Genomic DNA, 57,671 nt, shown 5'->3' on the forward strand with positions numbered 1-57,671 from the left:
GGCGCCGAGCCCGGCACCGGCCCCCAACCCGTCCAGCCCCGCGCCTGCCCCAACCTCGCCTGCGGCTCCGTCCCCGACGGCCACGGCACTCCCTCCGCCACCTCAGGAGCCGGGCACAAACTGCCGGAACGCGTCATGACGCCCCGAGAGCGAGCGGGAGTCGAGGCATGACGACGCAGCCGCAGTCTCCGGTTGCGGTCGCTCCTCCACTGCCCAATCGGCGTAATTCCGAATTGGTGCTGCTGGGGTTCGCGGCCGTGATCACGACTGTGGCGCTGCTGATCGTCGAGGCCAACCAGGAGTCCGGCCTGCAACTGGACCTCATCCAGTTCACCGTCGGCTTCGTCGTACTGTTCGGCGGTGCCCACCTGGCGGTGCGCCGCTACGCGCCGTACGCCGACCCGCTGCTGTTGCCCGTGGTCGCGTTGCTGAACGGCCTGGGCTTGGTGCTGATCTACCGGCTGGATCTGTCGGCGCACTCGCGGCCCGCGGGCATCCTGCCCGGCGGCAACGCCAACCAGCAGATGCTGTGGACGCTGCTGGGCATTCTGGTGTTCACCGCGGTGCTGATGTTCGTGCACGACCACCGGATGCTGGCCCGCTACGGCTACATCTGCGGCCTGTCCGGCTTGGTGCTGCTGGCCATCCCCGCGGTGCTGCCGGATTCGGTGGCCGAGCAGTACGGCGCCAAGATCTGGATCCGGTTGCCGGGCTTCTCCATTCAGCCCGCCGAGTTCTCCAAGATCCTGCTGCTGATCTTCTTCGCCAGCGTGCTGGTCACCAAGCGCAGCCTGTTCACCAGTGCCGGCAAGCACATGTTCGGGCTGGACCTGCCGCGACCGCGCGACCTGGCGCCGCTGTTGGTGGCCTGGATCGGGTCCATCGGCGTGATGGTGTTCGAGAAGGACCTCGGGGCGTCCCTGCTGCTCTACGCGACGTTCCTGGTGCTGCTGTACGTCGCCACCGAGAAGCTCAGCTGGGTGATCATCGGGCTGAGCTTGTTCTGCGTGGGCAGCCTGGTGGCGTACCACCTTTTCGATCACGTGCGGGTGCGCGTGCAGAACTGGCTGGACCCGTTCGCCGACCCCGACGGCGCCGGGTACCAGATGGTGCAGTCCCTGTTCAGCTTCGCCACCGGCGGCATCTTCGGTACCGGCCTGGGCAACGGTCAGCCCGGCACCGTGCCCGACGCCTCCACCGACTTCATCATCGCGGTGGTGGGTGAGGAGCTCGGGCTCGTCGGCCTGGCCGCGGTGCTGATGCTGTACACGATCGTCGTGATCCGGGGTCTGCGCACCGCCATCGCGGTGCGGGACAGCTTCGGCAAGCTGCTCGCGGCCGGCCTCTCCGCCGCGCTGGCGCTGCAGCTGTTCATCGTCGTCGGCGGCGTCACCAAACTGATCCCGCAGACCGGCCTGACCACACCGTGGATGTCGTACGGCGGCTCGTCCCTGCTGTCCAACTATGTGCTGCTGGCCCTGCTGCTGCGGGTCTCGCACGTCGCGCGCCGGCCGCTGTCCACCCGGGGCGCCAACGCGGCACCGATCGCGGCGGCCAACACCGAGGTGATCGAGAAGCAATGAACACCTCGCTTCGTCGCGTCTCCGGACTGGTGATGGCACTGGTCGTGATGCTGCTGCTGAACGCCACCACCACCCAGGTGTTCGCCGCCGACAGCCTGCGCGCCGACCCGCGCAACCAGCGGGTGCTGCTCGACGAGTACTCGCGCCAGCGCGGCCAGATCACCGCCGGCGGCCAGCTGCTGGCGTACTCGATGCCGACCAACGGCCGGTTCCGCTACCTCCGCATCTACCCGAACCCGCTGGTGTACGCGCCCGTCACCGGCTTCTACTCGCTGCAGTACTCGAGCACCGGCCTCGAGCGCGCCGAGGACAGCATCCTCAACGGCTCCGACGAGCGGCTGTTCGGCAACCGCATCGCCGACTTCTTCACGGGCCGCGATCCCCGCGGCGGCAACGTCGACACCACGATCGTGCCGCGGGTCCAGCAGGCCGCGTGGGACGCCATGCAGCAGGGCTGCGGCGGCAACCCATGCAAGGGTTCGGTGGTGGCGCTCGATCCGTCGACCGGCAAGATTCTGGCCATGGTGTCGTCTCCGTCGTACGACCCCAATCTGCTGGCCTCGCACGAGAGCGAACAGCAATCCGCCGCCTGGCAGGAGCTGCGCGACAACCCCGATTCACCGCTGCAGAACCGGGCGATCTCCGAGACGTTCCCGCCGGGGTCGACGTTCAAGGTGCTGACCACCGCCGCGGCGCTGCAGGCCGGTGCCACCCCGGACACCCAGCTGACCTCCGCAGCCCGAATCACGTTGCCGGACAGCACCGCGACGCTGGAGAACTACGGCGGCGCGGCGTGCGGCGGGGGCCCGACGGTGTCCTTGCGCGAGGCGTTCGCCAAGTCCTGCAACACCGCCTTCGTCGAACTGGGCCTGCACAACGGGGCCGACGCGATGCGGACCATGGCCAAGCAGTTCGGCCTGGACACCCCGCCGCCGTCGATTCCGCTGCAGGTCGCGGAGTCGACCGTCGGCCCGATCTCCGACGCCCCGGCCCTGGGTATCTCCAGCATCGGCCAGAAGGACGTCGCCCTGACCCCGCTGCAGAACGCGATGGTTGCCGCGACCATCGCCAACGGCGGCGTCAGCATGGCCCCGTACCTGGTCGATGACCTGAAGGGACCTGACCTTTCCAACATCGCGGCTACCTCACCGCACCAACAGCGGCGGGCCATCTCATCCCAGGTCGCGGCTACACTTACGGATCTGATGGTCGGCGCCGAGCAGGTGACGCAGCAGAAGGGAGCCATAGCCGGCGTGCAGATCGCATCAAAGACGGGCACGGCCGAACACGGCACCGATCCACGTCACACACCACCACACGCGTGGTACATCGCTTTTGCCCCGGCGAAATCCCCGAAGGTCGCCGTCGCCGTCCTAGTGGAGAATGGTGGAGACCGTTTGTCCGCGACCGGCGGTGCGCTGGCCGCACCCATCGGGCGGGCCACCATCGCCGCGGCGCTACGGGAGGGATCATGAGCGCGCGGGTCGGAGTCACACTTTCCGGCCGCTATCGACTTCAGCGACTCATCGCCACTGGCGGCATGGGTCAAGTCTGGGAGGGCGTCGACAGCAGGCTCGGCCGACAGGTCGCCATCAAGGTGCTAAAGGCCGAGTACTCGACCGACCCTGAGTTCGTCGAGCGGTTCCGCGCCGAGGCGCGCACGGTGGCGATGCTGAATCACCCCGGCATCGCCAGCGTCTACGACTACGGCGAGACCGAGCTCGACGATTCCGGCCGCACCGCCTACCTGGTCATGGAGCTCGTCAACGGCGAGCCGTTGAACTCGGTGATCAAGCGCACCGGCCGGCTGTCGCTGCGGCACTCGCTGGACATGCTGGAGCAGACAGGGCGGGCCCTGCAGGTCGCGCACAGCGCAGGCCTGGTGCACCGCGACGTCAAGCCCGGCAACATCATGATCACCCCGACCGGCCAGGTGAAGCTCACCGACTTCGGCATCGCCAAGGCGGTCGACGCGGCTCCCGTCACCCAGACGGGCATGGTGATGGGCACCGCCCAGTACATCGCGCCCGAGCAGGCCCTGGGCCACGACGCCACCGCGGCCAGCGACGTCTACTCGCTCGGCGTCGTCGGCTACGAGTCCGTGTCCGGCCGGCGGCCGTTCACCGGCGACGGCGCCCTGACTGTCGCGATGAAGCACATCAAGGAAGCGCCGCCACCACTGCCGTCCGACCTGCCCCCGAACGTCCGCGAGCTGATCGAGATCAGCCTCGCGAAGGACGCCATCCACCGCTACCGCAGCGGCGGACCGTTCGCCGACGCCGTCGCCGCGGTCCGGGCCGGACGCCGCCCCCCGCGGCCCAACCAGGCGCCGACCATCGGCCGGGCTGCTCCGGCGGCGATTCCGTCGAGCACGCAGGCCCGCACGAGCAACGAACTGGCTGTGCGTCCGGCACCGGCAACCCCGCGGCCCCGGCCCGCTGCCGGTAGCCATCGGCCGGCCCCGCCCGCGCGGCGGACTTTCTCGCCAGGTCAGCGCGCCCTGTTGTGGGCGGCTGGTGTCCTGGGTGCGCTGGCGATCGTCATCGCGATCCTGATCGTGCTCAACGCGCAGGACCGGCAGGACCAGAAGAACCAGCAGCAGTCCACTGTCACCAACACCATCACCGAGACCACGAAGACGCCCGGCGCACCGGCGGGTCAGTCGGCTTCGCTCCCTGAATTGTCAGGACCGGCCATTTCATGACCACGCCCCAGCACCTCTCCGACCGCTACGAACTGGGGGACATCCTCGGTTTCGGCGGCATGTCCGAGGTTCACCTCGGCCGCGATCTACGTCTGCACCGCGACGTGGCGGTCAAGGTGCTGCGCGCCGACCTGGCTCGGGACCCGAGCTTCTACCTGCGTTTCCGCCGGGAAGCGCAGAACGCCGCGGCGCTGAACCACCCGGCGATCGTCGCGGTCTACGACACCGGTGAGGCCGAGACCCCCAACGGCCCGCTGCCGTACATCGTCATGGAGTACGTCGACGGCGTGACGCTGCGCGACATCGTGCACACGGAGGGGCCGCTGCCGCAGCAGCGCGCCATCGAGATCATCGCCGACGCCTGCCAGGCCCTGAACTTCAGCCACCAGCACGGCATCGTGCACCGGGACATCAAGCCGGCGAACATCATGATCAGCAAGGCCAATGCGGTCAAGGTCATGGACTTCGGCATCGCCCGCGCCATCGCCGACAGCAGCAACCGGATGACGCAGACCGCGGCGGTCATCGGCACCGCCCAGTACCTGTCACCCGAGCAGGCCAGCGGGCAGAACGTCGACGCCCGCTCGGACGTGTATTCGCTGGGCTGCGTGCTCTACGAACTGATCACCGGTGAGCCGCCGTTCGTCGGCGACTCCCCGGTCGCGGTGGCCTACCAGCACGTCCGCGAGGACCCGGTGCCGCCGTCGCAGCGGCACGCCGGGATCTCTCCCGAGCTGGACGCCGTCGTGCTCAAGGCCCTGGCGAAGAACCCGGACAACCGGTACCAGAGCGCCGCGGACATGCGGAACGACCTGATCCGCGTGCACGCCGGCGAAGCTCCCGACGCGCCCAAGGTGCTCACCGACGCCGAGCGCACCGCAATGATGGGCACCGGCGGCTTCGGTGGGCCGCGCAGCATGATGCCCGAGCAGATCACCGTCACCCCGCAGCCGTACCGCTCGACGGATCGGGCCGCCACGCCGATCGGTCGCTGGCTCATCGCCGCCGCCATCCTGGCCGTGCTGACGGTCGTCGTCACCGTGGCCATCAACCTGATCAACGGCAAGCCGCACGACCAGCAGATTCCGGACGTGCGCGGGCTGGCTCAGGCGGACGCCGTCGCCAATCTGCAGAACCGCGGCTTCAAGACCCGCACGCAGCAGCGGCCCGACTCCACCGTGGCGCCGGACCACGTCATCGGCACCGAGCCGTCGGCCAACACATCGGTGGCCGCCGGCGACGAGGTGACCATCAACATCTCCACCGGTCCCGAGCAGCGCGAGGTCCCCGACGTCTCGAAGCTCTCGCCTTCCGACGCGATGGCCAAGCTGCAGTCCGCGGGTTTCCGGAACATCCAGCAGACGGTGTCGCAGTCGCTGCCGGACCAGAAGGACCGGGTCATCGCGACCAACCCGCCGGCCCACCAGACGTCGGCCATCACCAACGTGATCACGATCATCGTCGGCTCCGGGCCCGGTCTGGTGCCCATCCCCGATGTCGGCGGACAGACCGTCGAGGTCGCGACCAAGAACCTCAATACCGTCGGCTTCGCCACGATCTTGACGGCGCCGACCGACAGCCCGAAGCCGGCCGGCGAGATCATCGCGAGCGATCCGCCGGCGGGTACGCCGACGGCCAAGGACGCACCGATCACGCTGAAGGTCTCGCAGGGCAACCAGTTCGTCATGCCGAACCTGGCCGGTCAGTTCTGGACCGACGCCGAGCCGAACCTGCGCGCCCTGGGCTGGACCGGCGTGCTGATCAAGGGCGCCGACGTGCAGAACAGCGGTCAGCGCAGCAATGCGGTGGTCAGCCAGATGCCGGCAGCCGGTAGCGGCGTCAACTTCGGCGCGTCGATCACGCTGAGCTTCGCTTCGTAGTCTTGCGGGGGACGTTCTGGCAGGCCGTTGCTCGCACTTTTACGCCATGAAGTGAGAGTCAGTCACCCAGCGGCCCAACATCGCGTTGACTCTCACCTCAGGGACACGGCCACTCGGTCTTTTGCGACATCAGGTCAGGGTCAACGGGATTCCGGCCCCAGCAGACGTTGACTCTCACCTCAGGGCCGTGGTTACTCGCACTTCCGCGCCATGAAGTGAGAGTCAACGACCCGGGCAGCCCACAACGGCGTCCACCCTGAACCCACGGCACACGCCACTCGCACTGCGTGGATGGAAGCTCGGCGGAATTAGGCCGTACGGGTCGCGGCCGAGACGGCGTCGGCGACTTCCTGCTCGAGACGACTGACCAGTCCCTCGTCGGGCGCCTGACCGCAGAAGGCGAGCCAGTTGGCCAGCATCCGGTGACCGCCCTGCGTCAGGATGCTCTCCGGGTGGAACTGGACCCCGTGGATCGGCAGCTCGCGGTGCCGGACGGCCATGATGACGCCGCTGTCGGTGTGGCCGATGGCCTCCAGCTCATCCGGCAGGGTCTCCGGCAGGATGGTCAGCGAGTGGTAGCGGGTGGCCGTGAACGGGTCCGGAAGTCCTTGCAGCACACCACTATTCGCGTGATGAACCAGGCTGGTCTTGCCGTGCAGCAGTTCCGGGGCGCGGTCCACCGTGCCACCGAAGGCCACCCCGATGGCCTGGTGTCCCAGGCACACCCCGAGTAGGGGAGTGCGGGTCTCGGCGCAGGCGCGCACCAACGGAATGGACGCACCGGCGCGCTCGGGCGTACCTGGACCGGGGCTCACCAGAATCCCGTCGAACTCCTCGGCCACGGCGGCGACGCCCTCGGGGGTGGAGACGCGCTCGTCGTCGCTACGCCAGACCTGCGCGTGCACCCCGAGCTGACCCAGGTACTGGACCAGGTTGAACACGAAGCTGTCGTAGTTGTCGAGGACGAGAACCTGCATGCCGCCAGGCTACTGGGTCACCGACAGACCCGATCAATCAATATGTGACCGGTCCAGCCGGTTTGGCGTACTGCAGCTTCAGCGGCATCCGGTGGCCGACGACGTCGACCGACGCCCGCGGCTCCTCGGTGTAGCCGAGCCCGAACCGCACCACGTACTGCTTGTACAAGGTCACCAACGGCGCGGCGGCCAGCGCGGCCCGCATGCCCTCGACGTTGCCGATCACGGTCACGACGTAGGGCGGGCTGTAGGTCCGGCCGTTGAGCAACAGGGTGTTCCCGACGCAGCGTGGAGCCGACGTGGCCAGGATCCGCTGGTCCTGCATCTGGACGGCCTCGGCCCCGCCCAACCACAGTGCGTTGAGCACCGCCTGGACGTCCTGTTGATGCACGACCAGGTCGTCGGGGGTGGCGTCGCGCGGGTACTGACCCTGCGCATTGCGCTGCGCGTCGTTGAGGGTGATCACCAGGCCCGGTCCACGCATGGGATCGAGGCCCAGCTCCAGGCCGAGCTCGTTGGCGCGGCTCGTGATGGCGCCGAGCGCGGCATCGGCGCCGGGCGTACCGCCGTGGTGATTCTCGAGCTGATGCTGCAGGTTGTCACGCTCGGCGGTCCGGGTGGCGACGGTGCGTTGCGCCTCTTTCACCATGTCGACGAGGCGGGGCGCGTCGCTGCGCCGGATCTCGCTGCCGCCGGACACGCTGTGGGTGGTGGCCAGCAGGAGGCCGGCAAGCACACAGACCACCGGCACACCGAATCGCCAGGCGGAGTGGCGGGCCGGCTGGGCAGGTTCCGAGGTCCCAGCCGTCCACCAGGGCCTGCGAGGCGACACGTCTTCTGCGTTAGGCTCTGAGTGCATACCGCTCCATCGTCGCACCGAATTGCCGGTTTTTCTCCACCGGCCCGGATGTGCGGCACCGACTGTCCGCGAAGGTACCAATGCCCAAGTCCAAGGTTCGCAAGAAGAACGACTTCACCATCAACCCGGTGAGTCGGACGCCGGTGAAGGTCAAGGCCGGACCGTCGAGCGTGTGGTTCGTGGTGTTCTTCTGCTCGCTGATGCTGATCGGCCTGATCTGGCTGGCGGTCTTCCAGCTCGCCGCGCTGAACCCGGCCGGTACGCCCCACCTGCTGCAGTGGATGGCCGATCTCGCCCAGTGGAACTACGCGATCGCCTTCGCATTCATGATCACCGGTCTGCTGCTGACCATGCGGTGGCGCTGAGCTGCGTGAACGGCCCCGGTTCGTTACATACCGGTCTCGTTACGTAACCCAACTGGCAACCTAGCGGTCACGCAATCACATCGATGTGATTCATCCCCATTGGGGATAGTGCCTGTGGATAACTTGCCCCTGAGGGTGTGGACATCTCATGGAACAAGCTCAATGGAGCCCCCCGACTGCCGGCATCGTGGCCTGTGGAGCATTCGGCGTCGTACTGACGGCAGTGGCCCTGACATCGGTCACTGACCTGCCCGGACGCCTTCTTGGCGGCATCGCGGCCATCGGTCTGCTGGTGTTCGCCGTCATGTCCTGGCGGGCGCGGCCGAAGCTCGCCATCACCCCGGCGGGGCTGGTGGTGCGCGGGTGGTTCAGCACCCAGACTTATGCACAGGCCGACCTCAAGAGTGTGCGGATCACCGAGTTCCGCCGGCTGACCCGCAAGGTGCGGCTCTTGGAGCTCGACACCGTCGACGACCGGCTCCTGGTCTTCACGCGATGGGATGTCGGCACCGACCCCATCAACGTCCTCGACGCCCTGACCGACGCCGGCCTGATTCCTTAGTTCCAACGCAAACGGCGCGACAGCCCCGGTGGGGGACTGCCGCGCCGCGCGTCAGGCTGGGATCAGGAAATGGTGACCGAGTCGACGACGACTGCCTCGGTCGGGCGGTCGCCGCGGTCGACGGACGTGGTGGCGATGGCGTCCACGACCTTCTGAGACTCCGCATCGACGACCTCACCGAAGATGGTGTGGCGACGGTTCAGGTGCGGGGTGGGGCCGACGGTGATGAAGAACTGCGAACCGTTGGTGCCCGGGCCGGCGTTGGCCATGGCCAGCAGGTACGGCTTGTCGAACTGCAGCTCCGGGTGGAACTCGTCGGCGAACTGGTAGCCCGGGCCGCCGCGGCCGGTGCCGGTCGGGTCGCCGCCCTGGATCATGAAGCCGTCGATGACGCGGTGGAAGACGACGCCGTCGTAGAACGGGCCGGAGGTGCCGCCCGAGGCGTTCTCGGTGGAGTAATCCTTGGTGCCCTGGGCCAGACCAACGAAGTTGGCGACGGTCTTGGGCGCGTGGTTACCGAACAAAGCAATCTTGATGTCGCCGCGGTTGGTGTGCAGCGTCGCGGTCGCGGTCTGAATAGGGCTCGTCACGGAAAGTCAGTCTGCCACTCACATTTAAGACCCCGAAGTCGCCCCCACCGAATAACGTGGAAGGCCTAGCGTAGAGCCAAGCCCCCGCTTGGGAGGTCTGCAGAAATCGTGTCCGGCAGAGAGGTTGGTTGATGAGCACTGTCACCGAGAACGTCCCCGAGGTCAGCCGCCCCAGCTCCGGTGCCCGCCTGGGTCGTGGGCTGAAGTACACCGTCGTCGGGCCGCTGCTGATCCTGCGCGGGGTGCTCGGGCTCGGCGTCGGCTCCACCCTCGGTACCGCGCGCTGGGTGGGCCGGCGGTGCCACCGCAGCGAGGATTCCGCGGGAGATCTCGCGGTGGTGGTGCAGTCCGGCGCCAACCGTCGCCGGCCGTTGCTCATCGCCGGTGCCACGGTCGCGGTGCTGGCCCTCGGCGGCATCACGTTCTCGATCGTGCGGCGCTCGATGCAGCCAGAGCCCTCTCCGCTGCCCCCGAGCGTGGACGTGACGCCCCAGCCCTAGGTTTCCGCGTCGAGACTGAGCTTGTGTGTCAGATCCGGATCTGACACACAAGCTCATGTTCGTCAGCCCGCCTTGGTGCAGGCCGTGATGAGGGCCTCCGGGTCGGTCACGCTGACCCCCAGCTCCCGCAGCGTCACCGGTACACCGCAAACCTTGGCCTTGACGGGTGGGTCGATGGTCAGCGCCACCACGCCGTCGGACGAGCCGTTCACCAACCAGCGTCCGCGGAAGCCGTGTACACCCCAGGACGTGATGCGTCCTTCCCACCGGCTGGCCTCAGCGATGGAGCTCAGCGGGATCTCGGCGGCAAAACCCCACCCCATGGTCACGTGCAGCGCTCCGTCGCGCACTTCCACGCCGCTGTGCTTCGGCCCGAGACCGAACGGCACCGACAACGGAAGCATCCACTTCGCGTAGCTGATCTCTGTCGTCATGGGGGCAGAGTAGGACGGTGACGTTGGAGCGCCGTTGGAATCTCCGCTTGCGTCAGACGAGAAAAGCGGCCCCGATAGTCGCTATCGGAACCGCTTTGTGAACTGCTGTGGATTTGTGGAGCCTAGGAGATTCGAACTCCTGACATCTGCCTTGCAAAGGCAGCGCTCTACCAACTGAGCTAAGGCCCCTCGACGGTGTCCGGAATTGAGTGCCAGACCTCTGCGCCATGCCGGGTCCGCCATACGAAGCCGGCGGCGACTGCGACCATGGCACCGAGCACCAGCAGAACCAATCTCACGGTGCACCCTTCCGGTGGGGGAGTCGGTGACACCGACTTCCGTGGGCCTAGGAGGACTCGAACCTCCGACCTCTTCGTTATCAGCGAAGCGCTCTAACCGCCTGAGCTATAGGCCCGAAAGTGGCCTTGCGGCCGAGCGATGAGATTACCGTATGGGGACCTCTGCGCCCAAAACGCGACGTCAGTCGCGCCCGCAGGCCTGCCGACTAGTCGCGATCGGCGAGCGTCACCTCAACCCCGCCGACCAGATCGGTCGTCAGGTTGTAGACGAACGCCGCGGCGGTGGCCATGGCCGTCAGCAGCACGATGTTGACCAACCCGACGAGGGTCGCGCCGCCGAAAATCGTACTGGCAGAAACCAATTCACCGCCACTGCCGCCACCACTGGTGAGCAGATCGCCGACGTTGCTGTTGAGCTTGCTCCACACACCCATGCCACCGAGGACCAGGTAGAGGAACGCCACCGCGATCATCCAGACGAAGAACAGCGCCACCGACAGCACCAACGAGACCTTCAACACGCTCCACGGATCGACGTGGCGCACCTGCATGCTGGCCCGCACCGGGCCGTCCTGCCGGGCACCCACGCGGCTCCGTGGTGCCGCCGAACGTGCCGGGGCCGGCGAGACGGTGGCGACGGTGCTGCGCGGCTCCCGTGGTTCGCCCGACGCCCGACGCTGCGGCTGGCGGGACAGATCCGGGATCTCGCTGGCGTAGGCCGCCTCGGGCCGCGTCTCCGTCCGAACCGTCTCGGCCGTCCGGACGGGCTTCGGCGGCACGTTGCCCGTCGGAGTCACGGCCGGCACCGGGGGCACCGGCGGGACGTCGGGGGTGACGGCCGGCGTGATGGTCGTCTCGGCTTCGGAGGCCGAACCTCCGCTGCCGCTGACGAACCGGTTGAGCCGGTCATCCAGGCTCTGCCCGGCGGCCGCGGGCGCGTCCGCCGGAGCTCCCGTGCGGGCCCGCTGCCAGGGCGGCGCTTCGCCGCCCTGGTCGGCCGCATGGGCGCCGCCACCCGATCCGGCAGGCCCGTTGTTGCTCGCGGGTCCGTCACCGGTACGGGTGTATCCCGGCTCGTTCGGGGAACTCACCTGGCGGCTCCTTCAATCAGTGCGGCTGCGGGCAGCCGCAGCACTACGTTTCGTCGGTCTCGGTCGCGGTTTCGGTCTCGACGTCGATATCGTCGTCACCTTCGGCCTCTTCGGCGTTGCGCGCGACGGCAATCAGTGTGTCGCCCTCACCCAGGTTCATCAACCGCACACCCTTGGTCTGCCGCCCAGCCTTGCGCACCTGACGTGCCGCGGTCCGGATGACACCACCGCCGGAAGTGATGGCGTACAGCTCGGTCTCGTCATCGACGATCAACGCTCCGACCAGACTGCCACGCTTCGGGTCGTACTGGATCGTGAGGATGCCCTTGCCGCCGCGGCCCTGCGCGGTGTACTCGTCGATGGCCGTCCGCTTGGCGTAACCGCCCGCGGTCGCGACCAACAGGTAGGTGTCCGGGATCACGACGTTGAGCGACAGCAGCCGGTCGTCCTCGTTGAACCGCATGCCCTGCACACCGGAGGTGGCCCGGCCCATCGGCCGCAGCGCCTCGTCGGTCGCCGAGAAGCGGATGGACTGGCCGTTGGCGGACACCAGCAGCAGGTCCTCTTCGGCGGAGCACAGCACCGCACCGACCAGTTCGTCACCGTCGCGCAGGTTGATCGCGACGATGCCGCCGGAACGGTTCGAGTCGAAGTCGGCCAGCTTGGACTTCTTCACCAGACCGTTGCGGGTGGCGAGCACCAGGTAGGGCGCGTCCTCGTAGCTCTTGATCTGGATGACCTGAGCGATGCGCTCTTCCGGCTGGAAGGCCAGCAGGTTCGCCACGTGCTGACCACGCGCGATCCGCGAGGCCTCGGGCAGTTCGTAGGCCTTGGCCCGGTACACCCGGCCCTGCGTGGTGAAGAACAGGATCCAGTCGTGCGTGGAGCACACGAAGAAGTGGTTGACGATGTCGTCCTGCTTGAGCCCGGCACCCTGCACACCCTTGCCGCCGCGCTTCTGGCTGCGGTACAGGTCGGTCTTGGTCCGCTTGGCGTAGCCGGTCTCGGTGATGGTGACGACGACGTCCTCGCGCTGGATGAGGTCCTCGTCGGCGACGTCACCCTCCCCCGCAATGATCCGGGTACGACGGTCGTCGCCGTACTTGTCGGCGATCTCCTTGAGCTCGTCGTGGACGATGGCGCGCTGCCGCTCGGGCTTGGCCAGGATGTCCTCGAGGTCTGCGATCTCGGCCTCGATCTTGGCCAGGTCGTCGACGATGCGCTGACGTTCCAGGGCGGCGAGGCGACGCAGCTGCATGTCGAGGATGGCCTGCGCCTGGATCTCGTCGACTTCGAGCAGTTCCATCAAGCCGCCCCGGGCTGCGTCGGCGTTCGGGGAGGCCCGGATCAGCGCGATGACTTCGTCAAGGGCGTCAAGGGCTTTCACCAAGCCGCGCAAGATGTGAGCGCGCTCGTTGGCCTTCCGCAACCGGTACCGGGTGCGCCGGATGATCACGTCGAGCTGGTGCGTGACGTAGTACCGGATCATCTGATCGAGCCGCAGGGTGCGTGGCACGCCGTCGACGATCGACAGCATGTTGGCACCGAAGCTGGTCTGCAGCTGAGTGTGCTTGTAGAGGTTGTTCAGCACCACCTTGGCGACCGCGTCACGCTTGAGGTCGATGACGATGCGCAGACCGACACGGTCGCTGGACTCGTTGTCGATGTTCGCGATACCGGCGATCCGGCCGTCGCGCACCAGGTCGGCCACCGATCCGATGAAGTTGTCGTGGTTGACCTGGTAGGGCAGCTCGGTGATGACGAGCGAGGTGCGGCCCTTGGCGTCTTCCTCGATCTCGACGACACCGCGCATGCGCACCGAGCCGCGGCCGGTGCGGTAGGTGTCGGAGATGCCCTGCGTCCCGACGATCAGGCCGTGGGTGGGGAAGTCCGGGCCCTTGACCCGCTCCATGCACGCTTCGAGGGTGGCTTCCTCATCGGCTTCGTGGTTCTCCAGGCACCAGTACACGGCCTCTGCCAGTTCGCGGAGGTTGTGTGGCGGGATGTTGGTGGCCATACCGACGGCGATGCCGCCGGAGCCGTTGGCCAGCAGGTTCGGGAACCGGCTGGGCAGGACGGTCGGCTCTTGCACGCGGCCGTCGTAGTTGGGGATGAAATCGACTGTCTCCTCGTCGATTTCGCGCAGCATCTCCATGGCCAGCGGGGTGAGGCGGGCCTCGGTGTAACGCATGGCGGCGGCGGGGTCGTTGCCCGGCGAGCCGAAGTTGCCCTGGCCGTCGACCAGCGGGTACCGCAGCGACCACGGCTGGGCCATGCGGACGAGGGTGTCGTAGATCGACGAGTCGCCGTGCGGGTGGTAGTTACCCATGGTCTCGGCGACCGAGCGTGCCGACTTGGCATGCGAACGATCCGGCCGGAACCCCGAGTCGTACATCGCGTAGAGCACGCGGCGGTGTACCGGCTTGAGGCCGTCTCGGACCTCGGGGAGGGCACGGCCGACGATGACGCTCATGGCGTAATCGATGTAGCTGCGCTGCATCTCCTGCTGGATGTCAACCGGTTCGATGCGGTCGCCCGCGGGCGGCATGGTGTCGGTCATCGAATTCCTTCTCCGGATTGTTTCACGTTAAACATTGATTTTTGGTGGTCGGGCTGAGCCGGACTCACAGTCTCTGATCGCTAGACATCAAGGAATCGAACGTCTTTCGCGTTCCGGGTGATGAAGCTGCGGCGTGCTTCGACGTCCTCGCCCATCAGGATCGAGAACAGTTCGTCGGCAGCCGCGGCGTCATCGAGGGTCACCTGACGCAAGACCCGGACCGACGGATCCATCGTGGTCTCCCACAGCTCCTTGGCGTCCATCTCACCCAGACCCTTGTAGCGCTGGATGCCGTCGTCGGTGTTGATCCGCTTGCCGGCGGCCTTGCCGGCCTCGAGCAGACCGTCGCGCTCGCGGTCCGAGTAGGCGAATTCCGGTTCGCTGCGTTGCCATTTCAGCTTGTACAGCGGCGGCTGGGCCAAGAAGATGTGGCCGTTTTCCACCAGCGGCTTCATGAAACGGAACAGCAGCGTCAGCAGCAGGGTCGAGATGTGCTGGCCGTCGACGTCGGCGTCGGCCATCAGCACGATCTTGTGGTACCGCAGCTTCGACAGGTCGAACTCGTCGTGGATACCGGTACCCAGGGCCGTGATGATGGCCTGGACTTCGTTGTTCTTCAGCACGCGGTCGATGCGGGCCTTCTCGACGTTGATGATCTTTCCGCGCAGCGGCAGGATCGCCTGGAACATCGAGTCGCGGCCGCTCTTGGCCGAGCCGCCGGCCGAATCGCCCTCCACCACATACAGTTCCGACTTCGTCGGATCGGTGGAACGGCAGTCCGCCAGCTTGCCGGGCAGGCCACCGAGATCGGTCGCGCTCTTGCGGCGCACCAGCTCACGCGCCTTGCGCGCGGCCACCCGGGCCTGGGCCGACGAAACCGCTTTGTTGACCACCGTCTTGGCTTCGGCGGGGTTGGCCTCGAACCAGTGGGTCAGCTGCTCGTTACAAATCTTCTGTACGAACGACTTGACCTCGGTATTGCCGAGCTTGGTCTTGGTCTGGCCTTCGAACTGCGGTTGGCGGACCTTCACCGAGACGACGGCGGCCAGCCCTTCACGGATGTCGTCACCGGTGAGATTGGCTTCTTTTTCCTTCAGCAACTTCTTGTCGCGCGCGTACTTGTTGACCACGGTGGTCAGCGCGGCGCGGAAGCCCTCTTCGTGGGTGCCACCCTCATGCGTATTGATGGTGTTCGCGAAGGTGTGCACCGACTCGGAGTATCCGGCGTTCCACTGCATCGCGATCTCGACCTCGTGGCCTTCGGCCTTGCCACCGAAATCGATGATGCTCTGCTGGATGGGGCTCTTGGTGCGGTTGATGTGCTTGACGAAATCGACCAGGCCGTCGGGGTAGTGATAAACCCGGTGCTTGACCTTGTGCGGGCCCGACGCTTCGGCTGCCTTTTCCTCAGCGGTCTTGGGTGCCTCGGCGTGATCGCTGACCACCTCATCGACAACCGCAGCCGCGACGACCCGTTCGTCGGTCAGCTCGATGGTCAGGCCCTTGTTGAGGAAGGCCATCTCCTGCAGGCGGCGGGCGATGGTCTCGAAGTCGTAGACCGTGGTCTCGAAGATGTCGGGATCGGCCCAGAACCGGATGGTCGAGCCGGTCTTCTTGGACGGCTCACCCTTGCGCAGGGTCCCGGGGACCGACTTGTCATAGGTCTGGTGCCACTCGAACCCGTCCTTGTGGACGTCCGCCTCGAGCCGCGTCGACAAGGCGTTGACCACGGAAACGCCGACGCCGTGCAGACCACCGGATACCTGGTAGGCGCCTTCTTCGAACTTGCCGCCGGCATGCAGGACGGTCATGACGACGTCAATGGTGGGGATGCCGGTGGCGTGCATCGCGACCGGGATGCCGCGGCCGTCGTCGGTGACCTGGACTCCGCCATCTTCGAGGATGCGGACATCGACCTTGGTCGCGAAACCGGCCATCGCCTCATCGACGGCGTTGTCCACGACTTCCCAGACCAGGTGGTGCAGGCCGCGCTCGCCGGTGGACCCGATATACATACCGGGACGCTTGCGGACCGCTTCCAGACCTTCGAGGACCTTGATCGAATCGGCACCGTACTCAGCCGGCGCATCCTTCTTTTGGGCAGCCACGTCGGAAGCGTCTCCTTGGGGTTCGCGGGGCGGTGAGGACACCGCACTCAGATCTGTCGACAGTCTACCGGTAGCAGTCGGCGGCACTGACTTTCTGACAGCGTTTTGACACGTCTGTTCGCGCCGTGCGGGGAATTTCTCGGGTGACGTCGCGTCCGGACGCTCCAGGGGCGTCATCTTGGACGCATCGGCGCGCTCAGAGACGCCCGGAACCAGGCTCAGCCGAAGGTGTCGCGGGGACCGCGGGCCCCGTAGTTACGTGGGCCCTGCTTCCACGTCGGCCCCGACGGACCCAGGATTTTCAGCGACGTGACGACCCCGTCGCCGACGGCGGCCGCGATTTTCGCCAAAATCTGGGACTGCACCATCCGCAACTGGGTCGCCCAGGCCGTGGATTCCGCCGTCACCGTCAGAATGCCCTCGCGTAGGGAGGTGGGGGAGGCGTGCTCCGCGATCTGGTCGCCGACCACCGTCGACCACTGGCCGAACACCGATCCTTCGGCCATCCGGCCCGACCAGCCCCGGTTCCGGGCCATATCCATGGTGGCCGAGCCCAGCAACTGCGGGTCCCGGCGATCGGGCCCGGGTCCGGACCAGGTGCGCCGGCCGCCACCGCGACGAGTCTTGGAGACGGGCGCGTTACGGCCCCGGCCGACATCTTTTCCTTGGCTCCGGGCCGCGCCGCGAGCTTCCTCTAGCGTGCGGCGGACCAGATCCATGCCCTTCAGATGGGCGAGATGCGGTGGCGGGAAAGCACTTTCCGGCAGGTCGGGCTTCGCGGGCTCGTCTGGCCCGTCCGGTTGATCCGCTCGGTCAGCCTCGCTCATGCGTCCACCACCGAAATCCGCCCGCCGTCGTCGTCGTCGCGCATCACCACATTGATCCGGGTGCCGTCCCAGTCCTGGGGAATGTCATCGGGCACCGCGGCAGTGACCAAAACCTGCTCCGCCGATTGTGCCACGTCAGCGAGCGCCCGACGGCGTGCCGAATCGAGTTCGGCGAAGACATCATCAAGGAGTAGGACCGGGTCGGTGCCGTCGGTGCGCAGCAGTTCGTACGCGCCCAGCCGCAGCGCCAGGGCCATGGACCACGATTCGCCGTGGCTGGCAAAACCTTTCGCGAGCTGGTCGCCGAGGCGCAGCTCGAGATCATCGCGGTGCGGACCGACCAGACACACACCGCGCTCGAGTTCCGCGGTTCGACGCCGGGTGAGTTCGTCGAGCAGTGCGGTCTGATACGCCGCGATGTCGGTCGACCCGGTGCCGGCCTGTTCCTCGACGGCCGCCACGGAACTGCGGTAGCGCACCGATGCGGGCCGCGACGACGGCGCCAGCAGGTGGTAGGCCTTCGTGATCTCCGGGTGCAACTCGTTGATCAGGTCGACGCGGGCCGCGATGAGCTCGGCACCGTGACTGGCCAGGTGACCGTCCCAGACATCGAGAGTTTCCAGCGCGCCGGCATCACTGCCGCGAAAACGGCTGGCGCCCGCGGATTTCAGCAGCGCGGTGCGCTGCCGGACGACTTTTTCGTAATCCGCGCGCACCCCACCCAACCGGGGCCGACGGGTGCTGGCCAGTTCATCGAGATAGCGCCGGCGCTCGCCGGGATCGCCGCGAACCAACGACAAATCTTCGGGTGCGAACAACACCGCCCGAAGGGCGCCGAGAATTTCGCGGGCCGACCGGACGGGGGAGCGGTTCAGCCGGGCTTTGTTCGCGCGGCCCGCGGTGATGTCGAGATCCACCGCAAGTTCCCGGCCCTCGTTGACCACGATGGTGGACACCACCGCCCGCTCACAGCCAGACCGGATCAAGGGTGCGTCGGACGCCACCCGGTGAGACCCGAGCGTGGCGGTATACCACAGGGCCTCAACGATATTGGTCTTGCCGAAACCGTTCTGGCCGACGAACACGGTCCGACCCGGAGCCAGTTCCAGGTCGAGCCGCGGCCATGATCGGAAGTCGGTCAGGGTGAGCTGTCGAACGAACACCTAGCCGGACTTACTGACCCTCTGCACGGCGTGGCCACCGAACTGATTACGAAGTGCTGCAACGGCTTTCATGGTCGGCGAGTCCTCCTGTCGAGACAGGAACCGCGCGAACAGCGACGCCGCGATGCCCGGCACGGGGACCCGCAACCGAATGGCTTCCTCGACCGTCCACCGGCCTTCACCGGAGTCCTCGGTGTAGCCGCTGATGTCGGCCAACTGGGGATCTTCCTTGAGCGCCTTGGCCAGCAGCTGCTGCAGCCAGGAGCGCACGACGGTGCCGTTGGACCAGGCCTGGTAGACCGCCTGCGGACTCTTGATCAACGGCTCGGCGGCGAGCATCTCGTAACCCTCGCCGTAGGCAGTCATCAGCGCGTACTCGACGCCGTTGTGCACCATTTTGGCGAAATGTCCGGCACCGACCGGGCCGGCGTGGACGAAGCCGTCGGCGAGATCTCCCTCGGGCCGCAGCGTCTCGAAGATCGGCATGACGCGCGCGACGTCGTCGTCACTGCCGCCGATCATCAGGCCGTAGCCCTCGGTCAATCCCCAGACGCCACCGGAAACGCCGGCATCGATGAAGCCGATACCCTTGTCCACCAACATTTTTGCGTGAATACCGTCTTCGGTGTAGCGCGAGTTGCCGCCATCGATCACCAGGTCACCGGAGCTCAGCACCCCGGCGAGATCCTCGATGGTCTCGCGGGTGATCTCACCCGAGGGCACCATGACCCAGACCACGCGCGGCGCTTCGAGCTGCTCGGCGAGGGCCGCGAGTGACGGCACGTCGCTGACCTCGGGCCGTGGGTCGTATCCGATGACTTCGTGGCCGCCACCGCGCAGACGCTCGCGCATGTTGAAGCCCATTTTTCCGAGGCCGATCAACCCCAGCTGCATGTGTGCGTCCTCCGCTGTTCGGTTCCGGTCAGCCCGGCAGGCGCACTGGCATCAACAAGTACACGTAGTCGGTGTCCCCGGCGGGGAACGGTCCGGATCCCGAGTACTGATTCTCCCCGGCCGGACGCAACACCGCAGGCTTGCTGGGGGTGGTGAAGCCGAAAGTGACGCGGTCGGCGTGCAGCGAACCCAGCCCGTCGGTGAGATAGGTGGGGTTGAACGCGATGGTCAGCGGCTCACCGTAGAACTCGACCGGCAGGTCTTCCTCGGCGCGACCGACGTCGTCGGCACCGGCCGACAGCCGCAAGATGTCGTCGGCGAACTCCATCCGAACCTGGGCACCACGGTCGGCGACCAGCGCGACACGCTTGATGGCCTCGGCGAGCTCGGCGACACCGATGGTGGCCACTGCGGTGTGCTCAGCCGGCAGCAGCTGGCGGAATTTCGGGAATTCGGCATCCAGCAGGCGTGTGGTGGTGCGCTTGCCGTTGCTGCGGATACCCAGCATCCCGTCCTTGCCGACAGCCTGTCCGGCGCCCAGCGACAGGTGCACCTCGTTGCCGTCGGATCCGGACTTGGCCGACTCCGCGAGGGTCTTGGCCGGAACCAGCACGGCGGCCTCGAGATCCGGCACCGCGGAATTCCACGTGAGCTCACGGACCGCGAGACGGAAGCGGTCGGTGGCCGCCAGGACGACCTTCTCGCCCGAGATCTCGACGCGGACACCGGTCAGCATCGGCAGGGTGTCATCACGGCCGGCGGCGACCGCCACCTGTCCGATGGCCTCGGAGAAGACGCTGGCGGGCACGACGCCGGTCTCGTCCGGCAGCGCCGGCAGCGCGGGGTAGTCCTCGACCGCCATGGTCGGCAGCGAGAAGCGGGCGCTACCGCAGCTCAGCGCCACCCGGGTGCCTTCGACGCTCAGTTCGACGGGCTTGGCCGGCAGGGCGCGAGTGATGTCCGAGAGCAGCTTGCCCGACACCAAAACGCTTCCGGGAGAAGAGATTTCAGCTGCGACGCGAACTTCGGCAGACACCTCGTAGTCGTATCCGGAGATGGTCAGACCGTCGTCGGAGCCGGTCAGCAGCACACCGGCCAGGACCGGGTTCAGCGGCCGGGACGGCAGGATCCGGGCCACCCAGGCCACGGCGTCGGCGAAATCTTCCCGAACCAGACGGAACTTCAAATCGGTCAGACCCGCTGTCGTCGCCACGTCCATAGCGTCCCTTCGCTGTAACCCCACCACGCTTGCCTGCCGGATCCCGCCGTGAGGCGAAGGCACCACGCATCGGCGTTGGTTCCGGCTATCGAACAACACCGTAGAGCGTTCCGCGTGAAGTTGAAAGCTAAACGATCAGGCCGGAGAGCGCGCGATGACCCCCGGAAACCTGTCGGGATCCGGTTGTCCACCGGGAGTTTCCCCACCGGACTGCTTTTAGAAGAAGATCTAGAGAGATCTAAAGGTATTAGTAATAGGGGCTGTGCACGCTGTGGATGGATCCACGGAGTTGCTGGTGGGGGGCTCACCGGCGGGATCCGGGCCTGTGCGCAGACTGTGCAGGCGCCGTTAATCCAATCCGTGTATTTGTGGAGCGATCTGGCCGTGTGGATTGTTCTGAGCAAAATCCCAGGGTTTATCCCATGTAGTACACAGCGCTGTGCACAGCCGAATCGTGTGACAAAAGATGCCTGTGATGCCAAAGTTTTTTCTGACGAACCGGCTCGACGGCGCGAAAATCGGCCTGGATCTCGTCGGATCCGGGCGATGGGAAGAGCACGCTTGTGCCGAAAAACAACACCGGCCCGCAGGCGTGATCGCCCGGGGCCGGTGTTGGAAGAGACGGATTCAGTGCTTGGAACGCTGCCGGATCCGGGTGGTGAGCTCTTTGACGTGATCGAAAACCTCACGCCGCGAAGCCATTTCCTTCTTGATCTTGCGCTCGGCGTACATCACCGTGGTGTGGTCGCGGCCGAAGGCCTGGCCGATCCGCGGCAATGACAGGTCCGTGAGCTCCCGGCACAGATACATGGCGATCTGCCGGGAGAGCGCGACGGCGCGGGTCTTTCCGGGGCCGCGAAGCTCCTCGACGCTGGTCTCGAAGTACTCGGCCGTGGCCGCCATGATCGTGGCGATACTGATCTGGGTGGTGCCGGCGTCGGCGATGAGATCTCGCAGCACAATCTCAGCCAGGGACTTGTCGATCATCGTCTTGTTGAGCGACGCGAACGCCGTCACGCGGATCAACGCACCCTCGAGCTCGCGGATATTGCGGTCGATGCGACTGGCAATCAGCTCCAGCACGTCGTCCGGCACATCCAGCCGATCCATCTGCGCCTTCTTGCGCAGGATCGCGATGCGGGTCTCCAGCTCGGGCGGCTGAACGTCGGTGATCAGACCCCATTCGAACCGGGTGCGCAGCCGGTCTTCCAGCGTCGCAAGCTGTTTCGGCGGCCGGTCCGACGAGATGACGATCTGCTTGTTCGCGTTGTGCAGCGTATTGAAGGTATGGAAGAACTCTTCCTGAGTGCTTTCCTTGCCTTCGATGAACTGGATGTCATCGACCAGCAGCACGTCGATATCGCGGAAGCTGCGCTTGAACGACGCCGTCCGGTCGTCACGCAACGAGTTGATGAAGTCGTTGGTGAACTGCTCGGTCGAGACGTACTTGACTCGCATGCCCGGGAAGAGCTTCTGTGCGTAATTGCCCGCCGCGTGCAGTAGGTGCGTCTTGCCCAGACCCGACTCACCCCAGATGAACAGTGGGTTGTAGGCCCGGGCCGGCGCCTCGGCGATGGCCAATGTCGCGGCGTGCGCGAACCGGTTGGACGCCCCGATGACGAAGGTGTCGAAGGTGTAGCGCCGGTTGAGGCTCAGATCAGCGGATTCGTCGGCGGGCGGCCGGTTGAAGTACCGGGGCCAGCTCTCCTCAGCGCTCGAGAGCTCTTCGCTGTCGTCGTCGAGGTCGTCGGCCGCGGTGAGGGGCTCGGGTTCGGGGGCCTCAGCCGGCTCCGAGGGCACCGACCGGTCGTCGGTGTCCGGGACCGCGATACGAACGCCCAGGTCAACGCGCTGTCCGAGGTGCCGGCTCAACGCGGCGATGATCGGTTCGCGCAGGTGGCGTTCGATCTCGTTCTGGACGAATTGGGTCGGCACCGACAGCAACGCGAAACCTTCGGTCAGCACCAGCGGCTGAACCATGCGCAACCAGGCCCGCTGTTGGGCGGTCAGCGTCGTGGTGCCGCCGAGGTCACCGTTGAGTTCGGCAACCACGCTTTTCCAGATGTCGGTGAACGATGCACCCGGGCTAGCGGTCAACGACTACTACCCCCTCGGAGCCGCCTGACCGGCGGCTCAATAAAACGACGACAATCTGTCCACATAGTTATCCACAGACTGTGGACAAAGTAGAAGAATGCCGTCGTGCTCGTGTTTTGCATGCAGGAAGCCCGCGCGCTGAGGCTCGTCACAGGAACGTCTGTGGGCTCGTAGCGTCGGGACCTCTCTGGCTTGTTGTCTTGCGCCGTCGTGCAACGGCATTGGCAGAAGCTAACAAGTTTTCTGTTCGTCCGCCAACCGTTCGGCAACATTGGTTCGAGGTTCTTGGGCGTGTCGGCTTGCCACGTTGCGAGTGTTACAACTGTGACGAGCACAAGCGCGTTCCCGCTGCGCTTCCCTCTCGATGCGGTAACGGTTCCTGACGTGGGACGGCGAGGTTTGACCCGGCGAATCCAGATCAGTACCCTCGAACAGTCGCCCACAAGTGGTGATACGGCTGCGACTGGGGAAGTTCTGCCACGAACTTCATCGGTACCGCGCCGGCTAGCAAGCAAGATGCGTGCGCTTACCAGCGACGACCGTGCCCACCGGCATGACTCGTTCATGTCGGTGGCGAGTGCGGGCGTCACATAGTTGAGGAGATATAGCCGTGGCCAAGGGCAAGCGGACTTTCCAGCCGAACAACCGCCGTCGGGCTCGTGTGCACGGCTTCCGTCTGCGTATGCGGACCCGCGCCGGCCGCGCCATCGTGTCGGCACGCCGCGGCAAGGGCCGTCGCTCTCTCACTGCGTGACCTGACGCAGGATCGAAGCACCGTGCTTCCGGCTCGTAACCGGATGACGCGCTCGACAGACTTTCGAGTCACCGTGAACCGCGGTGTCCGTGCGGCACAGCGGGATCTCGTGGTGCATTCGTTGGCACCCGGAGCTCCCGACGGCGCCGAGCCGAACACCGAGGACGCGCCGAAAGTCGGTCTCGTCGTAGGTAAATCGGTCGGCAATGCCGTCCAGCGGCACCGGGTGTCCCGTCAGCTCCGTCATGCCAGTCGTGATCTGCTGCCCGAGCTGCGGAGCGGCGAGCTGCTGGTGATCCGGGCCCTGCCCGGCAGTCGCGACGCGGCCACCGCCACGCTGCAGGACGAACTACGAGCGGCTGTGCAGCGCGCTCACGCAAAGTCCGGATCCCGGCAATGACAGGGCGGCTGGCCCGCGGGCTGATCTTTCTCATCGAGCTGTACCGCAACATGGTGTCGCCGATGCGTCTGCCCAGCTGCCGGTTCAGCCCCACCTGTAGTGAATACGCCGTCGAGGCGCTCACCGAACACGGTCTCTTCCGCGGTTGTTGGTTGACGACAGTCCGGCTGGCCAAGTGTGGCCCGTGGCATCACGGGGGATGGGACCCCATCCCCGAAAGACGGTCCGCGGCAACCGCCGCGCAGTCAAGGAGCGATTCGCTTGTCTTTTAACTGGTTCAGCCTGGACTACATCTATTACCCGGTATCGGGGATCATGTGGCTCTGGTACAAGCTCTTCGGCGCGATCCTCGGCGCGGAGAACTTCTTCGCCTGGGGCCTGTCGGTGATGTTCCTGGTGTTCACCCTGCGTGCCATCCTGTACCGGCCGTTCGTCCGCCAGATCGAGACCACCCGTCAGATGCAGGAACTGCAGCCCCAGATCAAGGAACTGCAGAAGAAGTACGGCAAAGACCGCCAGCGGCTCGCGCTCGAGATGCAGAAGCTGCAGAGCGAACACGGTTTCAACCCGCTCCTGGGCTGTCTGCCGATGCTGGCGCAGATTCCGGTGTTCCTTGGCCTGTTCCATGTTCTGCGGTCGTTCAACCGGACTGAGGGCGCCGGGATGGGTATCGGGGCGCAGGCGCTGTCGCTGGAAGCGAACCGCACGACGGGCAACTATTTCTTCAGCGCGACCGACGTCAGTCACTTCCTGAACACGGACTTTTTCGGTGCGCCGTTGGGCGCCACCATGATTCAGACCGGTGAGAGCCTCAAGGCGTTCGCCCACTTCGACCGCATGTCGGTGATCCTGGTCGGCATCCCGCTGATGATCGTGTCGGGTATCGCCACGCACATGAACAGCCGCGCGTCGGTGGCCCGGCAGAGCCCCGAAGCAGCCGGCAACCCCCAGACCGCGCTGATGAACAAGCTGGCGCTGTACGTGTTCCCCTTGGGTGTGGTGGTCTCCGGGCCGTTCCTGCCGATCGCCATCCTGATGTACTGGGTGGCCAACAACATCTGGACCTACGGTCAGCAGCATGTGGTGTTCAACCGGATCGAGAAGCGTGAGGCGGAGGAGAAGGAGCAGGCGATCGCACGTCGCTCCGCCAACGCCCCCGCACCCGGTGTGAAGCCGAACAGGTCGAAGAAGGGCAATCCGCCGGCAGCCCCGGCAAGCACCGGCACCGACGTCGAACAGACCGGTACGGAGCTCGACGGTACGGCGGAATCCGATGCTGCGGGGTCGAAGCCGGCCCCGGGTGCCAAGCCCAACAAGAAGAAGCGTTGACCGGCCAGAGGGTAAAGACCCTGAGCGACGGCCGGTGCAAGAGGGAGAAGGCAGGGATATGACAGACACAGAAACGCAGGCGGAAGCCGGCATCGAGGCCGAGGCCCCGACGACGACTGCGGCCGCTCCTGCAAGCAAGGGCGAGGATCTCGAAGAGCGCCTGGTCGCCGAAGGTGAGATCGCCGGGGATTACCTCGAGGAACTCCTCGATCTGCTGGACTTCGATGGTGACATCGATCTGGACGTCGAAGGGGACCGCGCGATCGTCAGCATCGACGGCGGCAACGATCTGACCAAGCTGGTCGGTCGCAAGGGTGAGGTGCTGGATGCACTCCAGGAGCTGACCCGGTTGGCCGTGCACCAGAAGACCGGCGAGCGCAGCCGGCTGATGCTGGACATCGCCCGGTGGCGTCGGCAGCGGCGTGATGAACTGGCAGCGTTGGGTCAGAAGGTGGCTGACCGGGTGCTGGCGTCAGGCGAGCGCGAAGAGCTGTCGCCGATGACGCCGTTCGAGCGCAAGATCGTGCACGACGCCGTGGCGGCCGTGGATGGTGTGCACAGCGAGAGCGAGGGCGTGGAGCCGTCTCGCCGGGTGGTTGTCCTGCCTGATTGAGCACCTTAATTACATCGATGTTGTTCGTCGGCGGCGAGCTGGCGGGGAAAGCGGAGGCTGTTTCACGTGAAACATGGTGACGCCCCATCCCCACCGGCCGCCGCCGTCGACGTTTTTGGTGACCGTGCCGAGCTGGCACAGCGCTATGCGGAGATCCTCGCGGGCGACGGAATCGAACGCGGACTGATTGGACCGTCCGAAGTCAGCCGACTGTGGGACCGTCACGTGATGAATTGCGCCGCTATAGGTGAGTTGGTCGACAGCGGCGAACGAATCGGCGATATCGGCAGTGGAGCCGGCCTGCCGGGGATCCCGTTGGCGCTCGCTCGGCCCGACGTTCACGTGGTTCTCATCGAGCCGCTGCTGCGCCGCGCCGACTTCCTTCGGGAAGTCGTGGCCGAGCTCGGTATCGACGTGACCGTGATTCGGGGTCGCGCGGAGGAGCGGGTGGTGCGGGCCGAGGCAGGGGAGCTCGACGTCGTCACCTCCCGAGCTGTGGCCGCCCTCGACAAGCTGGCCAAGTGGAGCCTGCCCCTGCTGAAAGTCGACGGCCGGATGCTGGCCCTCAAGGGGGAGCGGGCGGCCGACGAAATCGTCGAACACCGTCGGGCACTCAACTCACTCGGTGCTGTGGACGTAAGGGTGGTGAAATGTGGCGTGAACTATTTGACTCCGCCCGCAACCGTGGTCGTGGCGAAGCGCGGAGCCAAGCGCGCAGGGACCGGCCGAGCGGTGAAGAACCGGCGATGACATCGCCGGCCCGGGGGAGCAACATGTCCCAGGTTTCAAAAGCGGCCGACCCGGTCGCCACATCAGGAAAGGCAGCATACGATGCCGATGTTTCACGTGAAACGTGGACTCCAAGCGTGACCATGGATACGCCGATCGGGGCGGAAGCCGAACGCGCGGTCCAGATCATTCACGGAGCCAAGGGACAGCAGCTGCCGCGCCCGGAGCACCAGCGGGTGTTCACGATCGCCAACCAGAAGGGTGGCGTCGGTAAGACCACCACCGCGGTCAACATGGCCGCGGCCCTGGCGCTGCAGGGTCTCAACGTTCTGGTCATCGATCTGGACCCTCAGGGCAACGCCAGCACGGCGCTGGGCATCGAGCACCGGCCGGGTACCGCGTCGTCGTACGAGGTGCTGATCGGGGAGATCACCCTGGAGAGCGCGCTGCAGCGCAGCCCGCACAACGAGCGCCTGTACTGCGTCCCGGCGACCATCGACCTCGCCGGCGCCGAGATCGAGTTGGTGAGCATGGTGGCACGTGAAACGCGGCTGCGGAACGCGCTCGCCACGCTGAAAGACCACAATTTCGACTACGTCTTCATCGACTGCCCGCCGTCGTTGGGTCTGCTGACCATCAACGCGCTTGTCGCGGCGCCGGAAGTGCTAATCCCGATCCAGTGCGAGTACTACGCCCTGGAGGGCGTGGGTCAGCTGCTCCGGAACATCGAGATGGTCAAGGCGCACCTGAATCCCCACCTCGACGTCACGACCGTCGTCCTCACCATGTACGACGGACGCACGAAACTCGCCGACCAGGTCGCGATGGATGTCCGCGACCACTTTGGCGATAAGGTTTTGCGGACCGTCATCCCACGCAGCGTCAAGGTTTCCGAGGCTCCGGGGTACGGCATGACGATCCTGGATTACGACCCGGGATCACGTGGAGCAATGAGCTATTTGGACGCCAGTCGTGAACTCGCCCAGCGTGGCGAGCACGGAGTGAGGAAGTAACGATGTCGCAGCCACGTAAGCGCAGCGGACTCGGTCGGGGACTGGCGGCGCTCATCCCGACCGGTGCACCCGAAGACGAGCAGCAGGACACCTCGCTGCGGATGGGGTCCGCCGCAGCCGACGTGGTGATCGGTGGGGCACCGTCGATCCCGACCAACGGCACCGCCGCCGCGGCAGCGGCCAAGGCGGAAGCCGAGGCCATCGGTGCGGTGTACCGCGAGATCGAGCCGGCGGAGATCCAGCCGAACCCGCGCCAGCCGCGGACTGTCTTCGACGGCGACGCGCTCGCCGAGCTCGTGCACTCCATCCGCGAGTTCGGCCTCATGCAGCCCATCGTGGTGCGCGAGCTGAGCGAGCCGTCGGGCCCGCACAAGTACCAGCTGATCATGGGCGAGCGGCGGTGGCGCGCCTCGCAGGAGGCCGGCCTCACCGCCATTCCGGCGATCGTGCGCGAGACCGCCGACGACAACATGCTGCGCGACGCGCTGCTCGAGAACATTCACCGGGTCCAGCTGAATCCGCTCGAAGAGGCGTCGGCCTACCAGCAGCTGCTGGAGGAGTTCGACGTCACCCACGAGGAACTCGCGACCCGCATCGGCCGGTCGCGTCCGGTCATCACCAACATGATCCGTCTGCTGAAGCTGCCCATCGCGGTGCAGCGTCGGGTCGCCGCCGGTGTGCTGTCGGCCGGCCACGCCCGTGCCCTGCTGGCGCTCGAAGGGGGAGCGGAGAAGCAGGAAGAGCTCGCCGCCCGGATCGTGGCCGAGGGGCTGTCGGTGCGCGCGACGGAAGAAGCCGTCACCCTGGCCAACCGCGACGGTGACAAGCCGGCGCCGGCACCGAAGCGCAAGCCGATCCAGATGCCCGGGCTGCAGGATGTGGCCGAGCAGTTGTCGACTGCGTTCGACACGAAGGTGACCGTGAGTCTGGGTAAGCGCAAAGGCAAGATCGTCGTCGAGTTCGGCTCGGTGGACGACCTTCAGCGCATCGTCGAGCTGATGAAGACCGAACAGGGCTAACTGGCCGGTTTTGGTTTTTGCGACTGCCCGACCAGCCACCAGGACCCGTTACGTCACTGTGACGGTGGGGTTTTTGGATGGATGGAACGAAGGAGGGGAACCGCGATGTTTCACGTGGAACAGCTCCGCATCTGGCCGCCGTCGATCGCGACTGAACAAATCGAGTCGGTGGCGCCGGCGTCTCTTATCCTGGAAGGGCAGCCTGATCCGATCGGGCGGACGACGGGAGTCTGGTGAGTTCACGAATCACGCCGCTGCGCCTCGAATCGTTCGAGCGGCTGCCGAAGCACGCGCGGCGTTGTGTCTTCTGGGAAGTCGACCCGTCGGCGCTCGGCGACAGTGAGCATCTCAGTGACCCCGAGTTCGAGAAGGAAGCATGGCTGTCGATGGTCATGCTCGAGTGGGGATCGTGCGGACAGCTGGCGGTAGCCTGCGATCCGGACCGCGCTGAGGACCCCAACGATGATGCGCCCTGTCTGGGCTATGCGTTCTATGCGCCGCCGCGCGCAGTGCCCCGGGCGGGGCGCTTTCCCACGGGACCGGTCAGTCCCGACGCGGTGCTGCTGACGTCCATTGGCGTCGACTCCGGTGAAGACGGCGAGGCGCTGTCGCGGCATCTCATCGCGGCCGTCGTCGCCGATCTGGTTCGTCGTGGTGTGCGGGCGCTGGAAGCGTTCGGCCGGACGACAGAGGTCGCCCAACTCGGTAGCCCGCACGCGTGCCCGGCAGAGCTGGCGGCGACCGTCGAGGCGTTCGGGGAGTGCGCCGTCGAGCAGTGCGTGATCGAGGCCGACTTCCTCCAAGACAACGGGTTCGAGATCGTTGCGCCGCACCCGTACTTCCCGCGACTGCGGCTGGAGCTGGAGCAGGGACTCGGCTGGAAGGCTGACGTCGAGGCTGCGCTGGAACGACTGCTGGAGAGCAACGCGTTGCAGCAGCCGGTGGGCGCACTGCCCAGCCCGGTGCTGTGGACACCGCGGCGCTGAGATCGGTCCGCGTGGACGCCAGTCTCAACTGAGTGGTTCCACGTGAAACACCGACCTTCCCGTACCCTCGCCGCCATGGGGCGTCGTCGATGAATCCGGATTCCTCGGGCCTGCTCGATGTCGGCGACGGCAATCGCATGTACTGGGAAACGCGGGGCAATCCGGCCGGCCGCCCGGTCCTGATCGTCCACGGCGGTCCTGGTTCGGGCCGCTCGCGCACCGCCCACAAACAATTCGACCCAGACCTCTTCCGCGTGGTGTCTTTCGATCAACGTGGCTGCGGCGACAGCGTGCCGAGCGCGGCCGATCCGACGACGGACATGTCGTGCAACACCACCGAGCATCTGCTCGCCGACATAGAGGCGCTGCGGCATCACCTCGGCATCGAACAGTGGCTGCTTTACGGCGGCTCCTGGGCGTCCACATTGATCGTCGCCTATGCGCAGCGGCATCCGGAGCGAGTGCTCGGCATCGTGCTGATCGGCGTGACGATGACGCGGCCGCAGGAAGTCGATTGGCTGTACCGCGGGCTGCGGATCGTCCGGCCGGTCGAGTGGCAGCGGTTCCGCGACGGCGTGCCGGCGGAGCACCGGGACGGGAATCTCGTCGAGGCGTACCGGCAGCTGCTGGGGCATCCCGACGCCGCGGTGCGGGAGCGGGCCGCACAGGACTGGTGCGCGTGGGAAGACGCCGCGATCGCCCACGAGACTCTGGGGAAGCCCGGTCAGTACACGGCGAAGATGGATGCGGACCGCATGGCGTTCGTGCGGATCTGCACGCACTACTTCGCCCACACCGCGTGGCTCGAAGACGGTCAACTGCTGCGCGATGCGCATCGACTCAACGGCATCCCCGGCGTCCTGATCCACGGCCGCCTCGACCTCTCCGCGCCGGTGCGGACGGCTTGGGAACTCGCGCAGGCATGGCCCGACGCCGAGCTCCGGATCATCGAGGACTCCGGCCACACGGGCAGCCCCGCGATGGCGGCGGCGATCACTGACGCGGTCGCGCGGTTCATTCCGCGGAGCTGACGGCGCGACGGTTCCACGTGAAACAACGGGGGTCGTAGGACAGCGCGCCGGGGGAGATACGCGTCTGCGCTGATGTTTGTGGCCCACCCCGGCGGCACGCTGATTAGCATGAGCGAACTGCGTGCGGGTACCCCATTGGTGGACTGGAGCGACGTGGGCGTGAGCGAGCTGCCGACCGGAACGGTGACGTTGCTACTGGCTGACGTCGAAGGCTCGACGGGGCTCTGGGAGACCCAGCCCGACCAGATGGCCGCCGCCATCGCGCGCCTCGATGAGACCGTCTCTGCCGCACTCATCACCCACGCCGGGGTCCGGCCGGTCGAGCAGGGGGAGGGCGACAGCTTCGTCGTCGCCTTCGGTTGTGCGTCGGACGCGGTGGCGTGCGCGCTGGATCTGCAACGCGCGCCGCTCGCGCCGATCCGGCTGCGCATCGGAATCCACACCGGCGAGGTCCGCCTGCGCGACGCCGGTAACTACATCGGCCCGACCATCAATCGGACCGCGCGACTCCGGGATCTCGGGCACGGCGGCCAGACGTTGTTGTCGGGAGTGACGGCGGCGCTGACCGAGGGTCAGCTCCCGGACGGCGCGTCAATGAGCGATCTCGGCACGCACGTGATGCGCGATCTCCCGCGGCCGGAACGCGTCAGGCAGTTGTGTCACCCGGATCTGCGCAACGACTTCCCGCCGCTGCGGGCGCCGGGCTCCGTCGTCGCGCACGGACTGCCCGCCGAGTTGACGACCTTCATCGGGCGCCAGACCGAGACGACGAATCTGCGCGACGCCCTGGTGGCCCACCGGCTCGTCACTCTCAGCGGAGCCGGCGGCGCGGGCAAGACGCGGCTGGCGGTCCACGTGGCTGCCCGCGCGGTCGGCGACTACGACGACGGCGTCTGGTTCGTCGACCTGGCTTCGGTCACCAATCCCGACGCCGTGCCGGTCACCGCGGCCCGGGTGTTCGGGCTGCCCGACCAACCCGGCCGCTCCACGACCGACACCCTGCTGCGGTTCGTCCGCGACCGTCGACTCCTCATGGTGCTCGACAACTGTGAGCACGTCCTCGACGCGAGCGCCACGTTCGTGGCGTCTCTGCTCGGGGCGGCACCGGGCGTCACGGTTTTGGCCACGAGCCGGGAGCCGCTCGGTGTCCCCGGGGAAGCGGTGTGGCAGGTGCCGTCCCTGTCGCTCGCCGACGAGGCCGTCGAACTGTTCGCCGACCGGGCTCGGCTCGCGCGCGCCGACTTCGCCGTCACCGAGGACAACGCCAGCACCGTCTCCCAGATCTGTCAGCGGCTCGACGGTATGCCGCTGGCGATCGAATTCGCGGCGGCCCGGCTGCGCGCGCTGTCGCTGCCCGAGATCCTGGACAGCCTCCACGATCGGTTCCGATTGCTCACCGGAAGTTCCCGGACGGCGGTGCGGCGGCAGCAGACATTGCGCGCGTCCGTGGATTGGTCGCACGCCCTCTTGAGTGAGCCCGAGCGCGTCCAGTTCCGCCGGCTGGCGGTATTCCTCGGTGGCTTCGATCTGGGGGCCGCCCGGGCGGTAGCGGCGGCGGATGTGGCCGAGCGGTATCAGGTTCTCGATCAGCTGAGCCTGCTCGTGGACAAGTCTCTTGTGGTCGCCGAGAGTACGGCCGGCGGTACCCGCTACAGACTGCTGGAGACGGTGCGCCAGTACGGGTTGGAGAAGCTGGGTGAGTCGGGCGAAGCCGACGCCGTGCGGGCGCGCCATCGCGACCACTATGCGGCGCTGGCGACCGCGCTCGATGGGTCCGGTCGGTCGGCGCAGAACCAACCGCGTCTCGACGACGTCGAACTCGAGATCGACAACCTGCGCGCCGCGTTCGAGTGGAGCCGGGACAGCGGGGACATCGACGCGGCGGCGACGATGGTGTCGTCGTTGCAGCCGCTGTGGCTCAAGTGCGGCCGCATTCGGGAAGGGCTGGCGTGGTTCAGCAGCGTGCTGAGCGACGAGTGCCTGCGTACCCTCCAGACGGCGCCTGTGGCCTACGCACGGGTGCTGGCGGACAAGGCGGTACTCGATGTGTGGGCGGGTGTGCCCGGGAGCCTGGGGATGGCAGAGCGGGCCCTGCACCTTGCGCGACAGGTCGACGATCCAGTTCTGTTGGCCCGGGCTTTGACCGCGTGCGGCTTCGTCGCCGGCAACAGTGACAACCCGCGGCTGGCCCACGAGTACTTCGCGGAGGGCATCCCGATTGCACGAGCGTCGAACGACGTCTGGAGATTGAGCGCAATCCTCTTGTGGCAAGCCCAGGCGGCCGCTGTGGGCGGAGATCCCGTGACGGCCCGTGCGGCCGCCGAAGAAGTTCGGGATCTCGCCGAGGCAACCGGCGCCCGATTCGACTCGCGCGAATGGCGTGCCAACCTTGGGTGGGCACAACTGATGCAGGGGGAGTTGGACGCCGCCGTCGCGCACTTCCGGGCAGCGGTCGCCGAAGCCGAAGCGGCGCACGACTCGATCTGGACAGTGGGTGCACTTCAAGGTCTCGGCATTGCCTTGGCTTGGCGTGGTGAAGCGGCCGCCGCTCGAGCCGCGGCAGAAACTGCCGTGGCGCTGGCGGCAGATCTCGGTGAGTTCATGCTCGGAGTCGGTACGGCGGCGCTGGCGTCGGCGGCCCTCGCCCAGGGCGATGTCGCGACAGCGCGGGCGGCCAGCCTGGCGTCCGAACGTCATCTCAGCGTCCAGCCGGCTGCCCGCGGTCACCACGTACGCGCGCTCGGCCGAAGCAGAACTGGCGGGCGGTGATCTGGTGGCCGCGCGCCGGCTGGCCGACGAGGCGGTGCGGGTGAATGTGGGCTGGCATCTGATGCTCGCAGACATCACCAGGGCACGCGTGGCGATGGCCCAGGACCAACCGGATCAAGCGTCACGTGACGCTCACGCCGCGCTCGCTGTTGCTGTCGAAATTGGGGCCGCGGCCGGAGTTCCGGAAATCTTCGAATGCCTAGCGGCGCTATCCGGCGATCACCGGGAGGCAGCCCGGCTCTACGGCGCAGCAGAGTCGATGCGGGGACACGTCGGTGCCGTCCGCTTCCAAGTCCACCAGGCGGGCTACGCGGCGGCGGTGGCGGCCCTGCGGGAGGCGATGGGGGAGACGGACTTCGACGCCGCGTGGGTCGAGGGCGCCGGGCTGTCGGTCGAGGAGGCGATCGCGTACGCCCAACGCGGCCATGGCGAGCGCAAGCGTCCGGCGAGCGGCTGGGGCTCGCTGACACCGGCCGAACGGGAGGTCGTGAAACTGGTGTGTGAAGGCCTGGGCAACAAGGATATTGCGACGCGGCTGTTCGTCTCCCCGCGGACCGTGCAGGCACACCTGACCCACGTCTACACCAAGCTCGCTCTCAGTTCCCGGATCCAGCTGATCCAGGAGGCCGCACACCACGAGTGACAACGCGGCCGTGGCATCCGGGTCTGGTGAATCAGACGTCGATGTGACGCTTGGAGAACTGGTCGACGATCGCGGGATCGCGGTGGTCGAAGAACAGACTTGTGTTGGTGTCCATCGCCGCGATCTGGTCCATCTCGGCGGCGGTGAGCTCGAAGTCGAAAACGGCGAGGTTCTCCCGCATCCGCTCGGGGCGGACGGACTTGGGGATCACGATCACGTCGCGCTGGATCAGCCAGCGCAGCACGACCTGTCCGACCGATCTGCCGTGCGCCGCGGCGATCGCAGTCAGCGTCGGATCGGCGAACATGTTGTTGCGACCCTCGGCGAACGGGCCCCACGATTCGTGGCGCACACCGTAGGCCCTCATCACCCGATGATCCTCGGCGCGCTGATAGAAGACGTGCGTCTCGATCTGGTTGACGGCCGGGGTCACGTCGTTGTGCACGATCAGATCGACCAGCCGGTCCGGCAGAAAATTCGACACGCCTATCGCCCGGGCGCGGCCCTGGGCCAGCAACTGCTCCATGGCCCGCCAGGCGCCGAAGTAGTCATTGAAGGGTTGATGGATCAGGTAGAGGTCGACGTAGTCCAACCCGAGCCGGTCCAGGGACCGCTCGAACGCGGCCGGGGTGGCGTCCTGACCGGCATGCTCCATCCACAACTTGGTGGTGACGAACAGTTCGTCGCGCGGGATGCCGCTGGCGGCGAGGGCACGCCCGACGGAACGCTCGTTTTGATACGACGCCGCCGTGTCGATGTGCCGGTACCCGGCTTCCAGCGCCTGCGCGACGACATGTTCGGTCTCGTCATCGGGCACCTGGTAGACGCCGAATCCCAGGACCGGGATCTCGACGCCGTTGTTCAAGGTGATGGTCTGCACGGGGTGTCCTCGTGTACCGATGGTGACGGGCGGAGGCTCAGCGTTCGTACATCGCCATCTGTTCGGGGTTGTAGCGTTCCCCGACTGCTGGGGGCAGGGTGTTCAGGGCCTGCAGTTGTGCGGCGCTCAGCTCCACCGCGTCGGCGGCGATGTTCTCCTCCACACGTGCGACGCGCTTGGTCCCCGGGATGGGAGCGATGTCGTCGCCTTGCGCCAGCAGCCAGGCCAACGCCACCTGGGCCGGGGTCGCTCCCACCTGATCGGCGACGGCTTTGACCTCGTCGGCGATGCGCAGGTTCCGGGTGAAGTTCTCTCCGGTGAAACGGGGGTTGTCCTTGCGGAAGTCGGTGTCGTCGAACTGTTCGGGGGAGCGGATGGTGCCCGTCAGAAAGCCGCGGCCCAGCGGGGAGAACGGCACCAGTCCGATGCCCAGCTCACGCAAGGTCGGGATGATCTCGGCCTCCAGATCGCGGGTCCACAGCGAGTACTCGGACTGCAGCGCGGTGATCGGATGCGTGGCGTGGGCGCGGCGGATGGTTGTAGCGGCGGCCGCCGACAACCCGATGTGGCGCACCTTGCCTTCGCCGACGAGTTCAGCGACCGCACCGACGGTGTCCTCGATCGGCGTGGCCGGATCGACGCGGTGTTGGTAGTACAGATCGATGTAGTCGGTACCCAATCGACGCAGCGACCCTTCGACGGCGGTGCGGATGTTGGCCGGGCTGCTGTCGAGGTTCCAGGCGCCCTCGCCGGTGTGGGACACCAGACCGAACTTGGTGGCCAGCACCACCTGATCGCGACGACCCTGCAACGCCTTGCCGACGAGTTCTTCATTGATGTACGGGCCGTAGATTTCGGCGGTGTCGATGAACGTCAGCCCTAGATCGAGGGCACGGTGAATCGTCCGGATCGACTCGGCGTCGTCGGCGCCGGCACCGGTGTACCCGTGCGACATCCCCATCGCTCCGAGGCCGATCCTCGACACCGTCAGGTCCCGCAGTTGGATGTACTTCATTGCGCCTCCGGCCAGTTGAGTTCCATCAACGAGTCAACCGCGTAATGGGCCGGCCGGGGAGGGCCTGTGATGACAGGTACTGCCAGACACCCCCGCACCCCGGCGCACCGGCCATAGTGTGGGAACCGTGGACCACCGTCGCGAGATACGCGAGTTCCTGACCTCGCGCCGCGCCCGCATCACGCCGCAGCAGGCCGGCCTCGAGGTGTTCGGCAGAAAGAGACAGGTGCCAGGGCTGCGCCGCGAAGAAGTCGCCATGCTCACCGGAGTCTCCGCGGACTACTACATCCGGCTCGAGCGAGGCAATCTGGTCGGCGCCTCCGACAGCGTCCTGGACGCGCTGGCGCGGGCTCTGCAACTCGACGATGCCGAACGCGACCATCTATTCGATCTGGCGCGCATCGACAACGCCGCACGCGCCACGAAACGCGCGTCGACGTCGACGACGCGGATCAAACCCGTTGTGCGGCAGGTGCTCGACGCGATCACCGACGCCGCTGCCGACATCCGCAATGAACGTGGCGACATCATCGCGGCCAACAAACTTGGTGCCGCGCTGTACAGCGAAACGCATGCCGAGACCGTGCAACCGCCCAACGTCGCGCGTTACACCTTTCTGAACCCGAGCGCGCGGGACTTCTTCGTCGACTGGGACCGCGCCGCCACCGACATCGTCGCGGTGCTGCGAGCTGCTGCCGGACGTAACCCCTACGACAAATCGTTGTCCGACCTGGTCGGTGAATTGTCCACTCGCAGCGATGAATTCCGGGTGCGCTGGGCCTCCCACAACGTCCGCCGCCACACGACTGGCACCAAACGCATGCGCCACCACATCGTCGGCGACATCGAATTGAACTACCAGAGCTTCGAATTGCCCGGAGAGCAAGGACTACGCCTGAGCGTCTTCACTGCCGAACCCGACAGCGCCAACCAGCAGGCTCTGCGCTTCCTCGCCAGCTGGGCCGACACCACCGGCGCCCTGGGGGCCTCACAACCCGGGTTCGACGCCGTCCGCGATGTCGGCCAGGATGTCGACGACCTCGGATAGCGGCCGCGTCGTCTCGATCTCATGGGTGGCGGACTGCCTCAGCAGCGGTTCGGTCTCTGCGATGTCAGCCAGGATCCGGGCGCGCTCGTCAGCGGTCTTGCCGAACGGATTGTTCGTCCGGCGCTGCAGCCTGTCCAAGATGACTTCGGTTGGGGCGGTGAGTAGTACGACCGCGTCGAACCGGTCGTAGAACCGCCACTGGTTGGCCACGGTGCCCTGAATGAACAAGGACGCCTCGCGCGGCTGATGCAGTAGGTCGTCGATCAGAGGCTCTCGCCAGAGTGGCTCGCCGTCGATGACTTCGATCCACGGCCCGTCGTCGGTGTCGACGGTGGCGTAACCCCGCCGAGCAAGCTCGGCCAGTGCAGTCGACTTGCCCACCCCGGACATCCCCGTGACGAGGACCGCCGCGTGGCGACTCATACCGACGGACTAAGCGCCGGCCTGGCCGGCCTGTTCCACCGACATCTCGTGAGCCAGCAGCTCGGCGAAGGTGAAAGTGCCTGTGGGACGGTCGTTCTTGCCCAGCAGGTACAGCCGCTTCACGGCGGCCAGGATGCCTTCGGCAATGGAGTCGCGGGCACCGGGGGAGGTCAGCAGCTCGCGGTCGTGCGGGCTGCTGACGTAGCCGAGGTCGACCTGCACGGTGGGCATCCTGGTCAGCCGCAGCAGGTCCCAGGTCCGGCCGTGGGTCCGGCAGTCGCGGAAACCGCTGCGCGCCACCACTTCCCGCTGAATGAAGTCGGCGAGGTTGCGGCCGATGGTGGACACCGAACCGTGCGAGTTCCCGAAGTAGAACGACGCGACGCCGTTGGCTGCCGGGCTGGGTAGGCTGGCGCAGCGCAGGCTGATCATCAGGTCGGCGCCGACGGCGTTGGCCGTCGCGGCGCGCTCGGCGTCGGCCGGGCTGCCGCCGACCGGGCGCGACAGGAACGTGTCCATGCCGATGGCCGTCATGCGGCCTTCCAAGCGGCTGGCGAGATCCCAGAGGACGTCGGCTTCGCTGACGGGGCCGGACCGGCTCGTCATGATGAGCCCGCGGTCGTCGCCGCCGCGGCCCGGATCGATGATGATCCGCTTTCCGGTCAGGCGGGGGCCGCTGCGTCGGACGAGTTCCTCTTCGCGGATCGCGTGCGGCGAACCGCCGGTGACCCGGGAACCGAGGAAGTACAGGGAGCGCAGCGTCTCCGGACCGCAGATGCCGTCCGGGAACATGCCGTACTCGCGCTGGTACGACATCAGGCCGTTGTGGGTCTGCAAGCCGAAATGACCATCGACGAGACCGGTGTAGAAACCGAGATCCTGCAGCCGCGCCTGCAGGGTGGCGACGTCGTCGCCGTACATGGGGGCACCGAACTGGTGCGACAGCGTGCGCGCCCCCAGCCGGTACGAGGCTTCTTTCAGCGAGCGATAGGTGGCCTCACCGACCATGCCGTCGACGAGGAGCCCACGCTGCTGCTGGAAGGCGCGCACGGCCTCATCGAGATCGTCGTCGAAATAATCGAGAGCGACGTGCTTGCCGGTGGTGAGATCCGCGTCGGGACTGTCGAGCAGTCCCAGGGCGGCCAGTGCGGCCCGAATCTCGGTGACCGAACCTCCCCGGTCACCGCGACGCAGTATCGACATTCCTGGCCTTTCAATCACGGACGCCAGGCGGGCGGACAGCTAGCGCACTGGCGGGACGCCTGCACCCATTGTCGCAGACCCTCCTCAGGAATCCGCAACTTCACAGGCAGCAGCGGTGCGCCCCGCCGAATCCGGCGGGTGCGCAGCCGCTGATGCAGTCAGAGTTCGTCGGCGATCTCGCGCAGCAGTGCCGCCTTGCCCTTGGCGCCGACGATGCGCTTCACAGGCTCGCCGTCCTTGAACAGGATCAGGGTCGGGATCGAGACGACGTTGAAGTTGCGGGCGGTCTCGGGGTTGGCGTCGACGTCGAGCTTGGCGACGGTCAACTCCCCGGCCTTTTCGCCGGCCAATTCCTCGAGCACCGGGGCGATCATCTTGCACGGTCCGCACCAGGTCGCCCAGAAGTCGACCAGCACCGGGGTGCCGCTCTTGATCACGTCGCTGTCGAACGAACCGTCGGTGACGGTCAGCGTTGCGCTGCCCTCGCTCATGTATTGCTCCTCTCGGGTGAACTCTGTGGGGGAAGGACGATCAGCCGTGGTGCTCGGCCAGCCAGCGCTCGGCGTCGATGGCCGCCGCGCAGCCGCTGCCGGCCGCGGTGATCGCCTGGCGGTAGGTGTGGTCGACCAGATCGCCCGCGGCGAAGACGCCGTCCAGCGACGTGTTGGTGGTGCGACCCTGCACCTGCACGTAGCCCTCGTCATCGAGCTCGACAACGCCGCGCACGAGACCCGAGCGCGGGTCGTGGCCGATGGCGACGAACACGCCGGTGACGGGCAGCTTGCTCTCCTCGCCGGTGGCGGCGTTGCGCAGGCGCAGTCCACTGACCTTCGAATCACCTTCCACCGCAACAACTTCGGTGTTGGTGACGAAGGTGATCTTCTCGTTCGCCTGCGCGCGCTCGAGCATGATCCGCGAGGCGCGGAACTCGTCGCGGCGGTGAATCAGCGTCACCGAACGGGCGAAGCGCGTCAGGAACGTCGCCTCCTCCATCGCGGAGTCGCCGCCGCCGATCACGGCGATGTCCTGGTCGCGGAAGAAGAAACCGTCACAGGTGGCACAGGTGCTCACGCCCTGGCCGATCAGCTCCTGCTCACCCGGCACGCCGAGGTGGCGGGCGGCCGCGCCCATCGCGAGGATGACCGCGCGGGCCTGATGGGTCTCGCCGTCGACGGTGACGGTCTTGATGGGGCCGTCGAGGGACACCGCGTCGACGTCTTCCATGCGCAGATCGGCGCCGAACCGCAGGGCCTGCTCGCGCATCTCGTCCATGAGTTCGGGGCCGGTGATGCCCTCTTTGAAGCCGGGGTAGTTCTCCACCTCAGTGGTGGTCATCAAGGCACCACCGAATTGGACACCTTCGAAAACCACCGGCTTGAGCTGGGCGCGAGCCGCGTACACCGCTGCGGTGTAGCCGGCCGGCCCGGAGCCGATGATGATCACGTCGTGCACGGTGTCTGGGGTGGTCATGGCCGCCTTTCATCTGGCTCTGGTCAGGCTCATACCTGGTTGGCCTGCTGCCAGAGTCGGTACGCCTATAACACCAGGGTAAGTGCCGGTGTTCCCGGCCGTTTGGCGGGCCACGGGGCGGTCAGCGGCGCGGCTCTGCCGGGGCGTCCACGATGACGGCATCGGCGATCAGGCCGGCATCGGTCGAGCTGCAGCCGGGAGACACCACCAAGGCCATCATCGAGCCGGGGTCGGTCCTCGGCAGCAGCAGGAGCACCTGGGCGCGGTCGTGCGCGGTCACGGTGGCGGCGCCCAGCACCGGGGTGGTGGGGGCGTAACCGAGGCCCTGCAGGCAGGACCGCAATCGGTCCGGCCCGGCGAGCGGCCCCAGCTCGGGCGGTCGGCCCCGCAGCCCCAGGATTTGGCGATCGGCCCACGGCATCCCCGCCTGGCGCTGGACGGTCAGCGACGCCGCGGTGGGGCCCGCCGAGGTGCGGGTCGGTTCGTCGGGCCCGCTGATCACGACGACGGCGCCGATGCCGACCGCCACCAGTGCGGCAGCGGCCCCGGCGATGGCGGCGGGGCGGGATCGGCGCGCACCGTGGCCGGCGGAGTGACCGGGGACGACGGTGTGACGTGCCGGTTGGGTTCCGGCGTCGTGCAGGGCGGATCCGATGCGCGCGGTGACCTCGGCCGGAATGTCGCTCTCGGCGTCGTCGTCCGCCAGGTCATGCAGATCGCGGCGGACCTGTTCGAGCTCCGCGTACCGCCGGGCGACTGCCGGATCGTCGCGGATCCGCTGGCGCAGTCGGGCAGCCGTGGCGTCGTCGAGCAGTCCGGCCTGCAGGTCGGCCAGCTGCTCGTGGGTGACGGACTCGTCGGTGTGTTCGTCGTCCACGAGCCGAAGCCTAATCCGGTGCGGTGCGTCGGCCCTGCGCTGCTTTGCTCGTCAGTCCGCCGAGTGCGACAGATGCGCCAGGGACTGGGCGAGTTTCGCGCGGGCCCGGGAGCAGCGGCTCTTCACGGTGCCCTCCGCGATGCCCAGCATCGCCGCGGTCTCGGCCACCGAGTAGCCCTGCATGTCGACTGCGACGACCGCGGCCCGCTGCTCGACGGGTAGCCGCAGCAGCGCCCGCTCGATGACGATGGTCGTCTCGACGCGGCGCGCCGGGTCGGCGATCCGGCAGTCGGCCTCGTTGAGTTCTTCGGTTCGGTGAAACCGGTTGTGGCGCAACCGGTCCAGACAGGAATTCACCACGATGCGGCACAGCCAGCTGCGAACCGAACTGTCGTGCCGGAACCGCGGCGCGTGGCGGTGCGCTTTGAACAGGGCGTCCTGGAGGGCGTCTGCGGCATCCTGCGGGTCGTGGCTGGTCAACCGGGCGAGCCGGTACAGCTGGTGGCGGTGCCGGTAGAACAGCTCCTCGAACGCGTACCGCTCACCGGCGATGTGCGCCGCGAGCAATTCTGCGTCTGATGCGTCCGACGGTGGCGCCCCGAAACTCCCCACTTCCGAACCATAAGTCGGGTTCTGGAACGGGCCCGACGCGAATTGGTCGACATCGCCTTTGACCAGCGCAGATGCGGTGTGTGGGCCTGTGGATAACCTACCCGGCGGCCTTCACCACCACGTTGGAGATGTCGGTCTTGCTCTTGCCGTCGACCGTCCCCAGCGTGGAGATCCAGATCAGCAGGTGCGACGTCGGCTGTGCGTTGCTGATCGTGATGGTGTTGGTGCCGGTCTTCATCGTGGCCGGCTGCGTCAGGACGGTCGTGGCGTCCAGCGAGGCCGGGGTGGCCGACTGGGCGGACCGGATCTGGATCGCGGTGCCCGTGCTTGTCAGGTTAAGGCTGACCGACGCCACGGTGGTGGCCTGGGGCAGGTTCAGCATGAGACCGACGCCGTTCTTGAAACCGGGGAACGGGGCAGGATCGGTGTAGACGTCGGTGGACCAGGCATCACCGGACGCGCCGGTGATGGCCTTGCCCGCGGTCTCCGGGGAGTCTGCGCCGCCGCCGGGTGAAAACACCGTCACACCAACGGGTTTCACCACATTGCCGGGCGTCGGGGCGCCGCTCGTGGTCGGATGCTGGCTGTTGAGGCCGAGCTGCTGCTTGTCCAGGCCGCCGCCGACGTCGCCGAAGATGCCCCTGAGCACTGACGCCAGCACCAGCAGTGCCACCAGCAGGACCGCGCCGCCGACACCCACACCGATGAGCACTGCCTTGCGCCGCTTGGCGGCCGCCTCGAGTTCTGCCGCGTCCGCGGGCTCCGGGCGCTGCGAGCCGTCGACGGGCTCCAGCAGTTCCGTGGTCTCTGCGACAGTGGTCGCCTGCTGCAGCAGATTCAACAGCGTTGGGGCCGAGCGGATCCCGCCACCCTCCTGCACGGCCCGGGCAGCGGCGGCAGAGATCTGGAAGGGGATGGTCCCGTCGACCGAGCGGGGTTCGACGGGCTGGCCCGCGTTGTTCTGCGTCGCGGGCAGCATGCCGCTGAGGGCACCGGCTTCGGGCAGCGGCCACCGGTTGATCAGCAGCGCGTACAGCGTGGCGCCGACGCCACGGATGTCGTCTTCAGGGGTGGCCGACGGCAGCGTGCCGGGGAAGGCCAGGACCACGTCGCCTTCGATGCTGACGCGGATTCGGCCGGGATGATCGATCGACAACGCGACGCCGGAGCGGTGCGCGGACTCCGCCGTCGATGCCAGGGATTGGATGGCGCGGGCACCGCCCATCGGGGACGGTTCCGTCGCGGCCACCTCGGCCAGGGAACCGCCGCGGATCCACTCGCTGACCACCAGGCCACCGTGGCCGAGCCGGGTGACGTCCAGGATCCGGGCCAGCCCGGGTCCCTCGACATGGCTCAGTTTGCTTGTCCGGGTGAGGATTTCCTGGACCATCAACGCGGGCAGCTCGCCGTCGTGGTCGACGAAGGTCAGCGCCACCTGGCGATCGAGCGGGATGTCGAGCGCATGCCAGAACTGCAGATCGGGTGGACCACCGTGGAAGACGAGCAGGCGGTAGCGGCCGTCGGCGACGACCGCGCCGGCCCGCAACGCGGCATCGTCGCCGCTGCCTGAGGTATCCGAGATGTGGGCGGATCCCTGGTCCGCGGGTGCGTCGGTCACCGCAAATCCTTTCCGAAGCCCGCCCGTGGTACCAACTTCCGGGTTTGCCCCGCCTGTGGCGGACGCACCGGGCCGCCGTGGTACCGGAGCTGAATTGCCGTGTCCAGGGTACGGGACCGCGGTCCGTCCCGAGTCCGGTACAGCCGAGCTGACCTGGACTGCCGGAGTCGGTGCCGGCGTGCCGCGGCCCAGTCGGCGTCGCACGAAAGCCAATGCGGCCAGGGCATCGGGCACCTTGGCCGCCACCAGTACCGCCACGATCACCGGCAGCATGATCAGGCCGAGCAGAAACAGCCGCAGCAACGATCCGGCGGCGCCGCCGTGCTCGGTCAGCCCATCGAACCCCAGCAAGCGGTCGGCGACATAGGCCAGTAGCCCCGAACCCAGGGAGGCGCAGATGGTTACGAGAATGGTCCGGATCACCGTCAGCTCGATCATCCGGCCGCGCGGTGGCCGCAGCGCGGACCGCAACAACACGTAGCCGACGGTCGCGCCGGCCAGGAAGCCCAACCCGTTGGCCAGGCCCAGGTACCCGGCGACCAGTTCCCGGTCATCGGTCAGGTGGGGAGCGATGAGCGAGCCGACGATCTTCACGATGGTGATCACGACGATCAGGACGATCGGGATCCACGGTTGTTCGCGCGCGTAGAACACCCGAAGTTCCAGCAGCACCATGGAATACGGGATGAGGGTGAACGCCGACAGGGTGATGGCCATGCCGAGATACCCGGCGTCGGCGGCACCGAAGTTGCCGTACGCGAACAGAGCGCTGCCGATCGCGGGGCCACCGACGGTCATGAAAGCGACGATCGGGATCAGCGTCACCATGGTCAGCCGGGTGGCCAGGGAGAAGTCGGCGAGCACGGCGGGGTTGTCGTTCGCGGCGGCGTTGCGGGACAGCCGCGGCATCACCACGGTCAGCACCGTCACGCCGATCATGCCGAACGGCAACTGCAGCAGCAGCCAGGCGTAGTTGTAGATGGCGGGGCCGGATGCGGCTGCGTGGCTGGCGATTTCGTTGCCGACGATCAGACCGATCTGGCTGATCAGGACGTACAGCATCATGGCGACGGCCATGGTCCCGAACTTCTTGAGCCGGTCGTCGATACCCCACAGTGGCCGCAGGTCGACGCGGTGCTGGTGCAGTGAATACAGCAGCACCGCGGCTTGGGCGACGACGCCGAGGGTGGTGCCGATGCCGAGCACCAGCAGCTTGGCGTTGCCCATCTCGACGGGATCGATCGAGAGTTCGCCTGGGACAAGCACATACACGCACAGCGTGATGATCGCCACCACGTTGTTGATCACGGGCGCCCAGGCCGGTGGCCCGAAGACGTTGCGGTTGTTCAGGATTGCCATATAGACCGAGGTCAACCCGTAGAAGATGATCTGGGGCAGCAGCAGATACGCGAACGCGGTGGTGAGCGGCTGATTCACCTGCGGGTCGCTGCCCAGCATCAGTCGCACCAGCAGCGGTGCCGCCGCGACCGACAGCACCGTCGTCACCAGCAGCAGCGCCGTGGCCAGCGTGACCAGGCGCCGGACGAACGCGGCGCCGCCGTCAGGGTCGTCGCGTTCGGCCCGCGCCAGCACCGGCACGAAGATCGCGGTGAAGGTGGCCTCGAGCACCAGGGCGGCCACCATGTTCGGCAGCTGGTTGGCCACCGTGAACGAGCTGGACAGTGCCGCACCGAGAATCGCGGCGAGCAGCACGATCCGCAGGAAGCCGGTGATGCGGCTGACCAGGGTGGCCAACGCCATGCCCCAGGACCGGGAGACGACGGCGGCGTCGGACAGTTCGGCTCGTCGCGGGGGCGGACCTGCGGCAGCGGCGGCAGCACGGGGACTGCGCGGCGCGCTCATGAGTCCTCCGGAGCGTGCTCGATGGCGGTGTCGAGAGGATCGGGCCGGATCGGCCGGGCATGGTGCGGGCGGTCCAGGTCGGCGCGGTCGGGCTGACCGCGGAACCGGTGCCAGAGCCGTCGGCCGGCCAGCAGGAACAGCACCGCGCCGGCGGACAGGGTGATGAAGAACAGCACCTTGCCGTAGGCGTTGGAATGCACCGACAGCCGGACCGGTTCGCCGAGCGTCAGTCCGTTGGCGGTGCGCAGGGCGACGTCGACGGCGACGCGCTGGGTGAAGTGCACCTCGATGGGCACGCGCAGCGGCAGGTAGCCCGGGGGCAGTTCGATCTCGCCCATGTCGGTGACGGTCATGCCGGGCGGCGCGTCGATGACCAGCCGCACCCGGATGGGCAGCGGCAGATCGTTGCGCAGGGCCAGGGGGAGGGGACTGCGTTCGGTGGCCAGCGTGTACGAGCCGCCGGGGTTGACCACGGTGACGGCGTGGAAGAGGTCGTTGATGGTGTGCTGCGTGGTGGTGATGCGCTGCTGGGCCAGGGCTTCGCGGACGCTCGGCGGCACGGACTGGGTCAGTGCCCGCAGCATGTCCTCCCGCAGCGGCGCCGTGTACTGGTCACCGGTCAGCCCGGTCTGGGTGTTGACGGTCAACGCGGCGGTCAGGCCCCAGATCCGTTCCATGGTGGTCGAGATCTGACCGGTGATGCCGTCGCCGTAGCGGGCCTTGGGGTTGCCCGTCCCGTTGTCCGGCGGGGTGGCGGACGAGGTGGGCGGCAGGGCCTGGGCGTCGGCGATCACGGCGGGCATCGGGCGGGCGACGGCCAGCCCGGAGTGGATCGCGGTGGCCACCGACGTCAGGATCGCCTGGGCGTCGTCGGGTGTCACGTCCCAGGCCAGCGGCGGCATCAGGATCTGGTTGCGGGGCTGGGCGTCGGGTTGCAGGCCACGCCACAGCACGGAGGCGATGGCGTCCTGGCGGCGCGCCACCGGCGAGTCATGGATGAGCGGCACGTGCAGCGAGGTGTCCAGGTATCCCGGCGAGATCGGGGTCCGCCCGGCGCCGGCCAGGGCCGCGGCCACGCACGGGTCGAACGGCGCGACGGTGACCTTGCTGCTGTAGCGGCGTGGTGCGGTGTCGGCGGGCTGGCCGGACTCGTCGGCGGTGACGGGGGCCGCGGCGATCGCGACGGTCGATTCGGGCTGCGCGGACAGCAGCCGCACAGCCGGGCCGGTGAGCGGGCCGTCGCCGACGACCGTGGCGCCGCGCAGGGACTGGATGCCGAGCAGCTGATTGACGATCGGGCCGGTGTCCGTGGTGGCGGTGGAGCTCAGGACGGCGTCGCCGACGCGTTGCAGCGCGCGCAGGTCGGCCTGGGCGTACACGGTCGGGGTGACACACACCCGCTGGGCGAGTTGCCGCAGCCGGTTCAGCCACTCGGTCGCGGCTTGTTGTCCGGTGCCTGGGTGGGTGGGTGAGTTCAGGCCGGCCGCCGGGTCGTCGGATACGACGTAGCCGCCGCTCATCGCGTTGACGGTGATCAGCAGGTCGGGGTCGATGGCCAGGCACATCGCGCCGCGCATCAGGCCGCCCGGATCCACCTGGTCGTTGGTGGCGAAGTCCGCCGCGGCCAGCAGGGCGTCGAGGCGGCCGCCGTTGGCCAGCGACGTGGCGAGATCGTCGTCGGCGAGGCGGGCGGGTTCGGTGCGTCCGGGGACGCCGCCAGCCAGGTGCGGGCGGTCGGCCAGCGGCCACAACAGGGTCAGTGCGACGGGGTGCGCGGTGTCCGGTGGCACGACGGCGTCGATCGGCTGCTGGCCACCGGTGCCGCCCGGGGTGGCCGGGGTGGCGGGCACGCCCAGGACCGGCAGCAGGAAGCGGGCGTCGTCGAGCCGGGCGGCCGACCCGTAGTCGGGTGTGCCGTTGACGTTGACCAACAGCGGATAGACACCGGGACGGTCGATGCCCAGGGCGGGATGTTCAGCCGACCGCACCGGGTACGCCAGCCGGAACGGCACGCTCTGGCCGCGCGCGAGATCCTGCGAGACCGTGGTGAAGTCGCCGACGGCCGAGAAGTCGGTCGGCTCCCCGGCCAGCGTCGTGCGCAGCCCGGACGACGACGTCACCGCGGATGCGTGTTCGAGACGCACCATGACGTCGTGCACCGGACGGTCCCCGACGTTGGTGACGGTGCCGCTGACCGTCACCACCGGCTCGCTGGTGGTGGTGACGACATCAGGGGTGACGTGGTCGATGCGCAGCTGCAGGAACGTCGTCCCGCCCGGCTCGCCGGCCGACGAATGCGGCGTGACGGGAGCGGTGAGCAACAACAGCAGGGCGGTGACCGCAAGCACGCGCAGCAGTGCTGTCGAGGTCAGCCCCGACAGCACCGACCTGACGCTCACGACCCGGGTCCGCAGCCGTTCGCGCGGCGGCCGGGCTGAGTATGGGCGGAGTCGTCGGTGCGATGGTTCCGCGTGCGGGAATGGGTCTGTGGGCGGCGGCGCGGCGCGGTGCGCGGCAGCGGCGGCAGGGCGCCCGGTCCATCGGTGTGCAGCTTGTCGATCAGTTCGCCGGCCACTTCGGCGAGCTTGCGCTCGTCGGCGTAGGCCAGGCGGGACGGCAGTTCGCGCAGGGGTACCCACGCCACTTCGGTGACCTCGACGTCGTCGTCGGAGAGTTCGCCGCCCAGGAATCGCATCAGGTAATGGTGCACTGTCTTGTGCACGCGCCGGCCCTCGGTCACGAACCAGTAGTCGATGCTGCCGAGTGCGGCCAGCACGCTGCCCTGCAGTCCGGTCTCCTCGGCAACCTCACGGATGGCGGTCTGTTCGGCCGTCTCGCCGAGTTCGATGTGCCCCTTGGGCAGTGACCACAACATCCGGCCACGCCGGTCGATGCGGCCGATGAGCGCGGCCATCTGGGTATCTTTGGGGCCGTCGAGGCCGTCGATCACCAGCCCGCCGGCCGACGTCTCGTGGACGGTGCGCAGCCGATCGTTGTTGGCCTTGCGGGCGGCCGGTGCCACGGGAGCCGCGGCGGCAGGGACCGGTTGTGCGTTGTTGTTGCGGGGGGCAGCAGCCGAATCGGAGTCGGTGCGCTGGGCGCTGTCGCTGGGCGGACCTGCCGAGCGTCGACCGCGACGTCGCCCGCGGCGCCGTCGTGGTTTGGCACGCTCGCCTTCCGACACCCAAGCGATAGTAGCTGCTCAGGTTGGGCGCTCTATCCCCACTCGCCGGTCAGTGGCCCAGTTGTGACCGTGCCGCGATGGTCGGTACTCCGGCGGCGGGGTGGGCGCATTAGGCTCATCGGACGTGCCGAACGATGCAAGTGCCGATGCCGGGTTGCTGACCGCTGCTGCGGTCGCACTGAACAAGCATGCGGATTTGCTCGTGGACTTGGGCCGGGTGTTCGCCGCGGCGGGTCATGAGCTCTATCTGGTGGGCGGCAGTGTGCGTGACGCGCTGCTGGGCCGCGAGCTGAACGACCTGGATTTCACCACCGACGCCCGCCCGGCGCAGCTGCAGAAGATGCTGCGCGGCTGGGCAGAAGCGTTGTGGGACACCGGGATCGAATTCGGCACCATCGGTGCGGCGAAGTACGGGGAACGCATCGAGATCACCACGTTCCGGGCCGACAGTTATGACCAGGTGTCGCGCAACCCCGAAGTGGTGTTCGGCGACCGGCTCGAGGACGACCTGGTGCGCCGGGACTTCACCGTCAACGCGATGGCGGTCCGGATCAACCCGGATCTGCCCGGCGGCATCGGCGAGTTCCACGATCCGCTGGGCGGGCTGACCGCGCTGGCCGGCAAGGTGCTCGATACCCCGTCGGCGCCGCAGGTGTCGTTCGGTGACGATCCGTTGCGGATGTTGCGGGCCGCCCGGTTCGTCTCACAGCTGGGGTTCTCGGTGGCGCCGCGGGTGCTGGAGGCGCTGCTCGAGATGGCGCCGCAGCTGGGCCGGATCACGGTCGAGCGGGTGGCCGCCGAACTGGACAAGCTGATGTTGGGCGCCGACCCGATGGCCGGTGTGGACCTCATGGTGCAGACCGGGCTGGGCGACGTCGTGCTGCCCGAGGTCGGTGCCATGCGGATGGCGATCGATGAACACCACCAGCACAAGGACGTGTACCACCACTCGCTCACCGTGTTGCGCCAGGCCATAGACCTCGAGGATGAGGGACCCGACCTGGTGTTGCGCTGGGCCGCGCTGCTGCACGACATCGGCAAGCCCGACACGCGTCGCCACGAGGCCGACGGCGGCGTCAGCTTCCACCACCACGAGGTGGTCGGCGCCAAGATGACGCGCAAGCGCATGCGCGCGCTGAAGTACTCCAAGCAGATGGTCGACGACGTCTCGCAGCTGGTTTACCTGCATCTGCGGTTCCACGGCTACGCCGACGACAAGGGCACCGGCCAGTGGACGGACTCCGCGGTGCGGCGCTACGTCACCGACGCCGGCCCGCTGCTGAGCCGGTTGCACAAGCTGGTGCGTGCGGACTGCACGACGCGCAACCGTCGTCGCGCTGCGCGCCTGCAGGCCAATTACGACGGTCTCGAGCGGCGCATCGACGAGCTGGCCGCTCGGGAGGATCTGGCGCGGGTGCGCCCGGACCTGGATGGCAACGAGATCATGAGGCTGCTGGGCATTCCGGCCGGGCCGCAGGTCGGCGAGGCCTGGCGGTTCCTCAAGGAGCTCCGGCTGGACCGCGGCCCGCTGGACCATGACGAGGCCATCGCCGAATTGCAGAAATGGTGGAACGCCAGGGGCTGATCAGCCGTCCATTCAGGTATGGATTATTGCCTGAGTGATGGGGATGGGTCGGCGTCGTGGTGGCCGGGGGAGCCGGCCGTGGACGCCGACGGTGACGGCACGCTCGACGGCGTGCGGCTGGATGTGGACGGCGACGGCTTGTTCGACGACGCATTGGCCGACTTTGACGGTGACGGCCGGGCCGACCACGCCGTCGTCGACGTCGATGGGGCGCGGGTGGCGTTCACCGATGACGGGTCGGGTACCTGGGCCGTCGGCTCGGGGCTGCGGTGGTTCGGCTTGGACGGCACCGAGCAGAGCGGGGGAGCGGTCGTCGACTTCGACGGTGACGGTGCGGCCGACGACCGCCTGATCGACGCCGACGGCAACGGGCTGGCGGACCGGGTGCTGGCCGGACCCGTCGCCTACGCGGACACCGACGGCGACGGGCGGTGGGACGTGCAGCTGTCCGACGCCGACGGCGATGGGGCGGCGGACGGTGCCGCGGCGGTGAGCCCGGCCGAAACAGGGAGCGCCCACAACGGGCCTCCACCGAACTAAGGTCACCCTAAGTTGCGCCTGAGGTGGGCGCGGGGAGGGTGATCGTGACTGTCGGACCCGGCTTCTCGCTGATCGTTGGCTACGGCACCGACATGGGTAACGCCGAGGACGCCGCGATGTCGTTCGCCGAGGCTTTCCAAGAGGCCACCGGGATCACCACCGTGGCCACCGAGCTGAACCAGGTCGACGTCGCCGCGCTGGCGTCGGTCAGCCACTTCGTGGCGATCACGTCGACGTTCGGCGACGGCGAATTTCCCGACACGGCAACGCTCTTCTGGGAAGCGCTCAGCGCTGACACGGCCGGCCGCCTCGAGCAGTTGAGCTTCGCGGTGCTGGCCCTGGGGGACAGCGGTTACGACCTGTTCTGCCATGCGGGTCGGCTGCTCGACGAACGACTCGAGGCACTCGGCGCGACCCGGCTGGCGGGCCGCGTCGACATCGACGGCCCCTACCGGGAAGAGGCCGCGGCCTGGACCACCGAGGTGGTCAAGCTGTTGATCGAGGCGCAGCCCACCGCGTCCACCGACCGAGTCGTTGCGCCGGCGACCCCGGAACGTGCGGGTCGGACCGACCCGAATCAGCCGGTCGACGTGCGGATCGCGGTCAATCGGTTGCTGACCGCGCCCGAGTCGGACAAGGAGGTCAGGCACTACGAGCTGGATCTCGCCGGCGCCGGGATCAGCTATGCGGCAGGTGATTCGATCGCGGTGCATGCCATCAATGACCCGATTCTGGTCGAGGAGATGCTGACCGCGCTGGGCGTCGATGGCGGCGAGGTCGTCGACGGCCACGACGTCCCGCTGCGCGCCATGCTCACCGAGCAACTGGAGATCCGGTTGCCATCGCGAGCCTTGCGATCACTGGTGGCCGGCCGGGTGGCAGAGGCGCCCGACGCCGATGAACTTGGCGACGGGCCGGGCACGTGGTGGTACGGCAAGGATGTGCTTGACCTGATCCGGCTGGCCGAGCTGACCCTCGACGAGGTGCTCGACACCCTGCGGCCGTTGCAGGCCCGCGACTATTCGATCGCCTCGAGCCCGCTGCGCCACCCCGACACCGTGCATCTGACGGTGGCGACGGTCCGGTACGCCGAGGCGGATCGCCGCCACGGTGGTGTGGCATCCACGTTCCTGTGCGACCGCGCCGAAACGACACGAGTGCACCTGCGGCCGAACCATCATTTCCGGTTGCCTGCCGCCGACGTGCCGATCATCATGGTCGGCCCGGGGACGGGGATCGCGCCATTCCGGGCCTTCCTGCAGGAGCGGGCCGCCGCGTCAGCGCCCGGCCGGTCGTGGTTGTTCTTCGGCGACCGGCGCCGGGCCACCGATTTTCTGTACGCCGACGAGCTCGAGGGCTTCCTCGAGTCCGGCACCCTGACCCGACTCGATCTGGCGTTCTCCCGCGACGGTGGGACGAAGGACTATGTGCAGCACCGGATGCGGGAGCAGGCGGCGGAGATATTCGACTGGCTCGAAGCCGGCGCGTACCTCTACGTCTGCGGTGACGCCGAGCGAATGGCCAAGGACGTCGACGCGATGCTGCACCAGATCGTGGCCGACCGCGGCCGGCTGGATCCGGCGGCTGCGCACGCCTACGTCAACGATCTGATCAAGAATCACCGCTACCTGCGGGACGTCTACTAGGGGCTGATCAGCCCCGGCCCGCTCCCGGCGGCCCGGCGAACGCCTGGGCGATGGTCAGCCACTTCTGGGCGTCTTCGCCGACGGCCGTCACGTCCAGTTCGCGCAGCGGCCGGCGCTGGGTCACCAGCAGGCAGAAATCCTCGGCTGAGCCGGTGACCCGCTGCGCGGCGTCGTCCGGACCCCAGGCCCACACGCCACCGTCCGGTGCGGAAAGTTCCACGTGAAACACGTCGGCCGGCGGGGTCAGCTCATGGAGTGTGAAGGCGAAATCCCTTGTCCGAACCCCGATGTGCGCGATGGACCGCAGCCGGGCCGTCGGCTCGCGCCGGACCCCGAGGGTGTCGGCGACGTCGGCGCCGTGCGCCCAGGTCTCCATCAACCGGGCACTGGCCATGGACGCGGCGCTCATCGGCGGGCCGAACCAGGGCAGCTTGCGGCCGTCGGCCACCCCTTCCAGCGCGTCGTGCAGCGTGGTCCGGGTGGCGCGCCACTGTGCCAGCATCTCGGCCGGCGGAGTCTGCGCGAGTTCCTCGGCCGCCACGTCGACGAACCCGAGCGGGTTCTGCCACGCCTCGGTGAGCGTCGCGGCGAAGGCATCCTCGTCGGTCACCGCCAAGACGGACACCTGGTCCGTCCACCACAGATGTGCGATCTGATGGGCGATGGTCCAGCCTTCGGCCGGGGTCGCAGTGGCCCACTCGGCGGGCGGCAGATCGGCCACCAAGCGGTCCAGGTCGTCACTCTCGGCACGCAGATCGGCGATCACACCGGCAGCAGCATTGGGGGCCATGGCAGCACCCTAGACGGTACCGGCGGTCCTGCTGCGCTTGGCCAACGTCGCGTGCAGGGCCAGGCCCACCAGGTAGACGACGGCACCGCTGGCCATCAGCGCCGAGGACTTGCCGTCGGCCGGAATCACGGCCGCGGACACGGTGATCGCGGCGATGAACGCCATCCAGAACAGCGCGTCCTGGACCGCGAACACGTGGCCGCGCAGGGCGTCGTCGACGTCGAGCTGCATCGCCGAATCCGCGCACAACTTGACCACCTGCCCAGCCGTGCCCAGAACCAGACTGCACGCGATCAGCACCGGGATCTGCAGGCCCGCACCGGAAAGCTGAACCACCGCGGCGATGGCGAGGGCCCCGTTCGCGGTGGCGTAGCGCCCCCAGCGTCGTACCGCGGCCGGCATGACGACGTTGCCGAGAAACGACCCGAGGCCCGCGGCGGCCACGAACACGACGGTCACCGCGAAGCCCGCGACGTGTTCGCCGCCGCCGTGCCGGACCAACACCAGCACCATGAGGGTGTTGATCCCGAACACCATGCGGTGTGAGGCCAGGCCCGTCAGCGTCGCGGCCACCGTCGGCACATTGGCCACCGACCGCAGTCCGTAGACCCAGCCGGTGATGACGGCGTAGATGGCCGACCCGTGGACCGCGCGGGCGCTGTCATCAGGTCCCAGGAGATGGGGGTGGAAGCGCACCACCAGCCACAGCGCGAGAGCGACCGGCAGCGCCGCCAGCCAGATCACGACGGCCGAGCTGGCGTCGCCCGCGCCGAGCAGCCACCGTGGCAGCAGCATCAGGTTGGCGCCGGCGAACGCTGAGACGGCCCCGCACGCGGTGACCACCGAGTTCATCGACACCACCTGTTCGGTGGGTACGACGTGCGGCAGGGCGGCCGACATACCCGAGGAGACGAAGCGGGTGAAGCCGTTGATGATCAACGCGCCGAATAGAATCGACGTGTCGCCCGAGGCGGTGGCCAGCAGCGCGCCGACGCCGATCATCAGGAGCAGTCGCGCCAGGTTTGCGACGATGAGCACCTGCCGGCGATCCCAGCGGTCCAGCAGCGCGCCGGCGAACGGACCCAGCAGTGAATACGGCAGATACAGCGCCGCGAAGGCGCCGGCGATCGCCCACGGGTCGGCCTCGCGCTCGGGATTGAACAGCAGGCCGCCGACCAGACCGGCCTGGAAAAGTCCGTCGCCGAACTGGCTGACCACGCGCAGTTCCAGCAGCCGGCGAAAGTCCGGCAGCGCCTGCACCGCATGCAGGACGACGTGGTGGGGGCGGCGGTCGGTCACTGGAATATTCGTGTCCTGATTTGTGAGTGCCGGGCGTGATTGAAGCGACCTGCTCCACAGTACAAATATCCTGGCAAGCCGTGTGCGTTGGTCACGGCGAGCGCCTGTGGATGCCATGATGGAGGCGTGGCGCAGTCAGAGGAACCGGAGGATTTCATCGCCCCTGCCACGCACCGGATTCGGGCGGGGACACTGCTGCTCGCCAACACCGATTTGCTGGAGCCGACCTTCCGGCGCAGCGTCATCTACATCGTCGAGCACAACTCTGGTGGCACGCTCGGCGTCGTCCTGAACCGGCCCAGCGAGACGGCCGTCTACAACGTGTTGCCGCAGTGGGCGAAGCTCGCCACCAAACCCAAGTCCATGTTCATCGGCGGTCCGGTGAAGCGTGATTCCGCGCTGTGCCTGGCGACCATGAAAGTCGGCGTCGACGCATCATCGGTGCCTGGGCTGCGGCATGTGCAGGGCCGCATCGCGATGGTCGATCTGGACGCCGAACCCGAGGACATCGAAGACGCCGTCGAGGGCGTCCGGATCTACGCCGGCTACTCCGGGTGGTCGGTGGGCCAGCTCGACGGTGAGATCGAGCGGGACGACTGGATCGTGCTGTCGGCGCTGCCGTCGGACGTCCTCGTGGAACCGCGCGTGGATCTGTGGTCGCGGGTGCTCCGGCGTCAGCCGATGCCCATGGCGATGCTGGCGACGCACCCGATCGATGTGAGCCGCAACTAGCGGCAAATTCAGCTGCAGGACAGCGTGCAGCTGGCGCAGCTGCCGGCGCAACTGTCAGCGGCGGGGGCGTTGTCCCGGGCCATCATGGCGGCTCCGGCCTTTGCGCCCTGGTAGCAGCCCGCGGCGAAGGTGCCGACGGCTCCGATGACGCACACCGTCAGCACCATCACACCGGTGCTCGGCGGTGCGACGAGAGCGACGGCGCCGCCGGCGGCCAGCATCACGGCCGTCGCCAGTTGGATCGGCGCCACCGAGCGCAGCACGCGCGGCACGGTGTCGGTGGAATCGGGGCGACGCAGCGACCAGGCGCCGACGCCCGCGGTCACCACGGCCGCGCACAGGCACAGCACCGCGGCGATCAGCATGCGTCTCAGAATAGGGGCGGCCGGGCGGCCGCTCCAAACCGGCGACCGGTCAGCGGCCCACGCCGGGGATCGACGCGGTGAGGGGCACGGCGCCTGCGGTGTGCGGCACGACAGCGGCCGGTGCCGGAACCATCGGGGCGGCCGGGGCGGGAGCCGGTGCGGCCGGCGCGGGTACGGCGGCCGGAGCGGGTACGGCGGCGGGTGCAGGAACAGCGGCCGGTGCGCCCGGCACGCTGACCTTGAACCCGTTGACGATGGCATCGGTCGCGTTGCCGGAGGCGACGGTCACCTGCGCACTGGTCGTCACCGACAGCGTCACCAGGTAGCGGTCCGCGCCGGACGTCGCGATGAGGTGTCGCCGTGAGGTGTTCAGCGTCATGTTGTTCTCGCGGAACGTGCCTTCGATGATCGCCGACGGCATGCCGTAGAAATCGGCCATCGAGCCGTCGGTGGACCGCCACGCGACCTGCTGCTGGCTGTCGATGAAGCCGTGGCTGATGGCTTCCCTGGGATCGAAGTCGCCCGCCAGCTTGTAGACCTGCAGAGCGGCGTTCGAGGTGTAGAGGCCGTCGCCGCCGACGCGGTCCGCGATCACGGCGAACGCGTCGGGCACGTTCGGATCCGGCACCGGGGCCCAGCCGGGAGGCACCGGCAGGACGATGTTCAGCGCCGTGAAGCCCGCGGGCGTCTGCCGCTGCATGGCGACGTTGTGGGCGCGGAGGTATTCGGCAATGGTGCCCGAGGCGGCCGGCGCGATGGTCGGCGTGGGCACTGGGGCCGGCGCGATGACGGGTTGGGCCACGGCAGGCTGGGGAAGCGTGGCCGGCTGGGGGACCCCGACCGGCTGACCGGCGGGAATGAAGGCGGGGCCGGCGGGCTGCGCGGCCGCCACCGGCGCCGGCGCGGCCTGCACGGTGACGGTCTGGGTCACGGTCGCGGGTGCCGGGAGGACGGGCTGGGGTGGCAGCGGGTCAGCGGAGGCGGTGCTACCGGCAAAGCCGACGACGCCCGCCAGACCTGCGGCGACACCTCCTGCCAGAAGTCGCCAGTGGCGGGCGTTCTCGAACATGTGGCGCCGGTCCTTCCGCTTCACTTCTGCATCACGCGTTGCACTCGAGCCGACTGTATGTAGGTGGGTGCCCTGCCCACCAGGTCCGGCGCGCACCTGCAACCGTGCTCTGACCGCACTGCAACGGAACCGAGACCAACGGCGATCGGCTGGCGTGATGCAGGTCGCGCCGGGGGTGTTGACTACCCTGTGCACGTGAGCGAATCCCCGAATGCGCAGGCCAACGCGCGTCCCGAGGCGGCTGTGGCCGTAGACGCCGACAGCCCGCAGCACCGTTACACCGCCGAACTGGCCGGCACGATCGAGGCCGACTGGCAGCAGGTGTGGACGGACCGCGGCACCTTCAACGTGCCCAACCCCGTCGGCTCGCTCGCGCCCACCGATGGTTCGCCGGTGCCGGCGGACAAGATGTTCGTGCAGGACATGTTCCCGTACCCCTCGGGTGACGGCCTGCACGTCGGGCATCCCCTGGGCTACATCGCCACCGACGTATACGCCCGCTACTTCCGGATGACGGGCCGCAACGTCCTGCACGCCTTGGGTTTCGACGCCTTCGGCCTGCCGGCCGAGCAGTATGCGGTGCAGACGGGGACGCACCCGCGCACGCGGACCGAGGCCAACATCGTCAACTTCCGCAGGCAGCTGGGGCGCCTCGGCCTGGGGCACGACGCCCGGCGCAGCTTCGCCACCACCGACACCGACTTCTACAAGTGGACGCAGTGGATCTTCCTGCAGATCTACAACGCCTGGTTCGACGCGTCGGCGCAGAAGGCCCGCCCGGTCTCCGAGCTGATCGCCGAATTCGATTCCGGTGCAAGGACTCTCGACGACGGCCGGGACTGGTCGGCCCTGTCCGCCGCTGAGCGCGCCGAGGTCGTCGACTCGTATCGCCTGGTCTACCGCTCCGACTCGATGGTCAACTGGTGCCCGGGCCTGGGCACCGTGCTGGCCAACGAAGAGGTGACCTCCGACGGCCGCAGCGAGCGCGGCAATTTCCCGGTGTTCCGGAAGCGCCTGCGGCAGTGGATGATGCGCATCACCGCGTACTCGGACCGGCTGCTCGAGGACCTGGACGTGCTGGACTGGCCCGACAAGGTCAAGGCCATGCAGCGCAACTGGATCGGCCGCTCCATCGGTGCCGCGGTGCTCTTCTCGGCCGGTGACGCCGACATCGAGGTCTTCACCACCCGCCCGGACACCCTGTTCGGCGCGACCTACCTGGTGCTGGCCCCCGAACACGACCTGGTCGACTCGCTGGTGGCCGATGCCTGGCCCGCCGATGTCGACGCGCGCTGGACATCCGGCGCGGCCACTCCGGCCGAGGCGGTCGCGGCATACCGCGCGGCCATCGCGGCCAAGTCCGACCTGGAGCGCCAGGAGAACAAGACCAAGACCGGCGTCTTCACCGGCGCCTACGCCACCAATCCGGTCAACGGACACCAGGTTCCGATCTT

Annotated in this window: 49 protein-coding genes, 2 tRNA genes and 2 pseudogenes (1 of these 53 running past the window's edge); 24 read left to right on the forward strand and 29 right to left on the reverse strand. The window is 67.7% G+C overall.

The window, feature by feature from the left end:
• Positions 1-167 precede the first annotated feature (167 nt).
• Genes TL10_RS15655 through pknB form a run of 4 tightly spaced genes read left to right on the forward strand, consistent with a single transcriptional unit; the run spans position 168 to position 6,167 of the window.
• A complete protein-coding gene (locus tag TL10_RS15655; RefSeq protein WP_043986309.1) occupies positions 168-1,583 on the forward strand; it encodes a peptidoglycan glycosyltransferase RodA in 1,416 nt (471 codons plus the stop codon).
• Entirely contained in the window at positions 1,580-3,058 is a 1,479-nt protein-coding gene (gene pbpA / locus TL10_RS15660) for a D,D-transpeptidase PbpA (RefSeq protein WP_043391439.1), read from the forward strand. Before TL10_RS15655 ends, pbpA begins: the two co-directional genes overlap by 4 nt.
• The gene (locus tag TL10_RS15665; RefSeq protein ID WP_043986310.1) at positions 3,055-4,287 is read left to right on the forward strand and encodes a protein kinase domain-containing protein; all 1,233 of its coding nucleotides are present in this window, start codon (positions 3,055-3,057) and stop codon (positions 4,285-4,287) included. The genes pbpA and TL10_RS15665 overlap by 4 nt, the downstream gene beginning before the upstream one ends.
• Positions 4,284-6,167 carry a Stk1 family PASTA domain-containing Ser/Thr kinase gene (gene pknB, locus TL10_RS15670; protein ID WP_043391442.1) on the forward strand — a complete coding sequence of 628 codons (1,884 nt, stop codon included), beginning with the start codon at positions 4,284-4,286 and terminating at the stop codon, positions 6,165-6,167. Before TL10_RS15665 ends, pknB begins: the two co-directional genes overlap by 4 nt.
• 308 nt (positions 6,168-6,475) lie before the next feature.
• Here pknB and TL10_RS15675 read toward each other — a convergent pair whose 3' ends face one another.
• Both TL10_RS15675 and TL10_RS15680 read right to left on the reverse strand, forming a co-directional pair.
• Entirely contained in the window at positions 6,476-7,144 is a 669-nt protein-coding gene (locus TL10_RS15675; protein WP_043391444.1) for an aminodeoxychorismate/anthranilate synthase component II, read from the reverse strand.
• Positions 7,145-7,181: 37 nt separating this feature from the next.
• Positions 7,182-8,003, reverse strand: coding sequence for a DUF881 domain-containing protein (locus tag TL10_RS15680; protein ID WP_081936536.1), 822 nt, complete (start codon positions 8,001-8,003; stop codon positions 7,182-7,184).
• A gap of 80 nt (positions 8,004-8,083) precedes the next feature.
• Between TL10_RS15680 and crgA the strand changes: the two genes are divergently transcribed.
• Positions 8,084-8,368, forward strand: coding sequence for a cell division protein CrgA (gene crgA, locus TL10_RS15685; protein ID WP_020099906.1), 285 nt, complete (start codon positions 8,084-8,086; stop codon positions 8,366-8,368).
• A gap of 148 nt (positions 8,369-8,516) precedes the next feature.
• Positions 8,517-8,930 carry a PH domain-containing protein gene (locus tag TL10_RS15690; RefSeq protein ID WP_043391450.1) on the forward strand — a complete coding sequence of 138 codons (414 nt, stop codon included), beginning with the start codon at positions 8,517-8,519 and terminating at the stop codon, positions 8,928-8,930.
• A gap of 62 nt (positions 8,931-8,992) precedes the next feature.
• On the opposite strand, the gene TL10_RS15695 is transcribed toward TL10_RS15690, so the two are convergent.
• Entirely contained in the window at positions 8,993-9,520 is a 528-nt protein-coding gene (locus TL10_RS15695) for a peptidylprolyl isomerase (protein WP_043391451.1), read from the reverse strand.
• Between the two features lie 131 nt (positions 9,521-9,651).
• On the opposite strand from TL10_RS15695, the gene cwsA reads away from it, so the two are divergent.
• Positions 9,652-10,020 (forward strand): cell wall synthesis protein CwsA, encoded by a 369-nt coding sequence (gene cwsA / locus TL10_RS15700; RefSeq protein ID WP_043986311.1) that lies wholly within the window; start codon positions 9,652-9,654, stop codon positions 10,018-10,020.
• A 62-nt stretch (positions 10,021-10,082) separates the two neighbouring features.
• On the opposite strand, the gene TL10_RS15705 is transcribed toward cwsA, so the two are convergent.
• The 11 genes and pseudogenes from TL10_RS15705 to dnaA form a co-directional block, all read right to left on the reverse strand.
• Positions 10,083-10,454, reverse strand: coding sequence for a hypothetical protein (locus TL10_RS15705; protein ID WP_043986312.1), 372 nt, complete (start codon positions 10,452-10,454; stop codon positions 10,083-10,085).
• A 116-nt stretch (positions 10,455-10,570) separates the two neighbouring features.
• Positions 10,571-10,643, reverse strand: a tRNA-Ala gene (locus TL10_RS15710).
• Between the two features lie 152 nt (positions 10,644-10,795).
• A tRNA-Ile gene (locus TL10_RS15715) sits at positions 10,796-10,869 on the reverse strand.
• Positions 10,870-10,959: 90 nt separating this feature from the next.
• The gene (locus tag TL10_RS15720) at positions 10,960-11,844 is read right to left on the reverse strand and encodes a DUF3566 domain-containing protein (protein ID WP_043986313.1); all 885 of its coding nucleotides are present in this window, start codon (positions 11,842-11,844) and stop codon (positions 10,960-10,962) included.
• Positions 11,845-11,887: 43 nt separating this feature from the next.
• Entirely contained in the window at positions 11,888-14,404 is a 2,517-nt protein-coding gene (gene gyrA, locus TL10_RS15725; RefSeq protein ID WP_043391459.1) for a DNA gyrase subunit A, read from the reverse strand.
• An 80-nt stretch (positions 14,405-14,484) separates the two neighbouring features.
• Positions 14,485-16,512 carry a DNA topoisomerase (ATP-hydrolyzing) subunit B gene (gene gyrB / locus TL10_RS15730; RefSeq protein WP_043986314.1) on the reverse strand — a complete coding sequence of 676 codons (2,028 nt, stop codon included), beginning with the start codon at positions 16,510-16,512 and terminating at the stop codon, positions 14,485-14,487.
• Between the two features lie 218 nt (positions 16,513-16,730).
• Positions 16,731-17,339, reverse strand: a complete 609-nt coding sequence (locus tag TL10_RS15735; protein WP_043986315.1) for a DUF721 family protein — start codon at positions 17,337-17,339, stop codon at positions 16,731-16,733.
• Positions 17,336-18,502 (reverse strand): DNA replication/repair protein RecF, encoded by a 1,167-nt coding sequence (gene recF / locus TL10_RS15740; protein WP_043391467.1) that lies wholly within the window; start codon positions 18,500-18,502, stop codon positions 17,336-17,338. Before recF ends, TL10_RS15735 begins: the two co-directional genes overlap by 4 nt.
• Positions 18,503-19,405 (reverse strand): annotated as a pseudogene (gnd, locus tag TL10_RS15745) (phosphogluconate dehydrogenase (NAD(+)-dependent, decarboxylating)); the annotation flags it as partial.
• 19 nt (positions 19,406-19,424) lie between these two features.
• Positions 19,425-20,615: a DNA polymerase III subunit beta gene (gene dnaN, locus TL10_RS15750; RefSeq protein WP_043391472.1), complete on the reverse strand. Its 1,191-nt coding sequence runs from the start codon at positions 20,613-20,615 to the stop codon at positions 19,425-19,427.
• A 627-nt stretch (positions 20,616-21,242) separates the two neighbouring features.
• Positions 21,243-22,712 (reverse strand): chromosomal replication initiator protein DnaA, encoded by a 1,470-nt coding sequence (gene dnaA, locus TL10_RS15755; protein WP_043986317.1) that lies wholly within the window; start codon positions 22,710-22,712, stop codon positions 21,243-21,245.
• A gap of 610 nt (positions 22,713-23,322) precedes the next feature.
• Here dnaA and rpmH point away from each other — a divergent pair.
• The 11 genes and pseudogenes from rpmH to TL10_RS15800 all read left to right on the forward strand — a co-directional run bounded on the left by rpmH (position 23,323) and on the right by TL10_RS15800 (position 33,998).
• On the forward strand, positions 23,323-23,466 hold the full coding sequence (gene rpmH, locus TL10_RS30190; RefSeq protein WP_073695092.1) for a 50S ribosomal protein L34: 144 nt from the start codon (positions 23,323-23,325) through the stop codon (positions 23,464-23,466).
• A 22-nt stretch (positions 23,467-23,488) separates the two neighbouring features.
• Positions 23,489-23,866, forward strand: coding sequence for a ribonuclease P protein component (rnpA, locus tag TL10_RS15760; protein WP_043986318.1), 378 nt, complete (start codon positions 23,489-23,491; stop codon positions 23,864-23,866).
• Entirely contained in the window at positions 23,863-24,138 is a 276-nt protein-coding gene (gene yidD / locus TL10_RS30195) for a membrane protein insertion efficiency factor YidD (RefSeq protein ID WP_081936537.1), read from the forward strand. The genes rnpA and yidD overlap by 4 nt, the downstream gene beginning before the upstream one ends.
• Positions 24,139-24,181: 43 nt before the next feature.
• Positions 24,182-25,195, forward strand: a complete 1,014-nt coding sequence (gene yidC / locus TL10_RS15765; protein ID WP_043986320.1) for a membrane protein insertase YidC — start codon at positions 24,182-24,184, stop codon at positions 25,193-25,195.
• 58 nt (positions 25,196-25,253) lie between these two features.
• Positions 25,254-25,808, forward strand: a complete 555-nt coding sequence (locus TL10_RS15770) for a Jag family protein (RefSeq protein WP_043391479.1) — start codon at positions 25,254-25,256, stop codon at positions 25,806-25,808.
• Positions 25,809-25,874: 66 nt separating this feature from the next.
• Entirely contained in the window at positions 25,875-26,558 is a 684-nt protein-coding gene (rsmG, locus tag TL10_RS15775) for a 16S rRNA (guanine(527)-N(7))-methyltransferase RsmG (protein ID WP_043986321.1), read from the forward strand.
• A gap of 23 nt (positions 26,559-26,581) precedes the next feature.
• On the forward strand, positions 26,582-27,550 hold the full coding sequence (locus TL10_RS15780; RefSeq protein WP_234711459.1) for a ParA family protein: 969 nt from the start codon (positions 26,582-26,584) through the stop codon (positions 27,548-27,550).
• A 2-nt stretch (positions 27,551-27,552) separates the two neighbouring features.
• The gene (locus TL10_RS15785; RefSeq protein WP_043986323.1) at positions 27,553-28,569 is read left to right on the forward strand and encodes a ParB/RepB/Spo0J family partition protein; all 1,017 of its coding nucleotides are present in this window, start codon (positions 27,553-27,555) and stop codon (positions 28,567-28,569) included.
• A gap of 233 nt (positions 28,570-28,802) precedes the next feature.
• Positions 28,803-29,555, forward strand: a complete 753-nt coding sequence (locus TL10_RS15790) for a hypothetical protein (RefSeq protein ID WP_043986324.1) — start codon at positions 28,803-28,805, stop codon at positions 29,553-29,555.
• An 89-nt stretch (positions 29,556-29,644) separates the two neighbouring features.
• Positions 29,645-30,586 (forward strand): prolyl aminopeptidase, encoded by a 942-nt coding sequence (pip, locus tag TL10_RS15795; protein WP_043986325.1) that lies wholly within the window; start codon positions 29,645-29,647, stop codon positions 30,584-30,586.
• 108 nt (positions 30,587-30,694) lie between these two features.
• Positions 30,695-33,998, forward strand: a pseudogene (locus tag TL10_RS15800) (helix-turn-helix transcriptional regulator).
• Between the two features lie 31 nt (positions 33,999-34,029).
• On the opposite strand, the gene TL10_RS15805 reads toward TL10_RS15800, so the two are convergent.
• Both TL10_RS15805 and TL10_RS15810 read right to left on the reverse strand, forming a co-directional pair.
• Complete coding sequence (locus TL10_RS15805) at positions 34,030-34,878, reverse strand: aldo/keto reductase (RefSeq protein ID WP_043391492.1); 849 nt, start codon at positions 34,876-34,878, stop codon at positions 34,030-34,032.
• A 37-nt stretch (positions 34,879-34,915) separates the two neighbouring features.
• Positions 34,916-35,893, reverse strand: coding sequence for an aldo/keto reductase (locus TL10_RS15810; protein WP_043986326.1), 978 nt, complete (start codon positions 35,891-35,893; stop codon positions 34,916-34,918).
• A gap of 118 nt (positions 35,894-36,011) precedes the next feature.
• Here TL10_RS15810 and TL10_RS15815 point away from each other — a divergent pair, with 118 nt between their 5' ends.
• Positions 36,012-36,941 carry a helix-turn-helix transcriptional regulator gene (locus TL10_RS15815; protein WP_043986327.1) on the forward strand — a complete coding sequence of 310 codons (930 nt, stop codon included), beginning with the start codon at positions 36,012-36,014 and terminating at the stop codon, positions 36,939-36,941.
• On the opposite strand, the gene TL10_RS15820 is transcribed toward TL10_RS15815, so the two are convergent.
• The 9 genes from TL10_RS15820 to TL10_RS15860 form a co-directional block, all read right to left on the reverse strand.
• Complete coding sequence (locus tag TL10_RS15820; RefSeq protein ID WP_082067959.1) at positions 36,882-37,364, reverse strand: shikimate kinase; 483 nt, start codon at positions 37,362-37,364, stop codon at positions 36,882-36,884. The two genes, TL10_RS15815 and TL10_RS15820, sit on opposite strands and share 60 nt — an antisense overlap.
• 9 nt (positions 37,365-37,373) lie before the next feature.
• The gene (locus tag TL10_RS15825) at positions 37,374-38,567 is read right to left on the reverse strand and encodes an N-acetylmuramoyl-L-alanine amidase (protein WP_043986329.1); all 1,194 of its coding nucleotides are present in this window, start codon (positions 38,565-38,567) and stop codon (positions 37,374-37,376) included.
• Between the two features lie 158 nt (positions 38,568-38,725).
• On the reverse strand, positions 38,726-39,058 hold the full coding sequence (gene trxA, locus TL10_RS15830) for a thioredoxin (protein WP_043391502.1): 333 nt from the start codon (positions 39,056-39,058) through the stop codon (positions 38,726-38,728).
• 40 nt (positions 39,059-39,098) lie between these two features.
• The gene (gene trxB / locus TL10_RS15835) at positions 39,099-40,037 is read right to left on the reverse strand and encodes a thioredoxin-disulfide reductase (protein ID WP_043986330.1); all 939 of its coding nucleotides are present in this window, start codon (positions 40,035-40,037) and stop codon (positions 39,099-39,101) included.
• Positions 40,038-40,158: 121 nt separating this feature from the next.
• Positions 40,159-40,914: an RsmA family anti-sigma factor gene (locus TL10_RS15840; protein WP_052506430.1), complete on the reverse strand. Its 756-nt coding sequence runs from the start codon at positions 40,912-40,914 to the stop codon at positions 40,159-40,161.
• A gap of 51 nt (positions 40,915-40,965) precedes the next feature.
• Complete coding sequence (sigM, locus tag TL10_RS15845; protein ID WP_043986332.1) at positions 40,966-41,526, reverse strand: RNA polymerase sigma factor SigM; 561 nt, start codon at positions 41,524-41,526, stop codon at positions 40,966-40,968.
• Positions 41,527-41,623: 97 nt separating this feature from the next.
• Positions 41,624-45,007, reverse strand: a complete 3,384-nt coding sequence (gene murJ, locus TL10_RS15850; RefSeq protein ID WP_043986333.1) for a murein biosynthesis integral membrane protein MurJ — start codon at positions 45,005-45,007, stop codon at positions 41,624-41,626.
• Positions 45,004-47,406 carry a hypothetical protein gene (locus tag TL10_RS15855; protein ID WP_234711460.1) on the reverse strand — a complete coding sequence of 801 codons (2,403 nt, stop codon included), beginning with the start codon at positions 47,404-47,406 and terminating at the stop codon, positions 45,004-45,006. The genes murJ and TL10_RS15855 overlap by 4 nt, the downstream gene beginning before the upstream one ends.
• Positions 47,403-48,191 (reverse strand): NUDIX hydrolase, encoded by a 789-nt coding sequence (locus TL10_RS15860; RefSeq protein WP_043391516.1) that lies wholly within the window; start codon positions 48,189-48,191, stop codon positions 47,403-47,405. The genes TL10_RS15855 and TL10_RS15860 overlap by 4 nt, the downstream gene beginning before the upstream one ends.
• A gap of 124 nt (positions 48,192-48,315) precedes the next feature.
• Here TL10_RS15860 and TL10_RS15865 point away from each other — a divergent pair, with 124 nt between their 5' ends.
• The 3 genes from TL10_RS15865 to TL10_RS15875 are packed head-to-tail and all read left to right on the forward strand — an operon-like array spanning position 48,316 to position 51,962.
• A complete protein-coding gene (locus TL10_RS15865; protein WP_043986334.1) occupies positions 48,316-49,776 on the forward strand; it encodes a CCA tRNA nucleotidyltransferase in 1,461 nt (486 codons plus the stop codon).
• Between the two features lie 18 nt (positions 49,777-49,794).
• On the forward strand, positions 49,795-50,316 hold the full coding sequence (locus TL10_RS15870) for a hypothetical protein (RefSeq protein ID WP_043986336.1): 522 nt from the start codon (positions 49,795-49,797) through the stop codon (positions 50,314-50,316).
• Between the two features lie 44 nt (positions 50,317-50,360).
• Positions 50,361-51,962, forward strand: a complete 1,602-nt coding sequence (locus TL10_RS15875) for a diflavin oxidoreductase (RefSeq protein WP_043986383.1) — start codon at positions 50,361-50,363, stop codon at positions 51,960-51,962.
• A gap of 7 nt (positions 51,963-51,969) precedes the next feature.
• Here the strand turns inward: TL10_RS15875 and TL10_RS15880 are convergent, their stop codons facing one another.
• On the reverse strand, positions 51,970-52,752 hold the full coding sequence (locus TL10_RS15880; protein ID WP_043391522.1) for a TIGR03084 family metal-binding protein: 783 nt from the start codon (positions 52,750-52,752) through the stop codon (positions 51,970-51,972).
• Positions 52,753-52,761: 9 nt separating this feature from the next.
• Positions 52,762-54,051, reverse strand: a complete 1,290-nt coding sequence (locus TL10_RS15885) for an MFS transporter (RefSeq protein WP_043986337.1) — start codon at positions 54,049-54,051, stop codon at positions 52,762-52,764.
• Positions 54,052-54,177: 126 nt separating this feature from the next.
• On the opposite strand from TL10_RS15885, the gene TL10_RS15890 reads away from it, so the two are divergent.
• Positions 54,178-54,783 (forward strand): YqgE/AlgH family protein, encoded by a 606-nt coding sequence (locus TL10_RS15890; RefSeq protein ID WP_043391524.1) that lies wholly within the window; start codon positions 54,178-54,180, stop codon positions 54,781-54,783.
• A gap of 8 nt (positions 54,784-54,791) precedes the next feature.
• Here the strand turns inward: TL10_RS15890 and TL10_RS15895 are convergent, their stop codons facing one another.
• Positions 54,792-55,148, reverse strand: coding sequence for a hypothetical protein (locus TL10_RS15895; RefSeq protein ID WP_043986338.1), 357 nt, complete (start codon positions 55,146-55,148; stop codon positions 54,792-54,794).
• Positions 55,149-55,197: 49 nt separating this feature from the next.
• Positions 55,198-56,217 (reverse strand): LpqN/LpqT family lipoprotein, encoded by a 1,020-nt coding sequence (locus tag TL10_RS15900; protein ID WP_043986384.1) that lies wholly within the window; start codon positions 56,215-56,217, stop codon positions 55,198-55,200.
• A gap of 243 nt (positions 56,218-56,460) precedes the next feature.
• Here TL10_RS15900 and leuS point away from each other — a divergent pair, with 243 nt between their 5' ends.
• Positions 56,461-57,671 carry the start of a leucine--tRNA ligase gene (leuS, locus tag TL10_RS15905; protein WP_043986385.1) on the forward strand. It continues 1,624 nt past the right edge of the window, so the window shows 1,211 of its 2,835 coding nt (coding positions 1-1,211); its start codon is at positions 56,461-56,463; its stop codon lies off the right edge, out of view.

This window comes from Mycolicibacterium llatzerense (assembly GCF_000878195.1).
In the GTDB taxonomy this organism is placed as follows: Bacteria; Actinomycetota; Actinomycetes; order Mycobacteriales; family Mycobacteriaceae; genus Mycobacterium; species Mycobacterium llatzerense.

Bases quoted from the DNA above. Each gene is read 5' to 3' on its own strand.
- TL10_RS15870 (WP_043986336.1), top strand. From the start codon at position 49,795: ATGGATTATTGCCTGAGTGATGGGGATGGGTCGGCGTCGTGGTGGCCG.
- TL10_RS15780 (WP_234711459.1), top strand. From the start codon at position 26,582: ATGTCCCAGGTTTCAAAAGCGGCCGACCCGGTCGCCACATCAGGAAAG.
- cwsA (WP_043986311.1), top strand. From the start codon at position 9,652: ATGAGCACTGTCACCGAGAACGTCCCCGAGGTCAGCCGCCCCAGCTCC.
- TL10_RS15900 (WP_043986384.1), bottom strand. From the start codon at position 56,217: ATGTTCGAGAACGCCCGCCACTGGCGACTTCTGGCAGGAGGTGTCGCC.
- TL10_RS15735 (WP_043986315.1), bottom strand. From the start codon at position 17,339: ATGAGCGAGGCTGACCGAGCGGATCAACCGGACGGGCCAGACGAGCCC.
- TL10_RS15810 (WP_043986326.1), bottom strand. From the start codon at position 35,893: ATGAAGTACATCCAACTGCGGGACCTGACGGTGTCGAGGATCGGCCTC.
- TL10_RS15880 (WP_043391522.1), bottom strand. From the start codon at position 52,752: ATGGCCCCCAATGCTGCTGCCGGTGTGATCGCCGATCTGCGTGCCGAG.
- pbpA (WP_043391439.1), top strand. From the start codon at position 1,580: ATGAACACCTCGCTTCGTCGCGTCTCCGGACTGGTGATGGCACTGGTC.
- TL10_RS15820 (WP_082067959.1), bottom strand. From the start codon at position 37,364: ATGAGTCGCCACGCGGCGGTCCTCGTCACGGGGATGTCCGGGGTGGGC.
- TL10_RS15675 (WP_043391444.1), bottom strand. From the start codon at position 7,144: ATGCAGGTTCTCGTCCTCGACAACTACGACAGCTTCGTGTTCAACCTG.
- TL10_RS15680 (WP_081936536.1), bottom strand. From the start codon at position 8,003: ATGCACTCAGAGCCTAACGCAGAAGACGTGTCGCCTCGCAGGCCCTGG.
- TL10_RS15665 (WP_043986310.1), top strand. From the start codon at position 3,055: ATGAGCGCGCGGGTCGGAGTCACACTTTCCGGCCGCTATCGACTTCAG.
- TL10_RS15705 (WP_043986312.1), bottom strand. From the start codon at position 10,454: ATGACGACAGAGATCAGCTACGCGAAGTGGATGCTTCCGTTGTCGGTG.
- dnaN (WP_043391472.1), bottom strand. From the start codon at position 20,615: ATGGACGTGGCGACGACAGCGGGTCTGACCGATTTGAAGTTCCGTCTG.
- TL10_RS15785 (WP_043986323.1), top strand. From the start codon at position 27,553: ATGTCGCAGCCACGTAAGCGCAGCGGACTCGGTCGGGGACTGGCGGCG.
- pknB (WP_043391442.1), top strand. From the start codon at position 4,284: ATGACCACGCCCCAGCACCTCTCCGACCGCTACGAACTGGGGGACATC.
- TL10_RS15895 (WP_043986338.1), bottom strand. From the start codon at position 55,148: ATGCTGATCGCCGCGGTGCTGTGCCTGTGCGCGGCCGTGGTGACCGCG.
- gyrA (WP_043391459.1), bottom strand. From the start codon at position 14,404: ATGACCGACACCATGCCGCCCGCGGGCGACCGCATCGAACCGGTTGAC.
- trxA (WP_043391502.1), bottom strand. From the start codon at position 39,058: ATGAGCGAGGGCAGCGCAACGCTGACCGTCACCGACGGTTCGTTCGAC.
- crgA (WP_020099906.1), top strand. From the start codon at position 8,084: ATGCCCAAGTCCAAGGTTCGCAAGAAGAACGACTTCACCATCAACCCG.
- TL10_RS15770 (WP_043391479.1), top strand. From the start codon at position 25,254: ATGACAGACACAGAAACGCAGGCGGAAGCCGGCATCGAGGCCGAGGCC.
- TL10_RS15690 (WP_043391450.1), top strand. From the start codon at position 8,517: ATGGAACAAGCTCAATGGAGCCCCCCGACTGCCGGCATCGTGGCCTGT.
- murJ (WP_043986333.1), bottom strand. From the start codon at position 45,007: ATGAGCGCGCCGCGCAGTCCCCGTGCTGCCGCCGCTGCCGCAGGTCCG.
- TL10_RS15655 (WP_043986309.1), top strand. From the start codon at position 168: ATGACGACGCAGCCGCAGTCTCCGGTTGCGGTCGCTCCTCCACTGCCC.
- TL10_RS15825 (WP_043986329.1), bottom strand. From the start codon at position 38,567: ATGTCGATACTGCGTCGCGGTGACCGGGGAGGTTCGGTCACCGAGATT.
- yidC (WP_043986320.1), top strand. From the start codon at position 24,182: ATGTGGCTCTGGTACAAGCTCTTCGGCGCGATCCTCGGCGCGGAGAAC.
- trxB (WP_043986330.1), bottom strand. From the start codon at position 40,037: ATGACCACCCCAGACACCGTGCACGACGTGATCATCATCGGCTCCGGG.
- pip (WP_043986325.1), top strand. From the start codon at position 29,645: ATGAATCCGGATTCCTCGGGCCTGCTCGATGTCGGCGACGGCAATCGC.
- yidD (WP_081936537.1), top strand. From the start codon at position 23,863: ATGACAGGGCGGCTGGCCCGCGGGCTGATCTTTCTCATCGAGCTGTAC.